A 48,243-nucleotide genomic window follows, 5' to 3' on the forward strand; every position below is an offset into this window, starting at 1 on the left:
GAGAATTGAGACATCAATATGGCAATAAACTGATCCCACCGGGAAGCCGCTCTAAATTTCTGTCCAACATGGTGCACTTTAGCAAGTTGTTCAAAATCCTGTCGCACAACAGGTTTAATTAGCTCATGAAATACGGTATTCTGATGTGACAAAACCTGAATCCTGGTCGTTAAAGTGTTTGTTTGCACTCATATTTTAACTGTTAGGACTCAGGTTTTTTTATTTAAAGCAAACTATGGGACAGCAGTGCGCTATATGCGCCTTTTTTATTTAAAACAGTTATTTTTTGTCGTTCCCGCCGAACAGTGGACCCATGCCACCGCCGCCACCAAACTGTTTTTGCAGACCGCTCAGTGATTTCATCATTTTTGCCATACCCGACGGATTGGCAAATTTCTTCATCATCTTCGCCATCTGCGCATGCTGTTTGATCAGCTTGTTGACTTCTGATACTTCCATACCACAACCTGCTGCAATACGCTTTTTACGGCTTGGATTCATCAGGTCAGGGTTACGACGTTCCTTGATGGTCATCGACTGGATAATCGCTTCCATTTTCTTCACTTGCTTTTCAGGATTCGCCTGCGCAATCGCATCTTGAATACCAGAATTGCTCATGCCTGGAAGTTTGTCCAGGAAGCCCATCATGCCGCCCATCTTGTTCATCTGCTCGAATTGCATCAGCATATCTTCAAAGTTGAAGCTACCGCCTTTCTGCAATTTCTTCGCCATTTTCTCGGCTTTTTCTTTGTCGATTTTGCGTTCAACTTCTTCGACCAAAGAAAGCACGTCACCCATGCCCAGAATACGCTGTGCCACACGTTCCGGATGGAATGGCTCAAGCGCATCCAGTTTTTCGCCCATACCGAGGAACTTGATTGGCTTGCCAGTAATCGCACGAACAGACAGTGCTGCACCACCGCGCGCATCACCATCAGTTTTAGTCAGGATCACACCTGTCAAAGGAAGCGCATCGTTAAATGCTTTGGCCGTATTTGCCGCATCCTGACCGGTCATGGCATCGACCACGAACAGGGTTTCAGTCGGATTAATCGCTGCATGCAGCTCTTTAATCTCTTCCATCATATCGTCATCGATATGCAGACGACCTGCTGTATCGACAATCAGTACATCGGCAAACTGGATTTTTGCCTGTTCAATTGCACGATTAACGATACTGATTGGTTTTTCAGTAGCACTCGATTCAAGGAAAATCGCGCCAACTTCACCAGCCACTGTCTGTAACTGCTTGATCGCAGCCGGACGATAAACGTCGGCAGACACCATAGCTACTTTTTTCTTTTGACGCTCTTGCAGGAAGCGCGCAAGTTTGGCTGCAGTCGTGGTTTTACCCGCACCCTGCAAACCGGCAAGCAGTACCACCACCGGTGGTTTTGCTGCAAGGTCAAGGCTTTCATTAGCCTCGCCCATCATTTTGGTCAATTCGTCATAGACGATTTTGACGAAGGCTTGCCCTGGTGATAACTGAGTCATCACTTCCTGGCCTAATGCTTCTTCCTTAACTTTCGCGATAAATTCACGAGTTACAGGTAACGCAACGTCGGCTTCAAGAAGTGCCATACGTACTTCACGTAACGTATCTTTAATATTGTCTTCGGTTAGCTGCCCTGAGCCAGTAACATTTCTTAAACTCTGCGTGAGTCGTTCTGTTAAGGTATCAAACATTGCAAAATCCGCTTAAAATAGCCAGTAGCAAAAAATTGTTTCTTAAAATAGAAAATTTATGCATAGAATGCTATAGGATACTGTAGTTCGCACTGAATTTATATAAATGAATATTCATCACCCTTAAAAAGGTTTGACATGCTTAGCCTACCCTTGGTCTACACGATCTTAGCATTAATCGCTTATACCTCCTCTTTTTGGTATCTGTTCATTCATTTAATGACTAAACGTACTCCAAATCAATGGTTTGTCGGCTTAACAGCTTTAGTTGGACTGGTACTGCATGCTTTGGTTTTATCAGGTGACATGTATACCCCGATGGGGATGAATTATGATGTATTTGCCTTACTTTCCTTTACTTCAGGGCTAATGCTGCTGCTAAGCATCATTTACAGTACCTATCGGCCGATTATTGCGCTAAACCTGATTGGTATTCCCGTCGCTGCGACCGGCCTGATTCTCGGTTTCAGTTTCACCCAGCCAGCGAAAGTTATTGCACAAAATTCCCTAGGTCTGGATATTCATATTATCTTGTCCCTATCTGCATACGCTGTGTTATTGATGGCGACGATTCAGGCCGTCATTTTGCGGTTTCAGGATCGTGAACTGAAGAAAAAACAGAAACGTCGGGTTTGGGTCAATCTGTTGCCCTCCTATCAGGATATGGAATCTTTATTGTTCGATATGCTGATGACTGGTTTCATTCTATTGACACTGGCATTGGGTTTTGGCTTCTTTACCATTGATAATTTCTTTGCCCAGCATCTGGCCCATAAGACCGCCTTTAGTATTGTGTCCTGGCTGGTTTATGGTGCATTATTGATTGGCCACTGGAAATTTGGCTGGCGTGGTCAGAAAGCAGTTCGTTTTACCCTGCTTGGGTTTGGCCTGCTGGCGCTCGGTTTTATCGGCTCCAAATTTGTGCTGGAAATGCTGTTAAACAAATAAATTGATTTACCTCTACTTTATATTTTTAAAGCCCAGTTAAGACTGGGCTTTTTATTTAATTATCCTTTTCTTGATCTGGATTTATCCTTCCCACTCGTAGCGATAGCGGCCAACTCACCACCCGGGGCAATTCTGGATCTTCCCATTCTGGCAATAAGGCATCTGCCAGTACATTCAGCGGATTATGTCCGAGTGCCTGGGTGGCTGCTTTTACGGCTGACCAAGTACTCATATAGCCTATCAGTTGGTAAAAGTTCCACTCGACTTGTAATACCGGCGGCTGTACAGAAATTTCCTGAAATGGAAATGGCAGATTTTTGTATCCTTCATCGACATGGCGACGTTCAGGTGCCCAATAGGGTGCGATCGTCACTTCATAAAAATGTCTGAAATAATGATTCAGATGTTCTTCATCAATGCTGAATACCCCATAACTAATAAGAGCCAGAATGGCATTGGATTTTGCAATACGGCGAACTTCCGCATAGAACTTGTCCAGATCCAGCCAATGGGCAGCTTGTGCGACTGAAATCAGATCTACACTCTGGTCAACACATGGGATTTCTTCGGCTAAGGCCTGATGATATTGAATTTTCGGATGAGGTTTGGCCTGTGCGATTTGTTCGCTACTCGCATCAATGGCAATGATCTGATCAAAATAATGCGCCAAAACCTCTGAAAACTGTCCTGAGCCACAGCCGACGTCTAAAGCCAATTTGGTACTCGTTGATAGCTTTGCCAGCATCTTCCCCAAAGTGTCCGGATAATGCGGGCGAAACAAGGCATAATCTTGGGACTGCTGGGAGAAATGGTCTTTAAATTCCCGCCTTTCCATCTGCACTTTCCTGACCTGTTTTCTAACAGCTTAACTCGATCCGGAAAGGCGACAATAGGAATTTGGTTTCATTTCCAATAATTTTTAAAACTAAAAAATTAGCGTATTTTAATTATCTAAATTTTTTAAAAATCAGCGAGTTTAACTATTTTGCTTGATTTGATAATCCGCTTTAAAGTTCTGATAACTACGTCGCTCTGCGGAATTTTCGGTTAAAGCTTTTACTTCCTGCATGGTATTCAAACAACGTGCAGTGAGCTGGATATATTGCTCGGTGCCATGGCTTTTCCAGACAATTTCTTTTTCTTCTAAAGGACGGATGACTTTTGCCGGACTGCCAAGTACCAAATTATTCGCTGGCACTTTGAATTTGGCCTTAACTGTACTGTTGGCCCCAACAATGACATTCTCCCCGATCTCGGCCTCATCCAGAATTACGCTGTTCATACCGATCAGGGCATTTTTTCGTACCACGCAGCCATGCAGAATGGCACCATGACCGACATGGCCATATTCTTCAACCAAGGTCACACTGTCCGGAAATCCATGAATGGTACAGGAATCTTGGACATTGGCATTTTTCTGGATATGAATCCGGCCAAAATCGGCCCGCAGCGAAGCGAACGGACCAATATAAACTCCGGCTTCAATGATCACATCACCGATCAGCACAGCCGTAGGATGGACATAAGCTTCAGGGCTGACGACAGGAATCACCCCATCAATCGCATAACATGGCATAGACTCCTCCTTGAGCTATTACATTCATGATTTTTTAAAATATTAAAAAGTCAATTCCGGCTGCTTTAAGCCACCAAAACGTTTATAAAATTGTGGATGTGCCGGTGGCATAAGGCCTTCCGCTGTCCGGGCAGTCTCCAGGAAAAACTCATCTCCTGCTGCAAATACTGCCTGATATAGATTGGTACTTAAGTTACGTGCAATCAGTGACAACCAGTCTGTTGGTAACAGTTCAAATGGCAGATTCGGGTCTTTCAGTAAAATACGGCGATATTGATGGATCAGCAGGATACGGATCTGAAAGGCTTGTACCGGATCTAGTTCCTCTTCATTTTCCACCAGATAGAAAAACTCGCGGAAATCGCTAATAAATTTTTCATAACGCTGATGCAGTTCCGGGATTGGCCAATTGGTTTCGACCATGCGTTTAATGGTTGGATAAGATTCCTGCCAAAGCTGTAAAGTTTCAGCACGAAACACTACGACTTGATCAGTCATCTTGTTATTCAGTAAGAGGTTTTGCAGTTTCTGCTGATCACACCCCGGATAGGCCATGACATTGGTCGCGATATTGGCAAAGCCTAACCATTCCAGTTCTTTTTTTAGCGTCTGTTTATTTTCCAGTTCAACTGAACTGAGCAGAACCAGGTCCCATTTCTGATCCCATTCATTATGCTGGAAGCTGTAAATCTTTTGGTCTGCGGTAATAAAACGCTGACGGCTGCTTTCGGTAATACGGTAATAACTGGTGCGGCCAATTTTTTCAGAACTCAGCCAGCCATTTTGTACCAGACGGAATACGGCGGTACGCACAGAACGCTCATTGAAGCCGAATACATCCATCAGTTGAATCAGGCTGGCAAGACTAATGACTCCCCCGCGGTGATAAATACTGTCACCAAAAATCGTCATTACCAATGAGGTTCCACTAAGGGTCTCATTCTGAATGAAATCATCAATTACTTGTTTTAATTTCGGATTCATTACGTTCAATTTACCTTGTTAAAGCCGGATGACAGACCTGAGCCTGTCATCCAGACGTATTTAAGCGGACTTTCGGATATCAAACACCCGCTGAGCCTTACCTTCAGAGCGTGGCAAGCTACCTTCCGGTAAAACTTCCACACTGACACTAATCCCGACCATGGTCTTGATTTGTACTTTCAGCTGATTTGCCAATTGGTGTGTCATATTTATAGCATTATCTTTACGCATTTCGGTACGAATATGCAATGTATCCAGATGGCCCTGTTTACAAATCTGAATCTGATAATTCGGAATAAGCTGCGGAATATGCAGGATTTGCTCTTCAATTTGTGATGGGAACACATTCACGCCACGAATAATCATCATGTCATCACTGCGACCGACAATCTTGTCCATACGACGCATAGTACGTGCTGTACCTGGCAATAAGCGTGTCAGATCACGGGTACGGTAACGAATCACCGGCATACCTTCTTTGGTGATGGTGGTAAATACCAGCTCACCCAGTTCACCATCAGGTAATACTTCACCCGTTTCCGGATGGATAATTTCAGGATAGAAGTGATCTTCCCAGATGGTAGGTCCATCTTTGGATTCCAGACATTCCATCGCCACACCCGGTCCCATGACTTCGGACAGGCCGTAAATATCCAGCGCATCAATGCCTAGACGTTCTTCAATTTCACGGCGCATTTCATTGGTCCATGGCTCTGCACCAAAGATACCTGTCTTGATTGAACAGTCCTTGGCAGTTCCGAATTTTTTCTCCAGACATTCAATAATGTTCAGACAGTATGATGGAGTGACCATTAAAGCTGTTGGCTTGAAATCATGAATCAGCTGGGCCTGCTTGTCGGTCTGGCCACCTGACATTGGAATTACGGTGGCACCCAGACGTTCTACGCCATAATGTGCACCTAGGCCACCAGTAAACAAGCCGTAACCATAAGATACCTGAATCGTATCTTTACTACTGAGTCCGGCTGCACGCAACGAGCGTGCCACAACATCTGACCAGGTATTAATGTCATTCTGGGTATAACCGACTACAGTCGGCTGACCTGTGGTTCCTGAAGAAGCATGTACACGGACAATCTGCTCCTGAGGCACAGCGAACATACCAAATGGATAGTTTTCGCGCAGATCCTGCTTGGTGGTGAACGGGAATTTTGCCAGATCATCCAGTGATTTTAGATCATCCGGATGGACACCGGCTTCATCAAATTTTTTCTTGTAAACCGTACTGTTCTGATAGGCATGCTGCAGCGTTTTTTTCATACGTTCCAATTGCAGGCTACGTAATTCATCTACTGAAGCGGTTTCAATCTGTTCCATTGCATTGTTATTCATATTCTTGCTCCTGCTGCAGTCATCCTGACTGCTGATGATTTCTCTTTTGATTCAGTCCTTAAGCCACATTTTCCAGAATCAGTGCGACACCCTGTCCAACACCGACACACATGGTACAAAGGGCATATTTTCCTTGCTTGCGCTGTAATTCTTTCATGGCAGTAATCACCAGTCGTGTACCGCTCATTCCGAGTGGATGGCCAAGGGCAATAGCACCCCCGTTTGGATTGACTCGTGGATCATCATCCTGAAGGCCTAGCTCACGTAGCACTGCAAGTGCCTGTGCGGCAAAGGCTTCATTCAGTTCGATCACATCCATCTGTTCCAGACTTAAGTTTGTCTGTTTTAATACTTTCTGTATCGCTGGTACTGGTCCAATCCCCATATAGCGTGGCTCTACACCTGCACTGGCAATTCCTACCACCCGTACTAGCGGTTTCAGTCCATATTGTTCTGCGAAATATCTATTACCCAGTAGCACACAGGCTGCACCGTCATTGACACCAGACGCATTACCCGCAGTTACCGAACCACCTTCCTTGCGAAATGGTGCTTTTAGAGAAGATAACTTTTCTAAAGTAGTATCGGCACGTGGATGTTCATCTTCAGCAATCACCCGAGTAGAACCCTTAGCGCCCTTGATTTCCACTGGCAGGATTTCTGCCTGAAAAATACCATTCTGCTGTGCCTGTGCAGTTTTTTGCTGACTGTGATAAGCAAACAGATCCTGATCTTCACGATTAATCTGATATTTTTCAGCCACATTTTCTGCTGTTTCCGGCATGCTATCTACGCCGAAACCTACCTTAAATTTTGGATTGATAAATCGCCAGCCAATGGTGGTGTCATAAATTTCAGGAGTACGGCTAAATGCTGTGATGGGCTTGGATTGTACAAATGGTGCACGGCTCATGGATTCTACCCCACCGGCGACTACAAATTGCGCTTCACCCGATTTAATTGCACGTGCTGCCAGAGCGACAGCATCCAGACCGGAAGCACAGAGACGGTTTACAGTAATGGCAGGTACACTTTCCGGCAGGCCCGCTAAAAGTGCTGCCATACGCGCGACATTACGATTATCTTCACCGGCCTGATTGGCACAGCCTAAAATCACTTCATCAACTTCTGCCCATGGCAGGTTGGGATGCTGCTGTTTTAAATACTGGATCGGCAAAGCAGCAAGGTCATCAGTACGAATACTGCTCAAACCACCTGCGTAACGACCAATTGGGGTACGAATACCGTCAAAAATATAAACATGTTCCATCGTTCTTGTTCCTTAGCTCGCCACACGTAACTGTGTTGGCGATACTTGTTGCGCCTGTCCTAGCGCTGTCTGCTTAGTTCAATATATACCAGGTTGTATCACTCTTCACCAAAAATACGATACATATTTTTTAATATTTGTAAATTTGTGTCATATTAAATTCTATTTACTCATTCAAAATATTTACCTGAATAAATAAAATAAATAATAATTTAAAAATCAACAGCTTGAGTAGAAAAATAGTGCATAAATCTATATTTTCAGATTTCATTTACTATCAGGGTACTACTACATATAACATAGGACCTAACTAACCATCAGACCAAATAGGTATCATATTCATACCTGTCAGGAATAATTCAACTCGACCAAGTGGCTAAGCGACAACTGAAAGGAAAAAATCGCACAACTTTGAGCCGAGTCAAATCCTTCTCCGGCAGATTTAGCAGCCCTTATATTGTGGTGTGCGTTTTTGCATAAAGGCCTGAACGCCCTCACGATAATCATTAGAACGGCCCGCCAGACGTTGCAGATCGCGCTCCAGAATCAGTTGCTCATCCAGATTATTGTCTGCAGCGGCATGAATCGCTTTCTTGATCAGGGATAGACCATAAGTCGGCTGAGTCGCCAGATGTTCAGCCATTTTTTCAGTTTCTGCCTTTAACTGATCATCTTCAACTACCTGCCAGATCATGCCGAGTTGCAGCGCACGTTCAGCCGAGATTTTGTCACCCAGCATCGCCAGACCCATCGCTTGAGCACGGCCAACCAGGCGTGGTAGGAACCAGGTACCCCCTGAATCTGGCACCAGACCGAGACGGCAAAAAGCCTGAATAAATGAAGCAGATTTCGCTGCTACCACGATGTCACAAGCCAGAGCAATATTGGCACCTGCACCCGCTGCTACACCATTTACGGCACAGATCACCGGTTTTGGCATTTCAGTAATCAGTTTAATCAGCGGGTTGTAGTATTTTTCAATGGATAAACCTAAATCTGGAGCATCAGCGTTTGGATCTACTACACGGTCGTTCAGGTCCTGACCAGCGCAGAAACCACGACCTTCTGCAGAAATCACCACTGCGCGAATTGCTGAATCTTGCGCCCAGCGTTTTACGACAGAAGATACTTCCTGATGCATGGTTTCATTAAAACTGTTGAGCTGTTTAGGACGATTAAAAGTCAGGTAGCCCACTGCATTTTTTTCTTCAACATTAATTGTTTGGTAATCCATTACGCACCTTTAAATTCTGGTTTTCTTTTTTCCAGGAAAGCATTGATGCCTTCCTGACGATCCTGGGTAGCGGCCAGCCAGACGAAATGCTGACGTTCCAGTTTAAGGCCCTGACTCAGGGTCACTTCATGTATTGATTTCAGGGACTGTTTAATTACACGGATGGCCAGCGGTGCCTGTTTTGCAATTTTTGCTGCCAGTTCTACCGCATATTGCACGGTCAAATCTGCCGGACAAACCTGGCTGGTGATGCCATGCTGTAAAGCGGTCTGTGAAGAAATCACTTCACCGGTCATAGCCCAACGCATACATAGTTGCTGTCCTACCAGACGTGCCAGACGTTGGGTTCCACCTGCACCGGGCAACATACCGAGGCTAATCTCTGGCAGGGCAAACTGGGCATTATCACCCGTCATTACGATGTCACCATGTAGTGCCAGTTCAAAGCCGGCACCAAAAGCATAGCCATTTACTGCCATGATCAATGGCTTGGAAAATTCATCAATGCGTTTCCATAACAATGGACGCTGATCCTGCTGAATGCTGACCACATCCAGTTGTGCTAACTCATTTAAATCCGCACCGGCTGCAATACACTGGGTATTACCAGTAATCACTACCGTCTTGACTTCGGTATCTGTATCCAGAATTTGCAGTGTGTCAGCAATGGCTTTCAAAGTGGCATTGTTCAGGGCATTGCGCTTTTCTGGGCGGTTCAGCTCGATCAATACCACACCAGCTTTGGGTGAACTGGTTTTAATCAATTCCATAGTGATTTTCCTGTGATGGACCTGATTTCCGGCTTATTCATCAAAACTCAGACGCACATTGGCTGAGGTTGGACGTGCCTGACAGCTCAGCACATAACCTTTCTGGATTTCTTCTTCTTCCAGGCTATAGTTGATCGCCATTTCCACTTCACCCTGCAGCACCTTACATTTACAGGTTGCACATACCCCGCCCTTGCAGGCATATGGCAGATCTGCACCAGCACGTAAAGCCGCATCCAGAATACTGTCATCCTGTTTGGACACTTCAATGATCAGCTCACGACCATCCAGAATGATGTTGACCTTTTCCTCGGTACGGCTTTCGATCTGCTGCGCAGAGGCTTTTGGTGCAGTCCCGGTATTAAAGCGTTCGGTGTGAATTTTGCTGCGTTCAATCCCGAGAGTTGGCAATACAGTTTCGACCGCATTCATCATTTCTTCAGGACCACAAGCAAAGCAGTGATCAGTTTCTGCTGGAATCAGGCCCGCCTGGAACAACTGCTGCAATTTTTCTGCATCAATACGACCATTGAAAATCTCGCTGTCATTCAGTTCACGCGAGAAAATATTGATCAGTTGCAAACGTTCCTTAAAACGGTCTTTCAGATCCATGATCTGTTCAGAGAACATGGTCTGTTTCCAGGAACGGTTGCCATAAACTAAGGTAAAAGTAGCATCTTTCTGACGGTTCAAAACTGCTTTGACAATAGAGAGGATTGGCGTAATACCACTACCTGCAGCAAAGCCCAGATAATGTTTGCCACCAACCTTGGCCGCTTTCTGAAAAAACACACCTTGTGGTGGCATCACTTCCAGTACATCGCCGACTTTCAGATTTTCATTGGCCCAGGTCGAGAACTGGCCCTGATCAATTTTCTTGATCGCAATACTCATGTCTTCATCACTATCGCTACAGATCGAATAGCAACGGCGCAATTCTTCCTGTTCTGTCATATGACGGATGGTCAGGTGTTGGCCCGGCTGATACTGAAAATTTTCGGCATGTTCCGGACTCAGTTCAAAAGCAATGCAAATTGCCTGTTCAGTCTGAGACTGAATCGATTTAATGGTTAACGGAATAAACTGGCTCATTTCAAAATCCTTCTTAAGCTGTGGCAATCTCACGCTTTATTGTTATGGCTTGTGCGCTTAAGCCCTTAAATACATTTAAAATAGTCAAACGGCTCCAAGCATTCCTGACATTTGTACAGCGCCTTGCAAGCGGTTGAACTGAATTCACTGAGTAGTCGAGTGTGATGGCTCTGACAATGTGGACACTGGATACCATCACTGAGTGCGACATGGGTACCGCAGCTGTTTGAACCACCTTTGGGTGGGGCAATACCATATTGCTGCAGTTTCTGTTTGCCTTCTTCACTCATCCAGTCAGTGGTCCATGCTTCTGACAGATCGACCACGACTTTGACCGGCGTCAGCTCATGTGCTGCAAATGCCTGGATGATTTCCGCCTTGAGCAGATCGGTTGCCGGACAGCCACTATAAGTGGGGGTCAATCGAACCACGATTTCATCCTGTGGGTTGATCTCCACTCCACGAATCATGCCCAGGTCAAGGACTGACAGGACTGGAATTTCCGGATCGGAAACCTGTGCCAGGACCTCCCAGCATTGATCTTCTACATGTCTAATCAAGTTCATGCCACTCACTCCCTGTGATGTGCTGGATTTACCAGTCCATGCCTGGATAGCTGCGCTGCATATATTGCAGTTCCGCCAGTACATAACCCAGATGTTCGGTATGTAGTCCCTGCTTGGCGCCACTACGGTAAGCACCACTTTCTGGCAAGCTCAGTTCAAAACGTTGCAACTCAGCAGATATAGTTTCCAACCATTTCGGTTTCAGCAGTTCCAGATCCGGAATCAGGTGAGCATCAACCAGCTGACGTTCATCTGCAGTCAGGCTGAACAGCTCTTCAGTAAAGCGCCATAGCTGGTTCAGACCATTCTGGATCTTTTCATGTGCTTCTGCAGTACCTAAGCTCAGACGTTCCATCCATGAGGTTGAAAAACGCAAATGGTATTTCACCTCTTTCAGCGACTTGATGGCGAATGAAGAAATGTCTTCATTCCTGCTATTGCTCAGGGCTGCAAACAGCAAAGCATGGTAATGATCCATCAACCATTGACGCACAATGGTTTGACCAAAGTCATTATTTGGCTGTTCGCACAGCAATAGGTTGCGGTATTCACGCTCGGTACGGAAATAGGCCAGTTTGTCTTCATCACGGCCCAGTCCTTCAATTTCACCGGCAAGACTCAGCGCGGTACGTGCCTGACCTAACAGGTCCAAACCAATATTTGCCAATGCAATATCCAGCTCTAGCTCCGGTGCGTGACCGCACCACTCTGCCAGACGGTGTGAAAGGATGAGTTGGCTATCGCCAACATGCAGTAAAAATTGTGCCAATACCTGATTCGTCATTGCTCTTTCCTCCACCTTACATGTGTTCGATGCCATCTGGAATGTGATAGAAGGTCGGATGACGGTAGACCTTGTTCAATGAAGGATCAAAAAACTCTGATTTTTCATCTGGTTGAGATGAGGTAATCAGTTCAGATTTCACGACCCAGATGCTTATCCCTTCATTGCGGCGGGTATAGACGTCACGGGCATTTTGCAGGGCAATTTCATCATCAGGAGCACGCAGGCTGCCGACATGACGGTGGCTCAGACCCTGTTTGCTGCGAATAAATACTTCGTATAAAGACCAGTTATTCTTGTTCATTTGCATATCCTTGTGCTATTCCGTTGCCTTAGGCGATTTTTCGTTGATCTGACTGCTGCTGTTGCTTGCTGGCATAAACTGCTGCTGATTCACGTACCCATTTGCCCTCTTCCCAAGCCTTGCGGCGTGCTTCGATACGTTCGTGGTTGCATGGACCTTTGCCTGCCAGTACATCGAAAAACTCATCCCAGTTCACTTCGCCAAATTCATAGTGGCCTGTTTCTTCATTAAACTTCAGGTCTGGATCCGGTACAGTCAGGCCAAGCTGCAATACTTGCGGCACAGTGTTATCGACAAATTTCTGACGCAATGCATCATTACTGAATAATTTGATTTTCCACTGCATGCTTTGCGCACTGTTTGGAGAATTGTCATCACTTGGACCAAACATCATTAATGCCGGCCACCAGAAACGATTCACTGCATCCTGTGCCATTTGTTTCTGTTCTGGCGTGCCTTGTGCCAGTTGCATCATGGCCTCAAAGCCCTGACGCTGGTGGAAACTTTCTTCTTTACAGATACGCACCATGGCACGTGCATAAGGACCATAAGAGGTACGGCATAACGCCACCTGATTGACGATTGCAGCACCATCTACCAGCCAGCCAATCGCCGCTACATCTGCCCAGGTCAGAGTTGGATAGTTAAAAATGGATGAGTATTTCATGCGGCCAGCAATCAGCTTTTCCATCATGTCATCACGGTCTGCACCAAGCGTTTCTGCTGCACTGTACAGGTACAGGCCATGTCCTGCTTCATCTTGTACTTTAGCCAGCAATACCGCTTTGCGTTTCAAAGTCGGTGCACGGGTAATCCAGTTGCCTTCTGGCAGCATGCCAATTACTTCTGAATGTCCATGCTGGCCAATCTGGCGGATCAGGGTCTTTCTATAGGCATCCGGCATCCAGTCCTTCGCTTCAATAGAAATGTCCTGCTCTATCTTCTGATCGAATGTTTGTTGTTGCTTATTCATGTTTGTCTCACTTATCCCAAGTGCTGATACACTCAAATTAAAACGATACAAATATAAAATCAATACTATTTTTTAAGTATCATATATTTTTCAAAAGCATTTTTTATTAAGTTATTGTATTTATTGTTTTTAATTTTTTAATTACATCAAAGTTACTTTTTTGTTTGCGGATTATGATTGACATTTAAGCTTTTTGATTGCAATTTATGAAACATCAAAAGTAAAAATAAACTCAATAACGTATCATAAATGGAGTTATACAATGTTGGAACTGGACAGCACAACCCAGAGTACGGATCTTCAGGACGACACACAGGCGCATTACGCAGCTAAAGTTAAAGTATTGAGTTCACTGGTTTTAGGTGGTGAACATAGCGCACAAAATGACTTGCGTACGGTCTATCACGCCATTAGCGGTGAAGCGATTTATCAAGTCAGTAGCCACGGCATCGACATGTATAACGTAGTGCAATATGCCAAACAGAAAGGTGCTGCCATTGCCCACTGGACCTTCCACCAGCGTGCCAACGCCCTGAAACAGGTTGCACAATATTTACTGGAACGTAAGGAAGATTATTACCGCCTGGCAGCCGCAACCGGCTGTACCCGTAAAGATGCCTGGATTGATATTGAAGGCGGGATCGGCACCCTGTTCGCCTATTCAAGTCTGGTTCGCCGTGAACTCAGCGATGAAACGGCACTGGTTGAAGATGCCTGGATTCCACTATCCAAACAGGGTAGCTTTGGTGCCAAACATATCCTGAGCCCAAAAGCTGGTGTAGCAGTGCATATTAATGCCTTTAACTTCCCGATCTGGGGCATGCTGGAAAAAATTGCACCGACTTTACTAGCCGGCGTGCCGTGTATTGTGAAGCCGGCAACAGAAGGCGCAGAACTGACACATGCAGTCGTTAAAGACATTTTAGCCAGCAATTTACTGCCAGAAGGCACCCTTCAGCTGATCTGCGGGCAGACTTATGACCTGTTTGATCACCTGAATGCACAGGATACGGTAACCTTCACAGGTTCGGCTGCTACCGGCCAGAAACTGCGTGCGCATCCACACCTGAATGCCCACTCCATTCCATTCAGCATGGAAGCCGACTCGGTGAACAGCGCCATCCTGACCCAGCAAGCCAATGATGAAACCATTGACCTGTTTGTGCGTGAAGTCTTCCGTGAAATGACAACCAAGGCCGGCCAAAAATGTACTGCAATTCGTCGTGCCTTTGTGCCAGCAGCATTGCTCGATACCGTACAGCAACGCCTGACTGAAAAATTACAGAAAGTGGTCATTGGTGATCCTGCACAGGACGGCGTAACCATGGGTGCTCTGGCCAGCGTTAAACAGAAGCATGATGTTGCTGCCAAGGTAGAACAGTTGGCACAGGAAGCTGAAATCATCATGGGTAGCCACCTGCGCCAGGATTTTAGCATTCAGGTCGCACATCCAGAAAAATCTGCTTTCTATCCACCAACAGTGCTGTTATGTAAAGATCCGGTACAGGCCCAACAGATTCACAATATCGAAGCCTTTGGCCCAGTGGTTACATTGATGCCCTATAGTGACCTGCCACAACTGGCAACATTAGTAGCTCGTGGTGAAGGCAGTCTGGTTGCTTCAATTGTGCGTAACCATGATGAAAATATTGAACAGCTACTCAGTAAGATTGCCCCTTGGCATGGTCGTGTGCATATTCTGGACCGTGAGAGCGCTAAGGAAAGTACCGGTCATGGTTCACCACTGCCATTGTTAGTGCATGGTGGTCCGGGGCGTGCTGGCGGTGGTGAGGAACTCGGTGGCCTGCGTGCAGTGAAACACTATATGCAGCGTACTGCTATTCAAGGCTCACCAAATGCGCTGACTCAGGTCGGTCATAGCTGGACCGCAGGTGCTGAGGTATTTGAAGACCGCGTACACCCATTCAAGAAATCTTTTGATGAATTGCGTATCGGTGAACGCTTGTTGACTGCACGCCGCACCATTACTGAAGCTGATATTGTCAACTTTGGTGGTTTAAGTGGTGATTACTTCTATGCACATATGGACAAGATTGCGGCTGCAGAATCCTTGTTCGGTGAACGTGTCGCACATGGTTACTTCATTGTTTCTGCCGCTGCTGGCCTGTTTGTTGATGCTGCTCCGGGTCCTGTTATTGCCAACTATGGCATGGACAACCTGCGCTTCGTAGAACCAGTGAAAATTGATGATACCATTCAGGTAGAACTGACCTGCAAGCAGAAAACACCAAAACCACTGCGTGATGAGCAAAAACCGCATGGTGTCGTGGTTTGGGACATCAAAGTGAAAAACCAGCGTAATGAACTAGTCGCGACTTATGACATCCTGACTCTAGTGGAAAAAACCGCTTAACCACCATTTTCAGATACTTAAAGCAAGAAGGGAATCAATTTGATTCCCTTTTTTATTCTTTTAAAAATAATTGTATCTTTTTAATCTAGACATATTGACGGCTGTGCAAATTACTCCTAGATTAGATTAACTGATACATATTAAAAATAAAAATAATTAAATTTGTATCAAATAAGTTAATCACTATAACTTGCACAGGATGTTGCATGATGAATGAAAAAACATTGGTCATAGACAAGGTTGACAATGACGTCCAACCACTCGATTCTCATCTAAAAATTACTACGCCTATCCCTGAACAGGTAGCTACAGAAATTCCACCAGCAGCTCCAGAACGTAGCAGCTATCAATGGTATGTGGTGATCATCTGTATGGTGGCTTATATTCTTTCTTTCGTAGACCGTCAGATTTTGTCCCTGATGATTGAGCCAATTAAGGCCGACCTGATGCTCAGTGATACCCAGTTCAGCCTGTTACAAGGGCTGGCTTTTTCCCTGTTTTATGCCTTTATGGGCGTACCGATTGCCGCACTGGCCGACAAGAAATCCCGTGTGAAAATTATTTCAGTCGGGATTGCCTTCTGGAGTCTGGCAACTGCAGCCTGTGGTCTCAGCAAAAACTTTATCCAGATGTTTCTGGCTCGCCTCAGTGTCGGTGCAGGTGAAGCAGCACTTTCCCCTGCCTTTTATTCCATTGTGGCGGATCTATTCCCGAAACATAAACTGGGCCGTGCGCTGGGTGTTTATGCTATTGGTGCTTTTATCGGTTCAGGACTGGCTTTCCTGATCGGCGGTTATGTCATCGGTCTGCTCAAAGATGTGAGCTTTGTCACTTTACCGGTGATCGGTGAAATCAAAACCTGGCAGCTGACCTTTATGATTGTCGGTTTACCGGGTGTATTGTTGGCACTACTCATGATTCTGACCGTACGTGAACCAGAACGTAAAGGCCTCAAAATGGATGCGAATGGTGTCGCAGTGAAAGCATCTTTTAAGAATTCGATAGGTTTTATCAAAACCCATAAAAAGACATTCTTCTGTCATTTTGTTGGCTTCTCTTTCTACACCATGATGCTGTATTCCCTGCTCGGCTGGGCACCGGCCTACTACATGCGTCACTTTGGCCTGGATGCAAGCCAGACCGGATATATCCTTGGAAGTATTATTCTTGTCGCAAATACTTCAGGTGCCTTATTCTGTGGCTGGCTCATCGACTTCTTTTCTAAACGTGGCTATAGCGATGCAGCGATCCGTGCCGGTGCAATTGGCTGTGCTGCCCTGATCATTCCAAGTGTGCTGTTTACTCAGGTCGACAATATGCAGCTTTCATTCGCATTGATCTTTGTCGCGATGTTCTTCTCCACCTTCCCGATTCCAGCATCAGCCGCTGCTACCCAGATGTTGACACCGAACCAGTTGCGCTCTCAGGTATCAGCTAAATTCCTTTTAATTTCCAACCTGATTGCACTCGGTGTGGGTACAACTGCGGTGGCGCTGATTACTGACCGTTATTATGAAAATACCTTAATGGTGGGGAATTCAATTTCTATCGTCAATGCGATAGCCGGCCTGATTGGTGTGTTCCTACTGTATAAAGGGTGTCAGTATTATCGTGAAAGTATGAAAGTCGAAAAACTGATCGATTAAGACAATATTAGGTTTTTAAGATTTAAATCCAAACCTTAAATCAGCCGATTTAAGGTTTTTTTATTTAGATCACAAAAGACCAATAAGTACTCATTCAGGATTAATCTTTTTATGCAATTCATATGAAAATTAAACTGCCTGGACTTTCCCGCCAAAAAGCCGTATAACACCGTTTTTCGAATTAACAGGTGTTGACCGTTGAAACTTGTTCTTGCACCCATGGAAGGCTTAACAGACCCGATTATGCGTGATGTACTGACATCCGTCGGGAGCTTCGACTGGTGTGTAACCGAGTTTATTCGTGTCACGGATTCGGTGTTGCCGGATCATATCTACCATACCTACTGCCCTGAACTGTTAAATGACGGCAAAACTGCTGCCGGTACGCCGGTGCATGTACAGTTCCTGGGAAATAACCCGGAAATGCTGGCAGCCAATGCAGTGAAAGTCGCTGCTATGGGCGCGCCTGCAATTGACATGAATTTCGGCTGTCCAGCAAAAACCGTAAACCGTCATCGTGGTGGTTCAGTGCTATTAGATGAACCTGAAGTCGTCTATGAATTGGTCAAAGCTGTTCGTGATGCAGTGCCCGCATATATCCCGGTTTCGGCGAAAATGCGTCTGGGTTATATGGATCGCAACTTCATGATGGAAAATGCGCATGCCATTGAAGATGCTGGAGCGGCCTGGGTCACTGTCCATGCACGGACCAAGGCCGATGGCTATACTCCGCCAGCCTTCTGGGATCAGCTGCAACCAATTCGTGAGGCCTTAAAAATCAATGTTATTGCCAATGGTGAAATCTGGACCAATGCCGATGCGAAGCAATGTCAGCTAGAATCAGGCTGTGAAGACCTGATGATTGGCCGTGGTGCGGTCACTACACCTGATCTGACCCAATGTATTCGCCAGAATTCTGATGAGCCGCTTATCACCTGGAATGAACTGCTTGAACTGCAAATCCGTTTCCTGAATGGTTCCTATAAAAAGGAAATGAATATGGTCGGCCGTTACAAACAATGGCTGGGTATGATGTCCAAGCATTATCCTGAAGCCAAAGCACTCTGGGATGAGGTCAAACGGATTAAACAGCTGGTTGAAATTACTGAAAAGTTAAAAGCCTCGAAAAATTAAGAAAAAGCCTTTGAATGATTCAAAGGCTTTTCTGTTCGGATTGCCGCCTGTTTAAATTTGCGACATGTTCACGGTTGGTTTTCCAGGATTTTTCTAGTACTTCCTTCTCCAAGCGAATCTGGATACGTTTAATCTTGGTGTCAGAAATAACTCGCTGATTAAAGCTTTTTACATAATCTGTCCAACCTGCACCTCGAAATACATAATTTGGCATTGGGGTTTTGAATACCGCATCTGGCATAAATACAATCACAGAATGCAGCTGGGCTAGCTCAATAATATCAACCAGCAACTGCTCCAGAACTTTGATGTGCTTATAATTCTGATGAATCGGATTTTGAAATTTATAGCTATTTTTATAAAGTTTTTGCGTCCAGGTTTTTTGTCGCTCGCTACCAAAGATCCAGCCTTTATAGTTTTTGGTTTCAATCACAAACAGGCCATAAGGACTTAATAAGAAATGATCAATTTGTGTTGTGCTCCCTTCTCCATCTGGAAGAGTCAAATCGTTTAATAACCGATACTCAGGGTCTTTCAGATAAAGTTTGACATGCGTGGCAACAGCGAACTCTCCCAGCTTCCCTTTTAAAAATGGTTTAAATAACTTAAAAATGATTAAACCAATAAAAAGTAGAAGAACCCATCATAAACTGGACCAGAGTTGGCCTAAGATTAGTGTTACGAACTGATCCATATTTTAATTTTCATTAATTTTATGATTTTGATCTTAATGGGTTCGCTCAATATTTAACAGAATTTCTTTTTTATCCAGACCACCCGCAAAGCCTACCAGCTTACCACTACTGCCAATCACCCGATGACAAGGTGCAATAATCGAAATCGGGTTTTTACCATTGGCAGCACCCACGGCGCGTACTGCTTTAACATTACCGACCTGTTCAGCGATTTCCCGATAGCTTCGGGTCTGTCCATAAGGAATATTCAGCAAAGCCTGCCAGACTTTTTTTTGAAAATCAGTACCGGCAAAATCTAAAGGCAGCTCAAAAGTACTGCGTTGACCGGCAAAATATTCCTGAAGCTGACGCTGAGCTTCTATCAACACGGGATGCTGTGGATCTTCAACCAGAGTTGCCAACCTGACCCGATTCGGTTTTTCACAATCCCAGAGTACAGCCACCAATGCCGTTTCATTGGCGACCAGCTGCAACTGTCCTACAGGCGAATCCATATAAATATAACTGAGCTGCATGGCCCTACTCCTACAGAATCAAGCTTGCCAGTTTTTATTTTACTCGAAATCAGAACTGCTCAACAGCTCTTAGGAGGAGGATAATTTCATCAAAACAAGTCCGGAAATAATCAGCACCGCAGCCAGCATACGCATAGCAGAAGCAGGTTCACCTAAAACTATAACACCGACCAGAAATGAGCCGACTGCGCCAATGCCCGTCCAGATGGTATAGGCAGTTCCTAGAGGCAAAGTACGCATGGCATAGGCCAGTAATACAAAACTGAGCACCATAAAAACAATCGTAGAAATACTCGGTGTGAGTTTAGTAAAACCCTCTGAGAGCTTCATGGAATAGGCCCAGACAATCTCAAATAGTCCAGCGAATACAAGTATAATCCAGGCCATATTGCCTTCCTCCTAATTAACAGAGTCAGGCCGTCCTGACGATTTTTCTTGTTGAATTTTATAAATTTAATCAACAAGGGAGGTCGTTCCCCCTAAAAAAATAAACATCTTATAAAACAGATGACAAAACCAAACTGCCGTTTACAAAATTTGACTGAATGAGAATTAACTTAACCATGTCTTACTCAAATGCTCAGGACAACCTGAAGATTTCAGCCTATTTTAAGGAACGCCAACACGGGACATCGTGTTATGACATTACAGAGACTTGAGTAAGAAAAACAAACAAGGAATAAGTCCATATTATTAAGTTATGCACATGAATTAAATTTAAAAAAAGCGTGGAGATTTTACACAATGAAACACAAAACTAAGACCTATTGATCACTTTTTGTTTGGCTTGATTATTAACCTTTGATGAATAAACGACCACTAAAATCAAGGGCTGATATATGTAAAAAGAACTCCAATTGAGTTCTTTTTATACAAATTTTGTCTAAGATACAATCAATCAGGCTACAAACGATTACAAAATATGCAACATATCCATATGGTTATCAACATAGATATCTACACACTTATCCATAAAGTTATCCACAGATTTATGCACCTTAAACATTTTAGAGATTAAAGCTGGATTTGACCGACTTTAGCCAGCTCACTACGCATTTCATCAATCACAGCTTTATAATCTGGCTTGCCAAAAATCGCTGAACCGGCCACAAACATATCTGCACCAGCTTCTGCAATTTCACGAATATTTGCTGGTCCCACACCGCCATCTACTTCTAAGCGGATATCACGACCTGAAGCATCAATGATCTTGCGCGCCTGACGTAATTTATCCAAAGTCATTGGAATGAATTTCTGTCCACCAAAGCCAGGGTTCACACTCATTAGCAATACCTGATCAACCTTATCCAGTACATAATCCAGATAATGCAATGGTGTCGCTGGATTAAATACCAGACCGGCTTTAGCACCACCTGATTTGATCAACTGTAAAGAACGGTCAATATGATCAGATGCTTCCGGATGAAACGTAATAATATCTGCGCCTGCTTCCAGAAAGTCACCAATCATGCGATCTACAGGTTTCACCATGAGATGCACATCAATAGGTGCCTGAATACCATATTTTTTCAGTGCCTTACATACACCTGCGCCAAAGGTTAAATTGGGTACATAGTGATTATCCATAACATCGAAATGCACAACGTCTGCACCGGCCTGAAGTACATTTTCAACTTCTTCACCTAAACGGGCAAAGTCGGCAGACAAAATAGAAGGTGCAATTAAATAAGGCTTGGACATGAAAGGACCTGGCTAACTGAAATTGGATTTTTCTCATTATACCAAATGCAGTCCTGCTACTGTGACTTGGATGTTATGTGAATACAATGCTATGTAACGCTGGACAGTATTTGTGCTTAACATCATTTGACCTGGATGAAAATTAAGATGAAGATGATTAATTGAGACAGGAAAACTCGCATATCCATCAACAAAAAATCGAGGCTAAACATGCCTTGATCCTCAGAATATAGAGATATGAGTTTTTGCATTCAATATTAGGGCTAAACAGGTTGGCTCATTTTTTCTTCGAATGCATGAATCCGTTCAATTCTTTTGTCCAGCTCGGGATGCGATTCCAGATATTTTTTGAGTTTTCCAATCAAACGCAACCATTTCAGTTCAGACTCGGTAATTTGCCGTTCTTTTCCATCAATATTCAGGGTAAAGTTTTTCATTTTTATCGTTTTACTCTGCTCTGCCAGGATTCTAGCGTTTTCAACCCGCTGCAAAAAGTTCGACAAATGGATACTGGATATCTGCTGTTGATGTAAATGTTGCATGGCATAATCATCCGCAGCAAGTTCAAGCGCCTGTGAATATCCCGCATCGGCGAGTACCGCTATAGATGCCGCCACGACATCACTTAAGTCTCCCGTTACCAAGGCAAATAATCCTGCTGCACCCAGGTTGGAAATCACTTTTTGCATGCTATGTTTTTGTACCAGATGACCTTGTTCATGCGCCAGTACTGCAAGAACTTCTTCATCTGCGCCACTGAGCTTGACCAGTTCATCGGTGACAATAATGGTATTGTTCGGAATCGCAGCTGCATTAAGCCCCATGATTTCTCCGCCTTGACGGAAAATAATCTTTGCAGGTTGTCCTACCGCAATTTTCTGTTCATACAGTTTTTTTAGACGTGCTTGATGCTCTGCGGAGAGCTTGGATGGCTCAGTTTGCTCAATTAATTTCTGCTCAGTTTGATTTCCTACCTCGATCAAGGTCTGTTCCGGAAGTAATCGAGAGAGCTGCTGGGCCGTATATGGAATTCCCCATTTAAGAATAAAAATTACCGCACATATCACGATAATCATCGAGAAGAAAATCAGGAGTGGAGAACGTTCAAATTTCCATATGGCATGATAGATTTCTTTGGATTTAATCTTCAGCCAATGCGGTGCTTTGGTTAAAAATTCAATCCGACGATTTTCAGGTAATTCGATAATCGGTTTACGTCCCCCGACCCCGCCAATATACGCCATATCAGGATAAGTAAAATAAAATTCAGCTTCACTCACTTGTTTGGGTGTTTCTTCACTAAGTTTCAGGGCAATCCCGCGTTGCTGATCAGGGACAATCCATGCACGCTGAGCTTCAGCCAAAATCCCATCATAAAATCTGACTTCAACAGGTCGCTTCATCCTACTTGCCCCTATAACGATGCATCGAAATCAAAGATATCCAGTACTTCATCGGCTATAGCACTTGGATCACGCTGCAAGATATTTTTTAGATTAGTTTCGTCCTCTGCCAGATAAAGCTCCAGGTTAGCCAGTTGATATTCATATAAATGGATACTCGCCCAAGGAGTCATGAGTCCCAAACTGAGTGCACGCACCATCCAGTTACTGAGTACAATCCAGCTATAACGCCATGTCGTTACTCGGGTTTTAAAATAGCTTTGACCAAGCTCTACATGATTCCAGTTATACATATATAAGCGTGCAGATATCATCGGCCAGACCAAGGCCAGACAAAATAGATAGCTCAATACAATACCCAAGGTAAACAGGTTTGTACCGATCAAATCGACCCAGTAAACGATTGCTGCACTCCATGCGATACCAATCACCAGACACAGACATAAGGGAACATAGACTGCTGACATAAATTTAGACAACTGAATCCCCAGCCTAAACTGAAGTTGTCCGATCGATAAATGATTAAAGCAGTAACGTTTGTATAGCCAGATCACCACTGGGCTGAAAAGAAACAGGGTGAAAATATTGACCAATATCGCGAGCCATAAAACCTTATAGGCTTCCCGATTGCTTCCACTAAAATGAAACCGGACATTGCCATATTTACTATTCCGGGCCTTAAATTTCAGGGTCATCCGAATTAACCAAGGTAGAGAGATCGCAGCAATCAGAAATAATGAACTGGTGACAAGAATGGAGTAATTGGTCAAGATCAGTGTCACCACATACAACTCCAATGCCAATAGACGACCTAGCAGAATTCGGCTTGGCATGGCGATGAAGTCAAAGCGATGTTTTAACAATTGGGTATTACCGTAGAAATAGCGGATACGGCGTGCCTTTGCCCAAGGGCTATACAAAGTAAGCGTAATGATGGTTAACATCAGATTCACCATCCAGATTCCAAAATATTCAGTGGCACTGCCATGAAATCGGAAGCTGTGTTTTTCTAGTGGAGGTGATGGTTGGTCAATCTCTGGTTCAGGCTTATTGTGCATCGTGTTCTTAACTGCAACTGGTTCTACCTGATTTTTGAATAGCAACTTATATGCCATTTTTATTATATTTATTTGATATTCATATAAAAAACTCCAAAAATATGACCTATTCTTGGAGTTTCATTGTACTTTTAAGTTTGCTTGGCTTTTGCTGCTTGGCTTATGGATTTAATTGCACAGCATGGAATTGTAGATGGTCATCTACAAAGCTTTGAATAAAATAGTAACCATGATCATAACCCTGATGTTCACGTAAGGTTAATTTCTGGTTCACAGCATCGCAGGCTTGCTGAAATAAAGCCGGATTCAGCTGGCTATAGAACTGGTCAGAAAAGCCCTGATCAATCAGGATATCGCTAAACAGTGCACCTTTTTCCTGAACCAGCGCAGTTGCATCATGCTTCAACCATTCTTTGCGGTTTTCGCCCAGATAATTTGAGAATGCTTTTTCACCCCATGGACATTGGCTTGGTGCACAAATCGGTGCAAATGCCGAAACTGAACAGAATTTTTCCGGATATTTAAAAGCCAAAGTTAAAGCGCCATGTCCACCCATGGAATGACCGAAAATCCCGATCTTATCTGCCTGAACTACGAACTCTTCACACACCAGTTCATACAACTCATCGACGATAAAGCTTTCCATCTGATAATGTTCAGCCCACGGTGCTTGAGTGGCATTGATATAAAAGCCAGCGCCTTGCCCGATATCCCAGTGATCCCCTTTGGCAACATCGTCTCCACGCGGTGAAGTGTCTGGTGTAATCAGAATCAGGCCAAGCTGGGCAGCCAGACGCTGGGCATGTGCCTTGATTGCAAAAGTTTCTTCCGTACAGGTCAGGCCAGCTAAATAGAACAAAGCAGGACAACTTTGGCCTTCCAGAGCTTGTGGCGGCAGGAAGATTCCAAATCTGGTTGGTTTTTTTAATATTTTAGACTCAAAGCTATAAATCCGCTGTTCACCCTCAAAGCTTCGATTATTCTGTACCAGTTCCATCATCATTCCTTTTTCTATTTTCTAAAGTTGTAGATTGGTTTATGGAGTCAAAGCGACAGACGGAGATGCTGAAGTGGTCGTCGCTGGAGGGAAAAGACGCTGTTCCAGTTGTGGCAACATCAATTCCATATTTTTGCCAATCACCCATTGTGGTTCTGACGGTTCAAATCCTTGAGCTGCTTCCCATTTAGCCACTGTAGTCTTGGCCTGCTCAAAAGAGGCTTTCAGGCTGTTATTTTCACGCATGGCCTCATCAAAGAAAGCACGGCCGAAATAGGTATAATCAGCTTCGTTTGAACAACCGAAAGACTGACGGTCAGCAGCAGAGGCTGTGATAATTAAAGTATTATCATTCTGCAAAGCCGAAGCGAAACTACCTGAGAAACAGGCAGAAATAACAATCACTCGCCAGCGTACACCTGAGGCATCCAGAGTATCACGCAACCATTTTGGATCGACTGATGCCAGATCTAGCGGTGCATTTTCCATTTCAAATTCATTTGGCAAGCCATGTGAGGTCATATACAGGAACAGTACATCACTTTCCCGGTTCATCTGCTGGCCAATACGGCGCAAGGCCAATTCCATGCTGGTTTTGGAAGCAAGTGGAATCTCAGTCCGTGTTGCCGGATGATTCACCAGCATAATCGAACGGCCAAAAGTCCCAAACCGGGTATCAAACTGCTTTTTAATCCGCTCTATTTCTGAATAGAACACATCCTGATAACTCGCGCCAGCCACACCCATAAAGTACCAATGCGACTGTGCAAATTCACCATATTCAATTGCATCCAGCGCCTTATTCAGCAAGATCGGCTGAGCATAGAAAGCATCTTCAGCAAAACTTGGTGGAATTTCTTCAACTTTCCAGATGGGCTGATCTTTCACCGAAATCTGCCACACCACCAAGGTAAATAAGGTGGCCAGCATAATCAGTGTCCGTTCCCACCACGGCCATTTTAATTCACGTGAAATCACCCAGACCACAGCCAGACTTTGCCAGACAAACAGCATGACAAACAGGGTCGGAATATAGGCGTAGAAAATATAGGGTAGATAATCCAGATCACCCAGATACTGGATCAGGCTCTGGAACAGCATGATATGCGTATCCAGCACTAGCCAGAGTAGTGCTGGCACCAGCATCAGACGAGGATTATTCACCCGTTGGGACAAGAAAATCCCGACAATCAAGGCAATAAAGGGCCAAAGTGCATAACTGATCAAACCTTGAGAGTTAAAATCTCCCATGCGGCCGGAACTGAGCCAGCTAAACAGGCTATTAGCACAGCCGCCCAAAATGCCCCAGAACACCAGTTGTAGAATAGAGGGACGCACCAGTTGCAGCGAACGCCGAGATCCCAGAAATAACCACATCCCGGCAATTTGGTTGCTTTTAAAATCGTGCCAAAAATTGATGGAGGGTTTAAAGTCGATCATATGATTTCAGGGAGATGAGTGGCTCGCTAATGTGCCCAATAAGTTTATGCTTGATATAAGTTTTATCAATGCCAATTTTTAAATATATAACAAATCCTTGATCTATTTTGAAGCAATTCTCATATTAAGTAACCAGTTCATGCTGAAAATAGGCATCAAAACGGCAAGCATCACCAGACCATTGATGATTTGGTTCTTTTCCAGCTAAAAATACAGCCAGACGAGGACGTTTCACCACCACCCGCTTGCCAATTTTTTGTGCCAATTCTAAGAGATTATCTCCCAGATCCATTTCACCATCTTCCGGTAAAAGCAGATGTAATAACTGCATTTGTTTTTTCACCTGTGCCTGTTTTTTCGGTGCCTGCTGGTTCTGATCGCGTTGTGGAAACATCGGGTCCAGATAAACTACATCGACGACCGCATTCTGCTCAGCCTGTGATTTCAGATAGTCTGTAGAATCTGAAAAAACCAGATGAATCCGCTTAACCACCGAACTTAGAAAAGCATCCTTTTGCGCTCGGTGATGACTGTCTTCAAGTAAGGTAAATAAAATAGGATGTCGTTCGACCAAGGTCACCTGAGCACCCAAATGTGCCATCAACAGACTGTCATGACCTAGCCCAGCTGTCGCATCGATAAGAGTCGGCTTTTCTCCGAGGTTACAAGCACGAGCAATCATTTCCGATTTTAAAGAGGCACGTTTTAAGCGCCCTACTTCTGCTTGCCAATCTGGTTGCATTTTCATGCCATTGGCACAGAGCCATAGGCCGTCAGCATCAACACACAGCGCCAGTTCGGGATGTAAACGCAAGAAACGTGCATTCAGCTTTTCAATAACCTCAATACTAACCTCTACACCACGAGAAGAAAGCACAGCCTCGAAGTGCTGTGCTTTCTCTTGATACTCAGATTCGGTATATAAGCGAATCGTGCTTACCATAATCTCCAACCTGTAAAGGCAAATAATAAAATCAGTAAACCTGAGGCAATGCGATACCAGGCAAAAACCATGAAATCACGTTTTGCCACATAGGCTACCAAGGCACGGATTAATAAAAGTGCCGAGATGAACGATACGATGATACCGACTGCCAGAACTGTCCAGTCTTCTGTGGTACTGTAAACATCATAGCTTTGATACAGATCGAGCAGACCTGCCCCGATAATGACTGGAATCCCCAAGAAGAATGAAAATTCAGTTGCAGCCTTGCGTGATACGCCAAGGAACATCGCACCGATAATGGTCGCACCTGAACGTGAAGTTCCCGGTATCAGGGATAAGACCTGAATCAGACCGATCCAGATCGCATCTTTCACGGTTAGATCTTCAACTTCTTGTGCACGCACTTTGGGTGGATTCTTCTCAATCCAGATAATGATCAGACCACCAACGATCAAACCAATGGCAATCGCAATATTATTGAATAGCAGCTCCTTTACGGTTTGCCCTAGGGTCAGGCCAATCAGCACAATGGGAATAGAGGCCAGAATCAGGCCAATCCCTAAACGGCGTCCTTGCGGTTCACCACTTACGATCCCGGTTGCTGCACCCCAAAGCCGTGCCCAATATTCATAAATAACCGCGGCAATTGCCCCCATCTGAATTGCGACGACAAAAACATCGCTTTTTTCTTTGGTCCAGAAATTCATTAATTCTGAAGCCAAAATCAGATGCCCAGTACTGGAAATAGGCAAAAACTCGGTAATACCTTCAACAATACCCATAATTGCTGCTTTCAGCAGCAGTAAAAGATCCATGCTTAATCCTGATTAATTATGCTTTGCCTTGTTCTGGAATTTTTTTCCATGCGTTATCACGTAAATATACCGGAAGTGCCAATTCTGCACTGACCCAATTTTCTGTTTTTGCTGCTGCACGCGCAATCACGGCAATATCCTGCGCTGTTGCACTGACATTTTTATATTCAGATGCTGTTTCTTGAACTAGATTGGCACCTGAACCCACCACAGTAAATTTGACTGCCTCGGCACCTTGTTCATAACTCAAAAGCTGTTCTTCATCAACATCCTGCATAATCCCTTGAGCATCTAACTGATAACTGGCAACGTAGACTTCATTCATCCGTGCATCCAGTACTGCAGTTACTGCAGTTAGACCATGCAAACGATATGCCGCTTGCGCCAAAGCTTGTAAAGTCGATACCGGAATTACAGGCAGATCATTTGACCAAGCCAAAGCTTGAGTCACAGCCGCATTGATACGAACACCACTAAACGATCCCGGGCCACGACTAAAGGCAATCGCTGTCAAATCAGACACAGCCCAGCCCAGATCATTGAGGCCTTGTTCAATCATTGGAAGAATGGTTTGCGTTTGTGCCTTGGCGCGCGCATCAAGCTGAAAAAATAGTTCTTGAGTATCATCGATCACAGAGACGGAACACTGCTCATTGGCAGTCTCCAATGCCAGCACTTTCATGCACAACCTTAATTCAGAGAATATAAAAAACGTCGAATATAATACTCCACTCATATCTTCTAGGCGAGATTTTCCCAAGCCAGATACAAAAATGCCTAGAAAATTCTAGGCTTAACTGAGGACATTATTCAGATAACAGCCTAAAGCTGTACTTCTTCCAGATCCTGAAATTTCTGGAAATGCTCAGCATAGTGCATGGCACTCATTTTTAGTTTCTGAATACTGGCTTCATCTAAAGTTTTCACGACTTTGCCTGGTGAGCCCATCACCACCGAATTATCAGGAATCACCTTCCCTTCTGGAATCAGGGCATTGGCACCAATAATACAATTCTTACCAATCACGGCATGATTCAAGATCACTGCCTGAATCCCAATCAGGCTATTATCGCCAATAGTACAGCCATGCAGCATGGCCTGATGACCAATGGTCACATAATTCCCAATGTTCATTTCAATCCCAGCATCGGTATGTAGCACCGCGTTTTCCTGAACATTGGTGAAGTCACCTAAACGGATTTTACTGTTATCGGCGCGAACGACGGCGCCAAACCAGACACTCACCTGCTTGCCTAATTCGACCTGCCCAATGACTGTCGCTGTAGGTGCCACCCACCCATCCCATGGCTGATGTATTGCTTTTGGTGTATGTCCCTGAAACTGATATAACATGGCTGAAATCCTGTTCAACGGTTAAAAAATTTTGAGCGTTTAAACGCAGGTGAATTAAGTAAAAATGGCCAGTCTTTTTTATAGTCAAGCCCGTACTGAAATAATGAAATTAGCATACGTGCGGTGAGTCCCCAGACAATCTCATTTTCTACCCGCATACTTGGAAAATATAAAGACTGCTGGGCAAACCGCACTTCATAAGGCATGGGCTGGGCTTCCAGCAAGTGCTGCAAAGAAGCAAAGAAAATCCGGTCAATTTCCGTCGGCTGAGGAATGAGTTGAATCGTAGGCGGAATTAAACCCACCACAGGCTTAACCAGCATCCCATTACGTGCCTTTTGCATCGGGAGATCCCCGATCAGATGCACATCAAATGGATTAAGCGCCGTTTCCTCATACGCCTCTCTCAAGGCCACTACAATATTACTGGTATCTTGCGGGTCACGTTTACCACCTGGAAAAGACACTTCCCCTGCATGATTATTCATATAAGCTGAACGACGTGTCAGCAAAACTTTGGGATCAGCTTCATCTGTGATCGCAATTAATACAGCAGCCTGTGCAGTTTGAATCCGTTTGGAAAATCGTAAATGTTTCTGCAAGCGTTGTATTAATCCCAGCTCATCCATTCATTCAGCTCCCTATGCGACTATAATTTCATCATAGCTGATTTTTGATTTGGCGGGATAGAAATGATGCCAAATTTTGATTTTTCAGTTATCCTGACCTTACTGTTATCATTGATGATGAATATGAACTTCTGTGTGAACTGTGGGCATAAAACAACAGAGAAAATTCCTTTAGGCGATCAGAAGGTTCGCAAGGTTTGTACTACATGCGGATATATTCATTACATTAATCCAAAAGTGATTTGCGGTGCATTGGTGCTCTGGGAAGATAAAGTTCTGCTCTGCCGCCGTGCAATTGAACCACGTTATGGACTGTGGACCCTACCTGCCGGCTATATGGAACTGTTTGAAACCATGGAACAGGGCGCAGCTCGTGAAACCCGTGAAGAAGCCGAAGCTGAAGTGGATATTGAACAGCTGTACTGCATGTACAATATTCCGCGGATTGGCCAGATTTATGTCCTGTTCAAGTCTCAACTGATTGATGGAAAATTTGGTGCAGGTGAAGAAACCATTGAAGCACGTTTATTTAACGAAGATGAAATTCCCTGGAGTGAACTGGCTTTCCCGAGTGTAGAGCATACGCTTCGTCATTATTTTGAAGACCGTAAAACCAATAACTTCCCGATGCACCTAGAGACCTTGGGAACTCGTTTGGATCATACAGGTTAAAATGTCTTTTTATAAAAAAGCCCATCATTGGATGGGCTTTTTTTATTTCATGATTTGTTTTTAGTTTTGATGCTATAACAATCCGCTAATTTAAACGAAACACTTCCGCCACTTAGCTTGGCCAGATTGGTCTCCTCCGTCGTTTCATCAGTATTATTGTTGTTATAGACTTTCTGGAAGCTGGCATAAGTATTCGCCCAGCCTACGCTTTCTCCAGCTGAGTTGGTAAAGCCCACACGACTGGTTCCATTCAGTACATTAGATAAATTGAGTAATGCCCCACCAATCACAATCTTATCATCTGTATTGGTTGAAGCCTGAATAGTGGAGTTCATACCCACCAGAGCACCATTTAATGAACCAAATACAGGATCAGCGAAGACCAGTCGCATAGATACTGTCTTTTCATCTATAAATGCACGGCCTAAGGTACCGAGACGATATTGTTGAACGCCGTTATTGTCTTTAAGTCCAGCCGGTAAGATATCTCCCTGGCAACCATTAATGCTATCAGTTGCAAGATTGCTCGCGGACTGCATATTGGTACGTACATCACCATTACTATCAATCACAACACCCACTGTAACAGGGCTAATTGAGTTTTCGCTAAATTTAAACTCCATGTTGCCATACATTGGGAAAATATATTCTTCACCTGGCTCTACATTTTCAGCTGTTCTAAAGACTTGACGATCCAGATAGCTGATCGGGAAAATTTTATAAAGATCAATTGAGCCACTATAGTTGTCATCATCGGCATTAAAACGCCATAAGCCAAGACTGGCACGATCAGCATCGCTGAGTTCAGTCTTACCTGTGGCCATCTTATAAAATGCTTCTTTACCGGCAATCACATAATCGCTCAGCAAACGACCTTGGTAAATTTCTAATGGATTGCTGTTGTTAGCCACATTCATTTTATATGGTGCATTTGATGAAAGCATTCTCGTGGCAGGGCTAATCCAGCTGGTTTGCGGTACTGCAGTAATTTGCTGTGGTTTGACCTTACGGATCAATTCCGCATTAATGCCACCCAAAGATCCCAGATTATTGGAGCCCAGTTTTAGCTGAGTGTCACGCCACTGTAGTCCACTGCCGAAGGTATAACCTTGGCGGTCTGTAATCAGGATAAAATGTCCAAATAAATATTTAGTCGTTTTATCTTTAATGTCACATACAGATTTATTACAACCCGCCAGACCATCAGAACCAGTCAAGTTACTACTAATAATGCCTGAAGTTGAGAACAGAGAAAATTCCGGTTGATATACTGCTGCACTGGCAATATTGGCCAGTTTTTTTACGACTTCAAAGGCCTGATCATCACTAATCTGGCTAATATCAATAAAAGGTTTAAGGGTTTCTGCTAAATTTGCATCTGTCAGGTTGATATCTTTATTAATTTTGCCCAGATTCTTTCGCATATCCTCTGTGATATACAAGGGCTGTACATCCGTCGGATTATAGATACGGCCTTTTTCCAGTGCCAAGGTCTGCCAGATTTTGACCAGTTTCATCGCCACCTGTACGGTTGGGTCTGTCTGTTCGATTCTGGCAATATTACGACCGGTAATTCCCTTAGCAATATCAAGTACACTTAGTCGAGGTAATTGACTCGATGTACTGAGGTTCATATATTCAGAAAGCTTTACAGTACCCAACTTGATTTTGGTATCACTAAAACTTTTCAGATAAAATTCAATACTATCTGCTTTTTGACAAGTACCTGACGCCACCCCATCATTTTGGTCAAATAAAGTAATAAAGGTATTTTCTTTATCACCACTACAATTAAAATTAAGACCATCAATTGGATATTCAAGCCCCCATTCCAGACAATTCGTTGCAGTAGCAGAGCATGAACCGTTCGTGGTGGCTTCATCATTTTGTTCGGGTATGACATTCGCACTTTCACCTCCGCATCCGCTGAGGGCGGCAAATAAAGCAGTGAAAGCAAATGGATATAATATTTTATTTTTCATCTTATTCTACTCGAATCGTCCTTATCGAATGGCGACTAGTTTTAGTTGTCCATAATTTGTCAGCATCTTGTCTTCAACATCTATGGCTGAAGCGAGTGGGGTCATTAATACATATTGGCTTTGCGCAGGAATCTGAATAATTCCCTGTATCTTCTCATGTTGAATAATATTGGCTTGTGCTTCCTGATTTTTAAAACCGCCCGCCCCTTCTAAAACACAGCCTCGTTCATCCAGAAATACAACAAATGGCCAGTAATAGGCAGGATTATTCTGACGGGAAGCATAAGACTGAATCTGAATATTTTTAATATCAGATTTTAGCTTCACAATTTCATAATCAAACTCATCTGATTTCAGCGGTGCCCGTGGCCACAGATTAATGGATTTACCTGCACTAATCTCTTTCGCATTCTTAACTTTTTTATCTTTAAAACACTGCTTACCTAAGCTTTCTACAGATTCAGGCTGAGAAATACGATAGTAGGTTTGAGCCAGTACAATAGGACCAGAATCTACGACAGGTTGTTGAAACAAGGATTTTATAATCGACTGTCCAACTCCTTTTTCACGCTCAATCGTCTGTACACGTGTTGACCCAATATTTTTATCAACTATCCCTTCAGGCATACTATAGAAACGTTTTTTACCTTCCAGATTAAATTCTTTATTTTCCAGATATTCACTATCCACATATTCCACCCCTTCAACCTGACTGAAACCCTGTTTTTGAACAGGATCAGGTACTGCCTGAATGACAGGTTCAGGGGTTTGAAGCTGTGTCACTGGTGGTAAGTGCTGCGGTAATCTAGACTCAACGTGTTTAGTTGGTTGTACTGGTTGTACTGGTTGTACTGGTTGTACTGGTTGTACAACCATATTATTTTTTTGCTCACCTGTTGTCACACTTTTTTCCACCGCCTTTGGCTCGGATTTTTTCAGATCCTGTGCAGTAGATGTAACGGGCGTAGTCAATTTTTTCGGAGTAGTGGCCGCTTGGTTTTTTGTTGTTTCTTTCTGCTCATTATTTTGACGTGGCACAACTAATGGTCGCCCATCGGGCCCAATGATCGTAATAAACTCTCTGGCATTTGTATAAAAAGACCATGGTACCAGACTTAATGCCAGTACCATTTTTATCCCTAAGTTCCCTGTTCTGATCATTTCTTCCTTACCAACGGGTGCGATAGTTCAAACCTAAAATTGTGATCTTGGTATCTGTTTTGACATTCAAGCCTGCATATGGATTCAGTAACAGGTTATTTACCCCGGTCTGGTTCGCTAGGCTACTGGTATTTGCTGGAATATTATCTTTACTGCGTAAGAAACCAATAGATAGATCCAGATCCGTATCTGCGTCAAAACGGTAGCCCACTCCTAAACCAAATAGCTGTGCACCATTAATCGGTACCATAGTATTGCGTTTATCTTTTGGAATGGCACTGGTACGTGGTTCATAGCCAGCACGAAGTTTCAGTCGGTCAGTTGCTGAATACTCTACTCCGATCCCGAAGTTCCATGGCGACTCAAACCCAAGCGGTAATGCAAGTGAAGAATCCGTTACATTGGCAGATAACAGTTTGGCAATCTTCAAGGCAGACAGGGTACGGTCGAACTCAAACTTGAATTGGTCCCAAGCAGCATAATCTGTCCAGCCAATATCAAAATTGACTTGTAGATCTGGCATTACCTTATATTTGATCCCCGCCTGAAAGTGAGCTGGGTATTCGAAATCCATGGAAACCAGACCCGATTCACTTGAAGGGATATAATTTGGAAAACCAAGAATTGCAGCTAAAATCTGGCCAGTTGGGGAGGTCATCAGACCTTTAATCATTTCCTGTGGTGCTTTGGCATTATCGATATGATATTTACCTTTTAAGCGCATTTTGGCAGCACTCTGGTAAACCATACCAAAACTGAAATCTTCAGTAGGCTCCCATAGAACACCCAGGTTATAGCTTGGACTTAAATTTTGTTCTAATGAAAGTTGCATTTGGCCAAATTTACCAAATGGGTTCATTCCTTCATCAGCATTACAGATCCCGAGCAACAAGATGTCAGTAATGATGTCAGAATTTTCTTTAAATGGTGTACATACGACTTCATCAATCATACGCAACATGCCAATCAGCTCATTGGGAAAACGTAAATCTGTTTTCATGGCAATGGCTTGATAAGACATCCCGATTGAAGCACCAATCGAAAGCTGGTCGTTGACTTCATAACCAATTGATGGAGATAAATAGGTAATTCGCTCCAGAGCAACCTGTTGTCCCATAAAATTGGCAGGATTACCATCTTCATGACCAAAACCTGCAACTAGCGGTGCATAAACGGCAGTTGCATAAGTTGCTTTAGAGCCTGGTGGTTTATAAGAGACCCCCATGGTAGGTGCTGCCATCGGGAGGCCTTCACCCAAATCCACCATTTTTTTCAAAATTGGTACGTAGAGACTGACATACTCTACATCACCCTTCACTGGGCCCTTAAAATCTGTACATAAATCAGAAGACACTTCAGGTCCATCATTACAGACCATTGGATCATCTGAATAACCAAAAACGTTATATCCAGCAGGAACCGTAAATTCACGCTGAATATCAAAGTTCGCAACAATAATTTGCTGTTCGGTTTGTAAGCCTTCAATTTTAGCCAATGCAGCCGGGTTAAAGTGAATTGCATTCACTCCTGGCGGATCTGCAGTAACTGCGTTCCCCATAGACAATGCACGCAGGTCAACAGAAAGGTTGGTCCCTAATTGTGCAAAGGTATAACTTGAACAGCCCGCAAGAATAATTCCTGTTAATAACGGGCTAAGTCGAATGTTTTTCATACGACACCCCTATTAACTGAATTTCTTACCGAAACCTAAAATATCAAGTGGGAATGAAAGTCCCAGTGAAACATCTGGTGCATCTTCGGTCAGCCCTAATCCGACCGTACCATTTACAATGGTTTCTGGGGATACACGCACTCCTAAAGAAATCGCAAAAGTCGAGCTAGTCTGATCAGCGGCTGAATAGCTTTCACCCGTGTGATACTTAAATTCGGCACCAGTATTAAAGCTTTGCTGATATGACATGGTCATGGAAACATCATAGTTAAATGAATAAGCAAAACCGAAAGCGAAACCACCACTAATTCCTGGTTCAAATTCTTCAATAATGCGTGTACCACGACGCTGATCTAAGCCAGATTCCTTAAACCCATAATTTGCAGAAACAGAGGCAAATAGTACCACTGGATCAATATATTTACGTGTACTCGCCCCCACACCGGCTGAGTAATATCCCTTGCCTGCAGCCAGATCTTTTGCTGCATTAATTTCATATGGGCTATCACCTGTTTTAGTCGACAAATTAGCAAATAAAATAAGTGGTAAACGACCTGCTTTTAAAGGGAATGGCTCCCAACGTGCACCTAGACTAATATCCCCTAATCCTGCTGTAGAGGTATCTTTTAATAGATCTGTTTTAGCGACTAAAGGTAAAGAAGCTGTTAAGGTCAGGTTATCTTTCACCCCATACTGAAAAGTGAAAGTATTGGTCAGGCTATGCGTTGCATTTTCCTGAACACGGAGTTGATACAACTGGCCCTGTGCCATTTCCATATCGAGTTGTGTATCTCGATAATAGGTATAATCGATATCATAATAGGATGAAATCTCACCTTGTTTAATAAGTGAGTATTGACGCTCATTTGAAGTAAATACTTCTTCTAGACTCGCTTCCTGAGTAGCATCTCCTTCTTTTTTCTGTAAGGCTTGAGATGCATCTACTGCTTGAGTGGCTGGAGCTTCAACAGGTGCAGCTGTTTCAACAACAGCTTCTTCCTGAACGGTTTCATATCCTCCCAGTTCAGGCTCTGCTACAGCTTCCTCCTGAACTGTTTCATACCCCCCAAGTTCAGGTTCTTCTACAGCCTGAGTTGCTGCTGGTTCAGGCTGAATATCAACGGATGCGGCAGTCTCGACTACTTCTTCCTCAACCGTTTCATACTCACCCAGTTCAGGCTCATCCGCAGCCCATGCCACTCCCATGACCATCTGAATGCTGAGCGCCAAGAATGTCTTGTTCATCCATTTACTGTTCATATCCATTTCACCATTTTTAATTTTTCTATAGCCATCTTTTCGTTTTATTTATTCTTGTAATAAAGTCTGAGAAAATTATATTGATATTCCCCAAATTTTTCTGAATCTACATTACGGTTACGATCCATACGGATAGTCGATGCTTTATCGGCAATTTTATCCATATAGAATTGTGGATACTGCATATCAACTAAAGCATAACGGTTAATGGTTGCATCTTCGACATGACGCATATCCGACTCTTTTAATGCCAAAAAGTTTTTTCGATATTGTTCAGGGACATTAATTAAATATAAAGTATTGTTTTCCCAAATTTCCTTAAATCGCTGTTCATCAAAACTGATATTACCTAGCGCAGGATCTGCAACATACACCCGTCCATTTTTATAAGCTTTGTACACGACAAAATGTTTAAATCCTGCATAGGAAATAGGAACAATGGCGGGTTGCCCCTGTTTAACCAGATCTTCAAATTCCCCGCGATAGCCACCACTTTCTAGGCCTAAAGCAGCAACAAAACGCTTCATATCAAGAAGGGAAAAGCTACGACGTTCGATGATTTTATCCGTTTCACCAAATTTCATTAGGCCATTCATGACTTGCTGCTCATCCAGCCGAGTACCTACATAGCCATTTAATAAAGTCGTAAGTGCTGCTGAACCACAACTATAATCATAAGCCTGACGCACAATTCCCTGAAACTGGTCTAACAGTGCAGGTTTGACTTCCACATGTTCGCGGTGCATACGTACGAAAGAATCATTTCTTGAATCAAGAACTTCAGTATAGTGAACAGCGCCTGGTGGCTGTTTTTTAATATCCAGAGCTTCTTTGGCAGCGTAATACATCAATGCCGAGCCCAATGCAATCTCTAACATATTCTTTTACTTTTCTTATCATTGGCATGATGTGCCTAATTTTTCTTTTTATAGAGTCTTCACTCTACTTCCCTGTAACTAGAAAGATACCTTCTTTTTCAAAAAAATACAGTCTTTTTTTATTTTTTTAGATAGATGTTGTAGTCATAAAAAAAGCGCGTGTAAACACGCGCTTTTTTAAGGTAAAAATTAGTGACCAGAAATGGTAATAATTGCACCTTTTGTATATGTATTAAGAGATGGAGAATAGAAAGTTTGTAAGCCTTGAACTTCCATATCACCAATTGATGATGCTGCGCTACGGTTACCTAAATGAATACCTTTAATATATTGATCTTTAGCACCAGTATCATTGCTTACAATCCGTATATGCGCTGCTTTACCGATAGTATCACTTGTACCCACATAAGCATCATTAAATACTGAAATGCTTTGATCAATACTTAAATCATTTTTCTTCGCATCTGCAATTTTGATGCTTTCAATAAAGATTTCACCAGAGTTACGAGTAGAAACTGGCACATTTTCAGTAGTACCTACAGTAGTTCTACCTACCATTACACCCGATGTAGAGTTATCCAAAATACCGAGATTTTTGATTTCCAAACCACCTTCCATTGTGGTTTTCAGCTTGATCATCGCGCCTTGAGGTGCAGCACCTAATTGGATATTAGCATCCATCACACCTGTTTTAACTTCCAAGCCACTAATAATATCATTAATAGTACCAGTTCCACCACGACGAACTGTATTTGCATTCTCGCCCGCACCTGCAGTACCAGATGCAGTTACACCGATTCGACCAATTTTGATATCAAGGCCTGATACTTTTGCAGCTACATTAATAAATGGATTACCAGCACCTGCATCTGAATCAATTGTCAAATCAGCCAAGTTACGTGAAGTTAATAAGTATTTATTGTTATTATCATAGTTAGCACCAATTACTACACCATGTGTAGCCGTAGTTGGATTAGCAAGAGCTGCAGCATCCGGCGCTGTATCCGTCGTACCACGAATTACAATCGAACCAGCACCCGCTGTTTGTCGAGTTATAGTACCATCAGTTGTATCAACCTGATCATAACCACCTTTCAAACCGTCATTATCGTGAATAAATAACTTTTCAATAGCAATTTTTGAAATACCGATCCCGATACTAATACCATCTTGACCCGTTGTAGCGCTTAGGGATGCATCATCCATTGCTTGCATCGCCATCGCATTTGCACTAAAAGCAACTGAAGCAGCTAAAGCCAATTTTGTGAATTTTTTCATTGTTTACTCTCCCAAGAGTACTATTTTTTTTTGGTTGTGAATCACTCAGTGCCGACGTTGTGTTTTTTATTTTCTGACAACGCCAAGCATCTTTCCTTGAGTAATTTTGCTCGCCCACTTAACTTAACGTCGAGTCATATTTTGATCAACTGTCGTTGGTCGCAATATTGAGCTTACCGACAAACGGTATTTGATGATTTAGAAATATTTTTTCCTATTCTTGATATAAAATACCGGCTCATATCGGAATATGCGCTACTGAATGAACGAAGCTCCTTACCATTGTCCTTTAAGTTTTGCATCTCTTCAGCTTAAAGATCTATTGCATGCATTAAGCCCCTTAGATCACCTGATATATTTAAATAATAATGGGCAGCCTTTTATTGCCTGCTGTGCACAGAAATATTTTATGGTGCAAGATGGACAACCTCAGTCATTTAAGAGAGTGGATATCGGGCAATATCAGGCTGATATATCTGAACTCATATTAGAGCTTGAGCAAACTCCAGATATTAAAGCGAATGGATTTTCTGGGGGTTATGTTGGGTTTATTGGCTATGATTACGCTGCTCGACAGCACACCCAGTACCCAGAACGAGCTCAACCTGGCCTATTTATCGGTCAGTTTGATTCTTATATTAAGTTTGAAGCTGATCAATGGGTATTCTATAGTCATGATCTGCAAGCAGAAGATATTTTCAATCATCTTCAAAATCTATTAAATCAAGCATCCATACCACCGAAGTTTCAATTAAAGACCCTTTGCAGCCCACGTTGGGACAAATCTCGCTATGCACAGGCATTCCAGGATATTCAGGATTATATTCTAGCCGGTGATTGCTACCAGATTAACTTAACCCAAGAATTTACAGCACTTGCTGAAGGTTCATTATTAGAAACTGCACATGCTTTCTGGACATTAACCAATGCACCTTATGCGGGCTATCTTCGTATAGGTGATTTTGAATTACTGAGCTGTTCACCTGAACTGTTTATTGACTTTGAAGCACATCGAAAAATTGTCACCAAACCGATTAAAGGTACCATGCCACGTTTTGCCGATCCGGTGCTTGATGAGCAATCCAAACAACGATTAAAAGACTCAAGGAAGGATCAGGCTGAAAATGTCATGATTGTAGATTTGTTACGCAATGACCTCAGTGTTTATGCAGAAACAGGTTCAGTCAAGACACCTAAACTATTCAATATTGAGTCATTTAATCAGGTACATCATATGGTCAGCGAAGTCGAAGCGACCTTAAAAGAAGGTGTGCATCCTTTTAATGTATTACTGTCTGCGCTTCCAGGCGGATCAATTACCGGTGCACCAAAGATTCGCGCCATGCAAATTATTGAAGAGTTAGAAGGTGCTCCACGTGGAGCGTATTGTGGTTCATTAGGTTATTTTAATTTTGATGGAACAGGAAGCTGGAATATTCTGATTCGCTCAATTCAGAAATATCAAGATGAGGTTTCACTTTGGGCTGGTGGCGGAATTACGATTTCTTCTGACTGTGATGCAGAATATCAGGAGTGTTTTGATAAAGTCGAGGCCATGCTGGATTTACTCAATACCTGGTATAAACCCGAATAAATAAAAAGCGGCTCAACCGAGTCGCATTTTTAATCCCTCCTAACCTCCCTTTAAAAAGGGAGGAATAGAGTTGTTCTTTATTAAATAGGAGGTTGGGGATTACGCCAAAATATCGGTTTTCAATGTATCCACTAAACGCTGATTTTGCTCATCTGTACCAATGGTAATACGTAAAAATTGATTGATACGAGGTTTATTAAAGTAACGTACGATAATGCCGCGTTCCCGTAATTCAGCTGCTAACTCACCTGCATCTTTTGATGGTAGTGAAGCAAAAATAAAGTTCGCGCTTGATGGCAAGACTTTGAAACCGAGCTCATTCAACTGATTAACCAGTTTTTCACGACTGGCAATCACTTTAGCATTTTGTGCTTCAAAGTATTCCTGATCTTCGAATGAAGCCACTGCAGCCGCAATCGCAAAACGATCCATTGGATAAGAGTTAAAGCTGTTTTTTACCGCTTCAAGCGCCGCAATCAGATGAGGTTGCGCAATCGCGAAACCAACACGTAGGCCAGCTAAAGAGCGGGATTTTGAAGTCGTTTGGCATACGACTAGATTCTCATATTTCTCAATCAAACTTACTGCTGATTCAGCGCCAAAATCTACATAGGCTTCATCAATGACGACTACTGAATCTGGATTCGCCTGCAGAATTTCTTCAATAGCAGACAAACCAAGCGCAATACTGGTTGGCGCATTTGGATTAGTGATGATAATGCCGCCATTTGGCTGTTTATAATCATCTACCACAATTTCAAAATTTTCATTGAGCGGCAAGATTTTGGTTTTGACACCAAAGAACTGGCTATAAACTGGATAGAAGCTATAGGTAATATCTGGATAAAGCAGTGGCTGTTCCTGAATAAAGAAGGCTTTAAAGATATGTGCTAGAACTTCATCAGAACCGTTACCGACAAAGACATTTTCAGCAGCCACATTTTGTTGTTTAGCTATGGCATGTTTCAATTCAGATGCATCGGGATCTGGATAAAGGCGTAAAACATCTGCGCCATTGGCTAAAACTTTTTGCACCGCTTCCACGACTTTCGGTGATGGTGGATACGGATTTTCATTGGTATTTAATTTTAAAAGGTTTTGAATTTTGGGCTGTTCGCCTGGAACGTAAGGCTCTAGCTCACGGACTTCAGGGCTCCAAAAACGCATTTGCTCTATGGTGATATTCGACATTTTCTATTCTCAAATTCCCTCTCCTTTTCGGAGAAGGTTAGGGAGAGGTTAAATAATTCCCCTTACCTAACCTCTCCCGAAGGGAGAGAAATATCTTTTATTCAATATAAGTATTTAATTACTGATAACGGTAGCGTGCTGAACGGGCATGCGCATCCAGATTTTCCTGCTGTGCCAGAACATCTGCAGTTTTCGCAAGGGTTTTCACACCATCTTCAGAACACATAATCAGGCTTGAACGTTTCTGGAAATCATACACACCCAGTGGTGATGAGAAACGTGCTGTACCAGATGTCGGTAATACATGGTTTGGACCTGCACAATAGTCACCAATCGCTTCAGGCGTATAACGTCCCATGAAAATCGCACCGGCATGGCGAATCTCTTCAGCCATTTCTTGAGCTTCATCCAAACACAGCATTAAATGTTCAGGTGCTACTTGGTTAATCAGCTCAATACCTTCAGCACGATCTTTCACAAGCACTAATGCACCACGATTGGCAATTGAAGTGCGGGCAATTTCTGCTTTTGGTAGAGCTAGCAAATGCTCTTCAATTGCTTGTTCTACTTCATTGAGAAGCTGTTCATCAGGCGTAATAAATACAGCTTGAGCAACAGTGTCATGCTCAGCTTGAGATAACAAATCCATCGCTAACCATTTGGCATTGTTCTGCCCTTCTGCATAGACCAGAATTTCTGAAGGACCAGCAATCATGTCGATACCGACCTGACCAAATACTGCACGTTTTGCCGCAGCCACAAAACGGTTACCCGGACCAGTGATTTTATCGACACGTGGAATGGTTTCTGTACCATAGGCCAATGCCGCAACCGCTTGTGCACCACCAATGGTAAATACACGGTGTACCCCAGCCAGATAGGCAGCAGCCAAGACCAATGGGTTCAGTTCACCATTTGGAGCAGGCACCACCATAACAATTTCACCCACACCTGCCACATGTGCAGGAACAGCATTCATTAATACTGAAGATGGATATGAAGCCAAGCCACCTGGTACATAGATCCCTACGCGATCCAATGGCGTCACTTTCTGACCCAAGGTATTACCTAGAGCATCGACATACGTCCAACCATCCTGTTTTTGTGCCTGATGGAATTCGCGAATACGGTTTGCAGCCAATTCTAAAGCTTCACGCACTTCAGTCGTCAAGCCTTCAAAGGCTGCTTTCAATTGTTCTTGAGTCAGTTCTAAATCTGAAAATTGATGCGCTGGATGTCGATCGAACTGCCGAGTCAATTTAAGAACATGAGCATCACCATGCTGACGCACGTCAGCAATAATTTGGTCTACAGTTTTTAAAAGTTCAGGATCATTCACGGTTTCAAAAGCCAACAAGTCAGCAAACGCTTGCTTGAAGTTTTGATCTTGTGTCGATAAACGTCGCATCAATTTACCCATAAGGTTTGAATTCGAAGGCTTTAGTTTACCTGTTTTCAAAGACTTTGTCGGTAGCTAGAACAGACTTGTGCTATGAGTTTTATTGGAAATAGCTTTAGATAAAATTGATGAAAGCATTAGGCTTCTTATCTTTTTGAGCACAAATAAAAAAACCGCCCAAAGTGGACGGTCTTTAATACAGCGTAAATTTAAGCTTTTTTCGCCTGTTCGCGTGCTTCAACCGCTTGTTCAAGCTGGGCAAGAATTGGATTCAGCAATGCTTGCTTACGTTTAAAGCTGGCTTTGTTCACAATCAGACGTGAAGAGACTTTGCAGATTTCTTCAAGTGGCTCAAGACCATTGGCACGCAGTGTATTGCCTGTATCGACCACGTCAACAATGTAATCACCTAAACCCACCAATGGTGCAAGTTCCATCGAACCGTAAAGCTTGATCACATCAACCTGCTCACCGAGGCTTGCGTAGTATTGACGGGTCAGATTCACGTATTTAGTCGCAATTTTTAAACGGCCTTTCGGACGCTCCATGCCGACTTTACCTGCTGTCATCAATTTGCAGTTGGCAATTTTAAGATCTAATGGTTCATAGACATTTTGCGCGCCATGTTCCATCAACACATCTTTACCTGCTACACCGATATCTGCCGCACCATTCTCAACATAAGTCGGCACATCAGAGGCACGTAAAATCAGGATACGCACCTGTTTATGCGTGGTTGGAAAAATCAGCTTACGTGATTTATCCGGATCTTCCAGCAGGTTAATCCCTGCTGTTTCAAGCAGAGGTAAAGTTTCTTTTAAGATACGGCCCTTGCTTAATGCTAACGTTAAACCATGATCAAAATTGCCCATTACGTCAAAGTTTGGATCATCGTTTCTCATATCACTCATTAACTTACTCGCTTAATTTGGGCACCTAAACCTTGTAACTTTGCTTCGACATCTTCATAACCGCGGTCAATATGATAAATACGGTCAATCAATGTTTCTCCTTCGGCTGCAAGTGCTGCAAGAACTAAAGAGAATGAAGCACGTAAATCTGTTGCCATCACAGGTGCTGCAGAAAGTTTTTCTACACCCGTTACGACAGCATCATTACCTTCGACCTGAATATTGGCTCCCATACGGGCCAATTCAGGAACATGCATAAAACGGTTTTCAAAAATCGTTTCAGAAATTGTGGCAAATCCACGACCAATAGCATTGACTGCCATCAATTGGGCTTGCATATCTGTTGGGAAATCTGGATGTGGCAAGGTACGGAAGCTCACCGCTCTCGGACGTTTGCCCATCATATCCAGTTCAATCCAGTCATCACCACGAGTGACTTCTGCGCCCATTTCCTCAAACTTATCTAGTACAGCTTCCATTAAAGCCGGATCTGTATGCGTGGTTTTAACACGTCCACCAGTAATAGCTGCAGCAGCCAGATAAGAACCAGTTTCAATACGGTCGGCCACTACTGCATATTCACAGCCATGCAGGCTTTCTACACCGGTAACCACTAGAGTATCGGTATCCAGACCGTCAATTTTCGCACCCATCTTAATCAGCATTTGAGCAAGATCAGTAATTTCAGGTTCGCGCGCCGCATTACGAATCGTGGTCACACCATCCGCCAATACTGCAGCCATCAGAATATTTTCAGTACCACCCACAGTCACCATATCAAAGACAACTTCACCGCCTTTCAGACGACCATCGACTTTAGCATGGACATAGCCGGCCTCAACCTCAATCTCGGCACCTAAAGCTTCTAGTGCTTTCAAATGCTGATCGACTGGACGAGAACCAATCGCACATCCACCTGGCAGGGATACTTTTGCACTACCGTAGCGCGCCAATAGAGGACCAAGCACCAAAATAGAAGCACGCATGGTTTTTACGAGTTCATAAGGTGCAAACTGGTTATCCAAAGTAGAGGTATCTGCAATAACTGTATCGCCTTCATAACTAATCGTGATCCCAAGACCTGCGATCAGCTTTACCAAGGTATTTACATCTTTTAGATTTGGAACATTTTTAAGTGTGATTGGCGTATCAGCAAGAATCATTGCTGCTAATAATGGAAGCGCTGCATTTTTTGCACCAGAAATACGCACTTCACCGTCGAGCTTAATACCGCCCTGAATTAAGAATTTATCCATTAATTGATTAAGCTCCAAATAAGCTTGCTTTACGCCATTCTTCTTTGGTCAATGCACGAATGGTCACAGCATGCACTGCACCACTGGCAATATGGGAATTGAGAGGAGCATAAACAGCTTGTTGACGTGCAACCGGACGTTTACCTTCAAACTGATCATCCACAATACGGAGATCGAATTTTCCGCCCTGACCACTCACAGCAACATCCGCCTCAGGAAAAGCGGCTTTTAAAATTTCAGCGAGCTGTTCATTATTCATCACAAGACCTCTTATAGGACTAAGGGTGTAAAACGAGTCATTTTACTATAAATGTAAAAAATAATTCATTAGTCACATACATTATATATATAAAAAAAGAGGCTTTTAAAAACCTCTTTTTCCCCATTTGGTCGCTTAAATGGCTAAACTCTGATGATTCAGCTGCATTTCGCGATATCGGTCAATCTGTTTTTTTAATTTTTCCGTCAAAATTTTAATTGAGGTATACATGTCATCAGCATTGGCATGGGCAAAAAACTCAATACCCGGTAAACGGACAATCGCTTCTGCGATATGGTTACTACTGCCTCTTTTTGAGCGCTTATCAATCTGATGATCTTTGGAAAGCTTAACCTGCATGCTGTTCACCTGATCCAGATGTTTGGTCATCTGTGAAAATTTCGTTTTTATAGTTTCTTCAATCGCTGGCGTAATTGATAAATGATGTCCACGAATTGTTATTTGCATAGTTCTATCCCTCACCTTCGTTAGGATCAGAAGAGTCACAGTTAAAAATGAAAAGAATACAATAACTTGCTCAAGCAAAATCGTGATTTAAAGCATTTATTCAGATCATTTTTACCATGCCTCAAAAGAAAAAAAGATTCATTACGATGTCATAATGAACCTCTAGAATAATCAAATTTCAAAAACTAGATCAAGACTTTTCGCTCAGAAGAGGAAGGAATATGTAACGATTCACGATATTTCGCGACCGTGCGTCGTGCCACATCAATCCCCTCTTCTTTCAAGAGATTGGCAATTGCATTGTCCGATAAAGGCTTACGTGCATTTTCTTCTGCAATCATTTTCTTAATTTTGGCACGGATCGCAGTAGATGAAGCCTCTCCCCCAGAAGTCGTTCCTACATGACTCGAGAAGAAGTATTTCAGTTCAAATAAACCACGAGGAGTTAGCATATATTTGTTAGTCGTTACACGGGATACCGTTGATTCATGTAATTCCACTTCTTCAGCAATATCACGTAAAACCAGAGGCTTCATACCTTCAGGACCAATCTCTAAAAAGCTTTTCTGATGTTCAACAATACAGGTGGCTACTTTCAATAAAGTTTTATGTCGTTCATCAATACTTTTAATAAAGTTTTTCGCTTCCAGCATCTGATTACGCAGGTATTGATTATCTTCACTTTGATCAGCACGACGAATCATATTGGTATAAAAAGAATTCAGTCTTAACTTTGGCATCACATCAGGATTCAACGTCACCTGCCAGCAGTCATTCTTTTTCATTACCACGACATCGGGGATCTGATAATCAGATTCCTTACTTTCAAACTCCAGTCCCGGATATGGTTTAAGAGTTTTTAGCAAATCAACCGCACAGCGTAATTGTTCCTGATTTAAACCAGTTTGCTTAATGAGTTTTGGTAATTCATTGGTAATCAGCAGCTCATAATGTTGCAGCAATTTAACCGCATCATTACGACAAGGGGTATTAACTGGTAGGCTATCCAGCTGAATCAATAAACACTCAGCTAGATTTCTGGAACCTACTCCAATCGGATCAAGACGCTGAATATGCTTAAGAACAACGAGTACTTCATCCTCTTCGATTTCTTCCTCATAATCCATGGAAGATAAAAGATGCTGTACTGATGCAGTAATTTCAGAAATTTCTGCATCCAGAAAACCCTTTTCATCTAGGGAATCAATAATGCAGTAGGCAATGAGCTGATCAATGCGAGAAAAGTGTAGCAGATTAATCTGCTCGAGCATATATTCTTGTAAGCTTTGCTGGCTTTGACGATTGTCTTCGCGCTCTTCAAACTCTGCTGCACCTAGACTTGTCGGTTGATGAGTATAGACATCATCCCAGTCGGTATCTACAGGGAGATCGTCCGGAAGATGGTCTGCATTAAGTTCATTAGTTAAATCCTTTTGACTCGCATCAACAGTAGAAAGACTTTCAACACTGATTTGCTCTTCAACTTTTTCTAACAAAGGATTACTATCAAGTTGTAGCTGGATTTCTTGCTCTAATTCCAGACTGGATAATTGCAATAAGCGGATTGCTTGTTGTAACTGTGGAGTTAATGACAGCGAGTTGGCAATTCGTAATCCCACTGATAGTTTCATATGACCCCCTAATAAAAATCTCGTTTTATAAGCAATTTTCATGCCGTTTTAACTTTTATAACATAGTTTGATAAAAAAACACACAAAACTATAATGATTTCATGAACTTTAACGTCATTCTTATATAATTTTTTAAGCATTATTAATCACTTATTTTTATTAAACAGTAATTAATCTATTTGTAAATTAATATAATTTGACTTAATTTTTTAAACCCCACGCATAAAAAAAGCCCCCTGCGTTTAGCAGAGGGCTTTAGGAATAATGAGCTGGCGATGACTTACTCTCACATGGGAGACCCCACACTACCATCAGCGCTAAGAGGTTTCACTTCTGAGTTCGGGAAGGGATCAGGTGGTTCACTCTTGCTATGGTCGCCAGCACA

Annotated in this window: 46 protein-coding genes and 1 rRNA gene; 6 read left to right on the forward strand and 41 right to left on the reverse strand. The window is 43.1% G+C overall.

The genetic code is table 11. The features are described 5' to 3' along the window. Together FTV34_RS12445 and ffh are read right to left on the reverse strand one after the other, a co-directional pair. Positions 1-152 (reverse strand): DUF4372 domain-containing protein (locus tag FTV34_RS12445; RefSeq protein ID WP_141214591.1); only part of this gene is annotated, 152 nt, incomplete at its 3' end. A gap of 127 nt (positions 153-279) precedes the next feature. Beyond that, positions 280-1,686, reverse strand: coding sequence for a signal recognition particle protein (gene ffh / locus FTV34_RS12450; protein ID WP_004783356.1), 1,407 nt, complete (start codon positions 1,684-1,686; stop codon positions 280-282). 138 nt (positions 1,687-1,824) lie between these two features. Here ffh and FTV34_RS12455 point away from each other — a divergent pair, with 138 nt between their 5' ends. Next, positions 1,825-2,634: an inner membrane protein YpjD gene (locus FTV34_RS12455; RefSeq protein ID WP_004783358.1), complete on the forward strand. Its 810-nt coding sequence runs from the start codon at positions 1,825-1,827 to the stop codon at positions 2,632-2,634. A gap of 55 nt (positions 2,635-2,689) precedes the next feature. Here the strand turns inward: FTV34_RS12455 and FTV34_RS12460 are convergent, their stop codons facing one another. From FTV34_RS12460 to paaA, 12 genes are all read right to left on the reverse strand, one after another. Next, complete coding sequence (locus FTV34_RS12460; RefSeq protein ID WP_180003052.1) at positions 2,690-3,469, reverse strand: class I SAM-dependent methyltransferase; 780 nt, start codon at positions 3,467-3,469, stop codon at positions 2,690-2,692. A gap of 141 nt (positions 3,470-3,610) precedes the next feature. Next, complete coding sequence (locus FTV34_RS12465) at positions 3,611-4,210, reverse strand: gamma carbonic anhydrase family protein (RefSeq protein ID WP_180070389.1); 600 nt, start codon at positions 4,208-4,210, stop codon at positions 3,611-3,613. A 42-nt stretch (positions 4,211-4,252) separates the two neighbouring features. Then, positions 4,253-5,194: a phenylacetic acid degradation operon negative regulatory protein PaaX gene (gene paaX / locus FTV34_RS12470; protein ID WP_159123525.1), complete on the reverse strand. Its 942-nt coding sequence runs from the start codon at positions 5,192-5,194 to the stop codon at positions 4,253-4,255. Positions 5,195-5,254: 60 nt separating this feature from the next. Then, positions 5,255-6,547, reverse strand: a complete 1,293-nt coding sequence (gene paaK, locus FTV34_RS12475; protein ID WP_180070391.1) for a phenylacetate--CoA ligase PaaK — start codon at positions 6,545-6,547, stop codon at positions 5,255-5,257. A gap of 58 nt (positions 6,548-6,605) precedes the next feature. After that, on the reverse strand, positions 6,606-7,817 hold the full coding sequence (pcaF, locus tag FTV34_RS12480; protein ID WP_180070393.1) for a 3-oxoadipyl-CoA thiolase: 1,212 nt from the start codon (positions 7,815-7,817) through the stop codon (positions 6,606-6,608). A 442-nt stretch (positions 7,818-8,259) separates the two neighbouring features. Then, positions 8,260-9,051, reverse strand: coding sequence for a 2-(1,2-epoxy-1,2-dihydrophenyl)acetyl-CoA isomerase PaaG (paaG, locus tag FTV34_RS12485; protein ID WP_180070395.1), 792 nt, complete (start codon positions 9,049-9,051; stop codon positions 8,260-8,262). After that, positions 9,051-9,821: an enoyl-CoA hydratase-related protein gene (locus tag FTV34_RS12490; protein WP_180070397.1), complete on the reverse strand. Its 771-nt coding sequence runs from the start codon at positions 9,819-9,821 to the stop codon at positions 9,051-9,053. Before FTV34_RS12490 ends, paaG begins: the two co-directional genes overlap by 1 nt. 33 nt (positions 9,822-9,854) lie before the next feature. Further along, a complete protein-coding gene (gene paaE / locus FTV34_RS12495; RefSeq protein WP_180070399.1) occupies positions 9,855-10,913 on the reverse strand; it encodes a 1,2-phenylacetyl-CoA epoxidase subunit PaaE in 1,059 nt (352 codons plus the stop codon). A gap of 65 nt (positions 10,914-10,978) precedes the next feature. Further along, positions 10,979-11,479, reverse strand: coding sequence for a 1,2-phenylacetyl-CoA epoxidase subunit PaaD (paaD, locus tag FTV34_RS12500; protein WP_166136733.1), 501 nt, complete (start codon positions 11,477-11,479; stop codon positions 10,979-10,981). A gap of 28 nt (positions 11,480-11,507) precedes the next feature. Beyond that, positions 11,508-12,263 (reverse strand): 1,2-phenylacetyl-CoA epoxidase subunit PaaC, encoded by a 756-nt coding sequence (paaC, locus tag FTV34_RS12505; protein WP_180070400.1) that lies wholly within the window; start codon positions 12,261-12,263, stop codon positions 11,508-11,510. A 16-nt stretch (positions 12,264-12,279) separates the two neighbouring features. Next, a complete protein-coding gene (gene paaB, locus FTV34_RS12510) occupies positions 12,280-12,567 on the reverse strand; it encodes a 1,2-phenylacetyl-CoA epoxidase subunit PaaB (protein ID WP_180031833.1) in 288 nt (95 codons plus the stop codon). Between the two features lie 28 nt (positions 12,568-12,595). Next, positions 12,596-13,540, reverse strand: coding sequence for a 1,2-phenylacetyl-CoA epoxidase subunit PaaA (paaA, locus tag FTV34_RS12515; protein WP_180047921.1), 945 nt, complete (start codon positions 13,538-13,540; stop codon positions 12,596-12,598). A gap of 262 nt (positions 13,541-13,802) precedes the next feature. Between paaA and paaZ the strand changes: the two genes are divergently transcribed. The 3 genes from paaZ to FTV34_RS12530 all read left to right on the forward strand — a co-directional run bounded on the left by paaZ (position 13,803) and on the right by FTV34_RS12530 (position 18,694). Next, the gene (paaZ, locus tag FTV34_RS12520; protein ID WP_180070403.1) at positions 13,803-15,914 is read left to right on the forward strand and encodes a phenylacetic acid degradation bifunctional protein PaaZ; all 2,112 of its coding nucleotides are present in this window, start codon (positions 13,803-13,805) and stop codon (positions 15,912-15,914) included. A 206-nt stretch (positions 15,915-16,120) separates the two neighbouring features. Next, positions 16,121-17,560, forward strand: coding sequence for an MFS transporter (locus tag FTV34_RS12525; protein WP_180070405.1), 1,440 nt, complete (start codon positions 16,121-16,123; stop codon positions 17,558-17,560). A 198-nt stretch (positions 17,561-17,758) separates the two neighbouring features. Next, the gene (locus FTV34_RS12530; protein ID WP_180070407.1) at positions 17,759-18,694 is read left to right on the forward strand and encodes a tRNA-dihydrouridine synthase; all 936 of its coding nucleotides are present in this window, start codon (positions 17,759-17,761) and stop codon (positions 18,692-18,694) included. A 19-nt stretch (positions 18,695-18,713) separates the two neighbouring features. Here the strand turns inward: FTV34_RS12530 and FTV34_RS12535 are convergent, their stop codons facing one another. The 13 genes from FTV34_RS12535 to FTV34_RS12595 form a co-directional block, all read right to left on the reverse strand. Then, entirely contained in the window at positions 18,714-19,319 is a 606-nt protein-coding gene (locus FTV34_RS12535) for a nuclease-related domain-containing protein (RefSeq protein WP_180070434.1), read from the reverse strand. A gap of 102 nt (positions 19,320-19,421) precedes the next feature. Beyond that, positions 19,422-19,904, reverse strand: a complete 483-nt coding sequence (locus FTV34_RS12540) for a methylated-DNA--[protein]-cysteine S-methyltransferase (protein ID WP_180052994.1) — start codon at positions 19,902-19,904, stop codon at positions 19,422-19,424. 69 nt (positions 19,905-19,973) lie between these two features. Beyond that, complete coding sequence (sugE, locus tag FTV34_RS12545; RefSeq protein ID WP_180070409.1) at positions 19,974-20,291, reverse strand: quaternary ammonium compound efflux SMR transporter SugE; 318 nt, start codon at positions 20,289-20,291, stop codon at positions 19,974-19,976. Between the two features lie 627 nt (positions 20,292-20,918). Next, a complete protein-coding gene (gene rpe, locus FTV34_RS12550; RefSeq protein ID WP_034170624.1) occupies positions 20,919-21,605 on the reverse strand; it encodes a ribulose-phosphate 3-epimerase in 687 nt (228 codons plus the stop codon). A gap of 263 nt (positions 21,606-21,868) precedes the next feature. Then, positions 21,869-23,008, reverse strand: a complete 1,140-nt coding sequence (locus FTV34_RS12555; protein WP_180070411.1) for a M48 family metallopeptidase — start codon at positions 23,006-23,008, stop codon at positions 21,869-21,871. Positions 23,009-23,019: 11 nt separating this feature from the next. Beyond that, a complete protein-coding gene (locus FTV34_RS12560) occupies positions 23,020-24,066 on the reverse strand; it encodes a YjgN family protein (protein ID WP_306670000.1) in 1,047 nt (348 codons plus the stop codon). A gap of 160 nt (positions 24,067-24,226) precedes the next feature. Further along, the gene (gene fghA / locus FTV34_RS12565) at positions 24,227-25,063 is read right to left on the reverse strand and encodes an S-formylglutathione hydrolase (RefSeq protein WP_179993140.1); all 837 of its coding nucleotides are present in this window, start codon (positions 25,061-25,063) and stop codon (positions 24,227-24,229) included. A 39-nt stretch (positions 25,064-25,102) separates the two neighbouring features. Continuing rightward, the gene (locus tag FTV34_RS12570) at positions 25,103-26,503 is read right to left on the reverse strand and encodes a C13 family peptidase (protein ID WP_180070415.1); all 1,401 of its coding nucleotides are present in this window, start codon (positions 26,501-26,503) and stop codon (positions 25,103-25,105) included. A 124-nt stretch (positions 26,504-26,627) separates the two neighbouring features. Next, on the reverse strand, positions 26,628-27,446 hold the full coding sequence (locus FTV34_RS12575; RefSeq protein WP_004783394.1) for a class I SAM-dependent methyltransferase: 819 nt from the start codon (positions 27,444-27,446) through the stop codon (positions 26,628-26,630). Continuing rightward, complete coding sequence (locus FTV34_RS12580) at positions 27,440-28,264, reverse strand: undecaprenyl-diphosphate phosphatase (RefSeq protein WP_005234173.1); 825 nt, start codon at positions 28,262-28,264, stop codon at positions 27,440-27,442. The genes FTV34_RS12575 and FTV34_RS12580 overlap by 7 nt, the downstream gene beginning before the upstream one ends. 16 nt (positions 28,265-28,280) lie before the next feature. After that, positions 28,281-28,946: a tRNA (adenosine(37)-N6)-threonylcarbamoyltransferase complex dimerization subunit type 1 TsaB gene (tsaB, locus tag FTV34_RS12585; RefSeq protein ID WP_180070417.1), complete on the reverse strand. Its 666-nt coding sequence runs from the start codon at positions 28,944-28,946 to the stop codon at positions 28,281-28,283. Between the two features lie 140 nt (positions 28,947-29,086). Then, positions 29,087-29,617, reverse strand: coding sequence for a gamma carbonic anhydrase family protein (locus FTV34_RS12590; RefSeq protein WP_175966748.1), 531 nt, complete (start codon positions 29,615-29,617; stop codon positions 29,087-29,089). Between the two features lie 14 nt (positions 29,618-29,631). Next, entirely contained in the window at positions 29,632-30,246 is a 615-nt protein-coding gene (locus FTV34_RS12595) for a CoA pyrophosphatase (RefSeq protein ID WP_004783401.1), read from the reverse strand. A gap of 123 nt (positions 30,247-30,369) precedes the next feature. Here FTV34_RS12595 and FTV34_RS12600 point away from each other — a divergent pair, with 123 nt between their 5' ends. After that, entirely contained in the window at positions 30,370-30,918 is a 549-nt protein-coding gene (locus FTV34_RS12600; protein WP_122959126.1) for an NUDIX hydrolase, read from the forward strand. Between the two features lie 47 nt (positions 30,919-30,965). Here FTV34_RS12600 and FTV34_RS12605 read toward each other — a convergent pair whose 3' ends face one another. The 6 genes from FTV34_RS12605 to FTV34_RS12630 form a co-directional block, all read right to left on the reverse strand. Then, positions 30,966-32,900 (reverse strand): hypothetical protein, encoded by a 1,935-nt coding sequence (locus tag FTV34_RS12605; RefSeq protein ID WP_180070419.1) that lies wholly within the window; start codon positions 32,898-32,900, stop codon positions 30,966-30,968. A gap of 21 nt (positions 32,901-32,921) precedes the next feature. Next, complete coding sequence (filE, locus tag FTV34_RS12610; protein ID WP_180070421.1) at positions 32,922-34,061, reverse strand: putative pilus assembly protein FilE; 1,140 nt, start codon at positions 34,059-34,061, stop codon at positions 32,922-32,924. Between the two features lie 7 nt (positions 34,062-34,068). Then, positions 34,069-35,733, reverse strand: a complete 1,665-nt coding sequence (locus FTV34_RS12615; RefSeq protein ID WP_180070423.1) for an OmpP1/FadL family transporter — start codon at positions 35,731-35,733, stop codon at positions 34,069-34,071. Positions 35,734-35,745: 12 nt separating this feature from the next. Continuing rightward, a complete protein-coding gene (locus tag FTV34_RS12620) occupies positions 35,746-36,999 on the reverse strand; it encodes a hypothetical protein (protein ID WP_171505611.1) in 1,254 nt (417 codons plus the stop codon). 38 nt (positions 37,000-37,037) lie between these two features. Continuing rightward, positions 37,038-37,871, reverse strand: coding sequence for a C39 family peptidase (locus FTV34_RS12625; RefSeq protein WP_180003094.1), 834 nt, complete (start codon positions 37,869-37,871; stop codon positions 37,038-37,040). 189 nt (positions 37,872-38,060) lie between these two features. Then, the gene (locus FTV34_RS12630; protein ID WP_180070425.1) at positions 38,061-39,149 is read right to left on the reverse strand and encodes a DUF6160 family protein; all 1,089 of its coding nucleotides are present in this window, start codon (positions 39,147-39,149) and stop codon (positions 38,061-38,063) included. Between the two features lie 262 nt (positions 39,150-39,411). Between FTV34_RS12630 and FTV34_RS12635 the strand changes: the two genes are divergently transcribed. After that, complete coding sequence (locus tag FTV34_RS12635) at positions 39,412-40,743, forward strand: anthranilate synthase component I family protein (RefSeq protein WP_180070427.1); 1,332 nt, start codon at positions 39,412-39,414, stop codon at positions 40,741-40,743. A gap of 99 nt (positions 40,744-40,842) precedes the next feature. Here the strand turns inward: FTV34_RS12635 and hisC are convergent, their stop codons facing one another. The 8 genes from hisC to rrf all read right to left on the reverse strand — a co-directional run bounded on the left by hisC (position 40,843) and on the right by rrf (position 48,240). Then, positions 40,843-41,934 carry a histidinol-phosphate transaminase gene (hisC, locus tag FTV34_RS12640; protein ID WP_180070429.1) on the reverse strand — a complete coding sequence of 364 codons (1,092 nt, stop codon included), beginning with the start codon at positions 41,932-41,934 and terminating at the stop codon, positions 40,843-40,845. Positions 41,935-42,052: 118 nt separating this feature from the next. Beyond that, a complete protein-coding gene (gene hisD, locus FTV34_RS12645) occupies positions 42,053-43,354 on the reverse strand; it encodes a histidinol dehydrogenase (protein ID WP_180070431.1) in 1,302 nt (433 codons plus the stop codon). Between the two features lie 188 nt (positions 43,355-43,542). Then, positions 43,543-44,244 (reverse strand): ATP phosphoribosyltransferase, encoded by a 702-nt coding sequence (gene hisG / locus FTV34_RS12650; RefSeq protein WP_005234128.1) that lies wholly within the window; start codon positions 44,242-44,244, stop codon positions 43,543-43,545. Next, a complete protein-coding gene (gene murA / locus FTV34_RS12655) occupies positions 44,244-45,500 on the reverse strand; it encodes a UDP-N-acetylglucosamine 1-carboxyvinyltransferase (RefSeq protein WP_180070432.1) in 1,257 nt (418 codons plus the stop codon). Before murA ends, hisG begins: the two co-directional genes overlap by 1 nt. Before the next feature lie 7 nt (positions 45,501-45,507). Continuing rightward, the gene (ibaG, locus tag FTV34_RS12660) at positions 45,508-45,759 is read right to left on the reverse strand and encodes a BolA family iron metabolism protein IbaG (protein WP_004783413.1); all 252 of its coding nucleotides are present in this window, start codon (positions 45,757-45,759) and stop codon (positions 45,508-45,510) included. A 135-nt stretch (positions 45,760-45,894) separates the two neighbouring features. After that, on the reverse strand, positions 45,895-46,227 hold the full coding sequence (gene raiA / locus FTV34_RS12665; protein WP_004783414.1) for a ribosome-associated translation inhibitor RaiA: 333 nt from the start codon (positions 46,225-46,227) through the stop codon (positions 45,895-45,897). A gap of 185 nt (positions 46,228-46,412) precedes the next feature. Further along, positions 46,413-47,858 carry an RNA polymerase factor sigma-54 gene (locus FTV34_RS12670; RefSeq protein ID WP_125279334.1) on the reverse strand — a complete coding sequence of 482 codons (1,446 nt, stop codon included), beginning with the start codon at positions 47,856-47,858 and terminating at the stop codon, positions 46,413-46,415. A gap of 267 nt (positions 47,859-48,125) precedes the next feature. Further along, positions 48,126-48,240, reverse strand: a 5S ribosomal RNA gene (rrf, locus tag FTV34_RS12675). Positions 48,241-48,243: the final 3 nt, after the last annotated feature.

It is taken from the genome of Acinetobacter sp. YH16038 (genome assembly GCF_013417275.1).
Lineage (GTDB): Bacteria > Pseudomonadota > Gammaproteobacteria > Pseudomonadales > Moraxellaceae > Acinetobacter.

Excerpts from the sequence above, each read along its gene's own strand:
- ffh (WP_004783356.1), bottom strand. The coding sequence starts at position 1,686 with ATGTTTGATACCTTAACAGAACGACTCACGCAGAGTTTAAGAAATGTT.
- FTV34_RS12455 (WP_004783358.1), top strand. The coding sequence starts at position 1,825 with ATGCTTAGCCTACCCTTGGTCTACACGATCTTAGCATTAATCGCTTAT.
- FTV34_RS12460 (WP_180003052.1), bottom strand. The coding sequence starts at position 3,469 with ATGGAAAGGCGGGAATTTAAAGACCATTTCTCCCAGCAGTCCCAAGAT.
- FTV34_RS12465 (WP_180070389.1), bottom strand. The coding sequence starts at position 4,210 with ATGCCATGTTATGCGATTGATGGGGTGATTCCTGTCGTCAGCCCTGAA.
- paaX (WP_159123525.1), bottom strand. The coding sequence starts at position 5,194 with ATGAATCCGAAATTAAAACAAGTAATTGATGATTTCATTCAGAATGAG.
- paaK (WP_180070391.1), bottom strand. The coding sequence starts at position 6,547 with ATGAATAACAATGCAATGGAACAGATTGAAACCGCTTCAGTAGATGAA.
- pcaF (WP_180070393.1), bottom strand. The coding sequence starts at position 7,817 with ATGGAACATGTTTATATTTTTGACGGTATTCGTACCCCAATTGGTCGT.
- paaG (WP_180070395.1), bottom strand. The coding sequence starts at position 9,051 with ATGGATTACCAAACAATTAATGTTGAAGAAAAAAATGCAGTGGGCTAC.
- FTV34_RS12490 (WP_180070397.1), bottom strand. The coding sequence starts at position 9,821 with ATGGAATTGATTAAAACCAGTTCACCCAAAGCTGGTGTGGTATTGATC.
- paaE (WP_180070399.1), bottom strand. The coding sequence starts at position 10,913 with ATGAGCCAGTTTATTCCGTTAACCATTAAATCGATTCAGTCTCAGACT.
- paaD (WP_166136733.1), bottom strand. The coding sequence starts at position 11,479 with ATGAACTTGATTAGACATGTAGAAGATCAATGCTGGGAGGTCCTGGCA.
- paaC (WP_180070400.1), bottom strand. The coding sequence starts at position 12,263 with ATGACGAATCAGGTATTGGCACAATTTTTACTGCATGTTGGCGATAGC.
- paaB (WP_180031833.1), bottom strand. The coding sequence starts at position 12,567 with ATGAACAAGAATAACTGGTCTTTATACGAAGTATTTATTCGCAGCAAA.
- paaA (WP_180047921.1), bottom strand. The coding sequence starts at position 13,540 with ATGAATAAGCAACAACAAACATTCGATCAGAAGATAGAGCAGGACATT.
- paaZ (WP_180070403.1), top strand. The coding sequence starts at position 13,803 with ATGTTGGAACTGGACAGCACAACCCAGAGTACGGATCTTCAGGACGAC.
- FTV34_RS12525 (WP_180070405.1), top strand. The coding sequence starts at position 16,121 with ATGATGAATGAAAAAACATTGGTCATAGACAAGGTTGACAATGACGTC.
- FTV34_RS12540 (WP_180052994.1), bottom strand. The coding sequence starts at position 19,904 with ATGCAGCTCAGTTATATTTATATGGATTCGCCTGTAGGACAGTTGCAG.
- sugE (WP_180070409.1), bottom strand. The coding sequence starts at position 20,291 with ATGGCCTGGATTATACTTGTATTCGCTGGACTATTTGAGATTGTCTGG.
- rpe (WP_034170624.1), bottom strand. The coding sequence starts at position 21,605 with ATGTCCAAGCCTTATTTAATTGCACCTTCTATTTTGTCTGCCGACTTT.
- FTV34_RS12555 (WP_180070411.1), bottom strand. The coding sequence starts at position 23,008 with ATGAAGCGACCTGTTGAAGTCAGATTTTATGATGGGATTTTGGCTGAA.
- FTV34_RS12560 (WP_306670000.1), bottom strand. The coding sequence starts at position 24,066 with ATGCACAATAAGCCTGAACCAGAGATTGACCAACCATCACCTCCACTA.
- fghA (WP_179993140.1), bottom strand. The coding sequence starts at position 25,063 with ATGGAACTGGTACAGAATAATCGAAGCTTTGAGGGTGAACAGCGGATT.
- FTV34_RS12570 (WP_180070415.1), bottom strand. The coding sequence starts at position 26,503 with ATGATCGACTTTAAACCCTCCATCAATTTTTGGCACGATTTTAAAAGC.
- FTV34_RS12575 (WP_004783394.1), bottom strand. The coding sequence starts at position 27,446 with ATGGTAAGCACGATTCGCTTATATACCGAATCTGAGTATCAAGAGAAA.
- FTV34_RS12580 (WP_005234173.1), bottom strand. The coding sequence starts at position 28,264 with ATGGATCTTTTACTGCTGCTGAAAGCAGCAATTATGGGTATTGTTGAA.
- tsaB (WP_180070417.1), bottom strand. The coding sequence starts at position 28,946 with ATGAAAGTGCTGGCATTGGAGACTGCCAATGAGCAGTGTTCCGTCTCT.
- FTV34_RS12590 (WP_175966748.1), bottom strand. The coding sequence starts at position 29,617 with ATGTTATATCAGTTTCAGGGACATACACCAAAAGCAATACATCAGCCA.
- FTV34_RS12595 (WP_004783401.1), bottom strand. The coding sequence starts at position 30,246 with ATGGATGAGCTGGGATTAATACAACGCTTGCAGAAACATTTACGATTT.
- FTV34_RS12600 (WP_122959126.1), top strand. The coding sequence starts at position 30,370 with ATGAACTTCTGTGTGAACTGTGGGCATAAAACAACAGAGAAAATTCCT.
- FTV34_RS12605 (WP_180070419.1), bottom strand. The coding sequence starts at position 32,900 with ATGAAAAATAAAATATTATATCCATTTGCTTTCACTGCTTTATTTGCC.
- filE (WP_180070421.1), bottom strand. The coding sequence starts at position 34,061 with ATGATCAGAACAGGGAACTTAGGGATAAAAATGGTACTGGCATTAAGT.
- FTV34_RS12615 (WP_180070423.1), bottom strand. The coding sequence starts at position 35,733 with ATGAAAAACATTCGACTTAGCCCGTTATTAACAGGAATTATTCTTGCG.
- FTV34_RS12620 (WP_171505611.1), bottom strand. The coding sequence starts at position 36,999 with ATGGATATGAACAGTAAATGGATGAACAAGACATTCTTGGCGCTCAGC.
- FTV34_RS12625 (WP_180003094.1), bottom strand. The coding sequence starts at position 37,871 with ATGTTAGAGATTGCATTGGGCTCGGCATTGATGTATTACGCTGCCAAA.
- FTV34_RS12630 (WP_180070425.1), bottom strand. The coding sequence starts at position 39,149 with ATGAAAAAATTCACAAAATTGGCTTTAGCTGCTTCAGTTGCTTTTAGT.
- FTV34_RS12635 (WP_180070427.1), top strand. The coding sequence starts at position 39,412 with ATGAACGAAGCTCCTTACCATTGTCCTTTAAGTTTTGCATCTCTTCAG.
- hisC (WP_180070429.1), bottom strand. The coding sequence starts at position 41,934 with ATGTCGAATATCACCATAGAGCAAATGCGTTTTTGGAGCCCTGAAGTC.
- hisD (WP_180070431.1), bottom strand. The coding sequence starts at position 43,354 with ATGGGTAAATTGATGCGACGTTTATCGACACAAGATCAAAACTTCAAG.
- hisG (WP_005234128.1), bottom strand. The coding sequence starts at position 44,244 with ATGAGTGATATGAGAAACGATGATCCAAACTTTGACGTAATGGGCAAT.
- murA (WP_180070432.1), bottom strand. The coding sequence starts at position 45,500 with ATGGATAAATTCTTAATTCAGGGCGGTATTAAGCTCGACGGTGAAGTG.
- ibaG (WP_004783413.1), bottom strand. The coding sequence starts at position 45,759 with ATGAATAATGAACAGCTCGCTGAAATTTTAAAAGCCGCTTTTCCTGAG.
- raiA (WP_004783414.1), bottom strand. The coding sequence starts at position 46,227 with ATGCAAATAACAATTCGTGGACATCATTTATCAATTACGCCAGCGATT.
- FTV34_RS12670 (WP_125279334.1), bottom strand. The coding sequence starts at position 47,858 with ATGAAACTATCAGTGGGATTACGAATTGCCAACTCGCTGTCATTAACT.